The organism is Bifidobacterium parmae (genome assembly GCF_002860365.1).
Taxonomy (GTDB): Bacteria; Actinomycetota; Actinomycetes; order Actinomycetales; family Bifidobacteriaceae; genus Bifidobacterium; species Bifidobacterium parmae.
Map to the genome: position 1 here is coordinate 115,344 of NZ_NMWT01000001.1, position 57,671 is coordinate 173,014.

Sequence of the window (57,671 nt, forward strand, 5' to 3'; positions counted from 1 at the left end):
CAGTAGGCTCATCGCAGATGATGATGTCCGGGCCTGTGACCAGTGCACGAGCTATCGCGACCCGCTGTTGTTCTCCACCAGACAAGGATGAGGGGAATGCAGAGGCGCGATCGGACAATCCGACGGACTGCAGCGCATTTGAAATCCTTCTATGCATTTTTCTTTTGGTATATTTCCGGCTGTATTCCAATGGAAGTGCCACATTTTCGACAACTCGCAGATGTGGAATAAGGGAGTAGTTTTGGAATACAAATCCTATGTGGGCACACCGGAACTTCGTGCGCCGAGCATCGGACCATCCGTCAACGCTTTCGCCGTTGAACTCCAGTGTTCCTGAGAATTGCGCATTAAGCAGACCGATGATAGAGGCTATGCTGGTCTTTCCCGAGCCGGATTTTCCGACGATTGCGGTCGAAGTTCCCTTTTCAAATTCGACCGATGCATTTCGCACGGTTGTGAGTTTGTCACCGTTAGGTAGTCGGACATTGGCACTTACATTGCTCAATCGTATGATTGGCATACGGTCATTCATCGGAACTCGCCTTTTCCTGTCATTGATTCTCGTTCACATCATCCGCCAGACCCGGAGCGACCGCAGAAACAATGTCGCCTTCATTGAGGCCTTTCAGTATTTGGATATGACTTCCGTCAGAAACGCCCAATTTCACCGCAACGACTTTGGATTTGCCATTTTTCACGACGGATACCTTTCCTGATTCAAGACGTCCTGACACGCTTGAGATTGGGAGCAGCAAAGCGTCATCAACCGCGACGCCCATTAGTGCTGTGGTTGCGCTCTGACCGGGAAAAGCGGCGGTGTTCTTAGGAAAGAGACATTGCAGATTGCGCGTGCCCTCCGTGGGCCCCGATATGCCAGACGTATCCGTCGTATTAACCGCATCAGAGCCAACGACAGCGGCACAATTGGTTGGCCCCTGCCCGTCCATGACCTGGAAGCGTCCTGTTATCTCCGTATCGGTGCCTATCGATCGCAGTAATACCGATGCGTCTACGACCGTGGACAATCCTCCGTACTGTATTCCCACCAGAGGGTAATTGGCCGATACGGAATTGTCTCTCGCCACTGATGTGACCACGCCATCTACAGGAGCCGTCACCGTCGTATCATCGATAGTGCCCAGCTTGTCTCCGGTCTGTACCAATTGCCCGTCCGTGACGGAACCGTGAAACATGCCTGGCCGGGAAGCGGAAACAGTGAAATCTGACGAAACGCGCACCTCAGAAGTCGCTGATATCAGGGGAATGACTTTCCCTCTTCGAACGGTCACTGTTTGTGTTTGCGATTGCGACTGACTGTTGCTTCCATTCTCAGTAAATCCTTGATCATCAGAGGCGCATCCCGTAATCGCGGAGAAGATGGTCATTGTCAAAATCGCGCTAATTATTCGCTGGAGCTTTCCGTAAGATCTGGCCATAATCACAACCCGTTTACATCTCGGTACCAGGTGCAATCGGAATCATAGAACTGTTGCATAACAGAGGTATCTCCCAGCTGTGCCTTGCCGATTACTTCATTCTTAAAAACATTGTCTTCATCTATGTAATACGTCTTGAACCAATCGGTATCGGTTACCTTCTCCAATTCGCTCAGCGACTGCTGGTCACTGCCATCATCGGAGTTGTTCAATATCTTGTTCTCGGTTGAACAGATCCAGTAGAAATAAGCCTGTCCCTCACCCCACCCTTTCTGGTAGAGCTGATTGTCGCTCGTGGCTTTGGTCATATCCGAGGGAAACTGATCGCCGTCAGAGAGCGCGAAGGGGAAGTTCTCAGTGGTTTTCTTGTATTCTTGATTTGACTGCTCCCATGTCAGCGTATCCGCGCTATTTGTTGCACTCTGACCGCATGCACCGACTCCGAGCGTCATTCCAACCGTCAGCAGCATAGCAAATGTTTTCTTCATTACGACTCTTTTCATTATGCTTTTGCATAACCGTAGTTGGCTATGGAACATAAGTCGTTCCATAGCCAACTACGGTTATCTAGCTAAGGCTGATGTCATCTACAAGTTCAGAGTTCCAGCCCAGTAATTGTCGGCCCCTCTTTGAGCTCCCATTCGGCCATTGAGGGCGTACGATCCTGTGGCAACCCAGCCCCAAGACTGGTCTCCACCACTACCGTTATATTGAAGAGAACTTGTTTTCTGCTCTCCATCCGTGCCGCGCAGTCCGAATCGGCTGTAGGTTCCGACATTGTTGTAAATTCGCAGGGAAGCATTACCGGCAAGATGAGACCGGAACGTCGAATATTGGATAAGGGCCCCTCCGGTATTCAGTTGTCCCCATACGTCGTACGTCGCGGCTTGAGCTGAAAGAGGTACTCCGAACGCCAGAACTCCACTCACGGCAGCTGCCGCAAGCGCTTTCTTGAGGTTTGTGGTTTGCATTATAGCTCCTTTGCTTGTGCCCATCAGGACACTGCCCATTATGCTGCTCTGCTATGGCAGAGTGATCTTCCCGTGGTTGGATGTCATCTAAAGATGACATCCAACCACGGGAAGATCAAACCGAATGCGATCTCATCGACTGCATTATTGGTTGTGATTGCGTTCGGCGAGCAAACTATTGCGATCGAAGCTGTTGAACCCTGATGCCTCAGCGATAGTTAACCACAGCGTCCGAAAACGTCAGAAACCCCCACTGCAGATGAGCCAGGACGCATCCCGCCAGTTAGTGCAATGCGTTTACTGACTCGTGGCATGTCGCCGTAAGGGGCTGTCATCTATAGATGACAAAACTCATGCATACTTACCTATCTCCTGAATTCGATGCCATTGTGTGTTAAATGCAAGCAAAAAAGATTATTCCTCTGCTGACTGCTCTTTTAGTGCCGACTTTGTTGCTTCCTGCGAATGCATGTGCGTATGGAAGCGACAATGCGAAGACACAAGAGATCCAGCAGACGCTTCATCAGTATTCGAAAGAACTATTGGCTGAATATCATTCGCCGCGTACGAGGTCCAAATTGAATGTCCCACTTACTGCGGAGGAACAGGCTGAAGAAGGTCTTATCAGCAAGAATGTTGAAGTCATACCGACGATTAGAAACATTCAATCATCAAATGATGGAAAGTACCTGATTGATGCAGATATGACCGTGAATGTGAGCCTGGACGCAGACCCGGATACTGTTATTTATGTTAATGGTAAGCGAACGGACCATCTTGACCAGAGTTGGACTTCTACGCATGTCATGGAGCTTGCACACGCGGGAGGGCAGCAAGGGTATTCGATTATTAGCGATAAAGTGATTGATGAACAAGATTCACAGAAACACGCCGATACACCGGATGAATTGCTGACCGAAGACAAAACACCTGCGTCTTTGGATGAAAATGGCGCATTGGAGAGTGAAGCGCTCAGCAAGGCTCAGGCATACGCCTTCGGGGACAACTCCGTCGGAGTAAATTATATTAAGGCGATGAATTATGCCGATAAATGGACGAGTCCTGAGTATGAAGATAAAATGAATCCTGCATATCCATCTTTTGGCGCTAACTGTGCAAATTTTGTCTCGCAGGCTCTTCATGAAGGCGGAATGACGCTGACCCGGCTATGGAATTACTCTACTGTGTTGCCGGACAAGCTGACGACACGTGCTTGGATGAATGCGGATAGCAATTATTCGTATATGAAGCATTATTCTCATAGTTATGACAGTTTGGATAATGTCTGGAAGGCATGGCAAGGCAGCATATTGTATGTCGATTGGACCTCAAATAATGAAATCGATCACGCTATGTTCGTCGTGGGTGTAGTCGTAAAAGACGGCAAAGCCAATCCAGTCATAGACCAGAAGCAAGATAATCGTCATCAAATCACGTTGACGGAGTCGTTGCAGAATGCCCATAAGCAAGGGAAAAATAATATGACCTGGTATGGGCTTCAATATCGTTATGACTGAGAAAATGGGCCTGAATGGCATGAAAAGTAACAGATGGGTTCAGGCTATATCAGTCATTACCTTGATATATGCCTGCATGACAGGCATACTGATGTTCCAGGTATCTGCTGCATATTCTCGGTGGGAAGCAGATCAAGTTGTCTGGAATTTAGCGACTTTAGTCTCAGCGGAGACCGAAAAGGCAAATTCGCGAGAATTCGGATTGACTGAATTTGAAAGACCTGAACTTCCGGAATATACCGAACCGTCTCATAAATACAGTATTTTTCCGTGGAAATTACTAAAGGAGAAGAATGATATCATAGCGAGCGATAAGCTCATGAAGCAACAGACTGAATCTCATCTTGAATACGCGAACAGCGTTCTTAATAAATACAATCACCGCAATTGATGAGATAGGGGCTATCCCATATATTCCGTGGGATAGCCCTTATCTTCTTGTTCTTTAGAATCGCTTTAATCTGGTCAGGTTTGTCAGCCCGGCCGTGACTGCCAACGGCAGATTGGTCGAGTTCAACCGCATACTCCCTGATACGTTCGACGTCGTCGAGATTGACCGGCCCGAAAGCTCGACGAATACCGCTGTACCATCTCCTGATCATTCCTGCAGGTGACATTATCCTAGCCGGTCGGGGAATGAGGGGATTGCCGGTTGCCTGGGTACATCCCAGGTGGGATTGCCTTGCGTGGCTGGCGAGGATAAACCTTCCGATGATGGTGCGAGTTGTCGGTTCGATGATTGGGAATCCGATCCTGGATGCGTGGAACCATCCGAACGGCCCGCATCAGATATTTCCTCGTTCTTTACAGCCGTCATGGAATCCCGGACGATTTGCATGCCTTCGTTGAGGTCCTGGATGGTTCTGTTATAGACATCAAGATCCTGATGGTCGCGCATCATGAGTCGTGCACGGGTAATCTGCTCACTGAGCCGTGCACGGGTGTTGTCGTCTCTGACCTTGTTCTCGGATTCTTTGTAGAGCCTATCGGCGTTTTCAATGGTTTGGCTCAGTACGTTCTGTGCGTTGTCAATCTGTTGTTGTTCCTGTGATGCCTTGACCATGTCAACTGTGTCATGCAGGTTCCTGATCTGGGTTCTGAGCTGGTTATTCGCTCTCCCTATTTCTGCACGAGTGCGATCGAGACGGTCGGCAGTCAGACTCGGATCGCAATTTTCTGTTGAGATCGATGGTTGATATTGCATGATTTTGCTGAGCAGTTCCAAAGACTTGGGGTCCTGTACGTCTTTATCCTGGAGCTTCGCATATGGTTCCGCCTGTTTCAATGCTTTGTTCCATTCAATCCGCACTGTGCTGGTTTGTTTGATTGCTTGATTGCATGACGTGACTGCCTCCCGATGGTCGTAGTTCTTCTTCGCCATGACAAGGCCTGCGGCTAATCCCGTTACGATGACCAGAACGAGCATGATGCCGGCGATGCGGGTAAAAGGGATATGCCGATGGACGGCCACCTCATCCGTGCTGTCAGCCGATGAATCTTCCGCCAAGGACACGTCATCCCTGGTGTGCTCTCCGTCCTCCATCGGCATGCCTATCGTCGTTCCCGTCCGCTTGTCGGGCTCGGAGGCGGGGGCGTTACTGTTCCGCACATCGCGCGGTAACTCATCGTCGATGACGGGTGTGATGGGAAACAACCGATGCTTGGATTTCCTGTCTGCCAACGGTTCCGGTGGAGCTCCGGCGGTTTCGGGATGTGCGATGGCATGTGCAGCCCATTGGCTGAGTTCCGGCCATGTACTGGGATGATCGTGGATTTGCGCAAGAAGATCCCAGTTGTCGGAATCACTCATCAAATCGGCAAGCTCGTATGAATCAAGTTTGGGATTGATACGACGCATGATTCCTTCTTTCCTTCGGGATTAGTGGATGTAAGTGATGCTGGGATTGTTGGCCTGCTCTTTGGTAAGGGTCCTGAGCCATGCGTATGGGAGGCCGCCGCCGGATTCGCTGACAACAATGCTGCCGTCGTCCTTGATTTCCTCAACAATGGCGACGTGTCCATAATCGGAGCTTGCGCCGAGATAGCCTTTGGCGAAGCTCGCCACGTCACCGAGCTGTATGCCGCCGTCCGTCGGATATCCGAATTTTCTGGCGCTTGACGCCCACATCCAGCCGTCGCCCATGTATCCGTCCACCGGTTTGCCGATCTGCAATCGGCGAGCGGCCGCCCACCATGTGCATTGGCCGGTTTCATAGGTGGTGATCTTGCCCACGGGCGTGCCGGTCGCCGCCACATCCACGTTCAGCGTGCCAGACTGCATGACCAACGGTGGAGTGAGCTTGCCGATGGTTCGTCCTGCCGTGGCCGAACAGCCGCCTCCCGCATCAATCGCCGGCTTCACGTTGTCGAGATACCGTTTGGTGATGTTGGGAATATCCGGGTACCTCATGAGGTTGCCTTCGCCCGCGTTATGGGCGATGACCAAAGCCGTCAGGTCGTCAAGCTCGGCGAACGGCATGCCCGGATGCGCGGCTTTGAGTTGTTTGACGTCTTCCAAGCGGTTTTTCAGATATATACCGCCGTAATGGGCGTGGACCATGGGCTCGGTGATGCCTTCGGGTGGTGTCTGGTCGGCGCCTTCGGGGTGCACGCCGCGCCATACGCTCCTGTTCATCTGCAGCAATCCCCAGGTTCCTCCGTTGCTGTCGTCGGCATATGCATCCGGTCGGAAACCGGATTCCTGCTTCATGATCGCCGCGATGAAATCCGCGCTCAATCCGCTCGATCGAGCCGCCTCGCTCACCCATGGTTTCGCCTCATCCGGGACCTCGACCACACTGGCTTCACAACCGCCGTCATCTCCAACGGCAACGGTGGGGATGAACCACAACAGCAGGCTGAAGACCATCAGCACCGCCACCGCGCCCAGCAGAAACGGGACACCGACCGCAGCCGATGCCGATGCCGCGACCCCGGCCTTCACCGCCGTTACGGTCCGAGAAACCATCTGGGTGACCTGTCGCGCAACCTGCGCCGAAGCTCTGACAGCGGATTTGGTCCCCTGAACACCCGATCGTACGGTCTTGCCGGAACGCCTCGCACGTCTGACACGAGCCGAAGCCGTTCTTCCTGCCGTGGCACGTGCCGTTGAACCTCTTGCCGCATGTCTTGTGCGAATAATACCGGTCACGCCGTCGCGTACCCGATTTGCGGGGACCATTGATGATAACGGGTTGTCGTCCTCGCTGGTCTCCGTCTGTGTCGATTGCGATTCAAGCACGGATCGTGTCGCATTCACACCACGTTCCAAAACGCTGACGGTTGTTATGCCGGTCGGGCGCGATATTTCGGATTGATTGTTCCTGATGGTGGTTCGTGGCTGTTTCAGCCCGGCCAGCACGGGACCATGGGAGAGTCCATTGACATGACGGACTTTCAAACCATGAATCATGCCGTTCGGCCGAACGAGATTGCGCGTGGCGTGGAATGAGTCGGAGGTGACGGGTCTCATTCGGTCTTCCGATCCTCGAATTTCGTGGTATACAACCGGTAAAGCAGACTATCGGCATCGATACGCCCATCGAACGGTATGAACGCAGTGCCGCTCTTGGCCATGCCCTGACCGGGCTGCACCCCGGTGAAGAACGCCCGCTGCTCATCGGACAGCTTCAGCAGCTCGCACAAGGCGTCGGCATCCGTGGCGGTCTGGTTCAGCAGCAACAGGAAGTCGCTGTTCGCGAGCATCAGACGCGCATCCTGATTGGCCAGCAGCTCCTCGATGTTCTGCGTAATGCCGGTGGGGCACAAACCCCATTTACGGGCGCGCTTGTACAGGCGCAGGAAGTATTCGGCCGCATACCGGTTCGAGAACAGCAGATGGAACTCGTCCACCCACAGCCAGGTGCGCCGGCCGAGACGGCGATTCCTGACGACCCGGTTCCATATCTGATCCAGAACGACGAGCATACCGAACGTACGCAACTCCGCTCCCAGACCGGAAACGTCATAGACCAGGAACCGGCTGGACGTATTCACATCGGTGACATGGGCGAAGGCGTTCAGACTGCCGGTCGCGTAAATCTCCAATGCTCGCGCGGCATCATGGGCACCTGGCTCACTCAAAGCCGTGAGACGATCATGCAGGGTGACGAGCGTTGGCATGCCCAGTTCCGGATGCTCCCGCACCTCGCGATACATGCCGATGACCGTACGATCGATCAGACTGCGCTGCATGCGGTCGATGCCATCCCGCCCGCCGATCAGCACGCCGAGCATGTTCAGCACGCTCGCACATTTCGACCGTATCGGATCACCCTCGGAATCATCCTCATACTCGATATCCAACGCATTGATATGCGCGCGCGACGATTCCCCGATCTCGACCCGTTCACCGCCAAGACCGGTGCACAACGGCGTGAACTCACGTTCCGGGTCGATGACGATCAGATCATCGTCCGGACGAGTCAGATAGATCTGGGTTATCTCGTTCTTCGCCGCCTGACTCTTGCCCGAACCCGTCGTTCCTAAGATGAATCCGTTGCCGTTCATGCCTTGCGTGCGATCGATGACCACAGGGTTGCCGGTGCGGGCGTTCGCCCCATGGAACACCCCGCCCGGCTCGAACAGCTCCTGCGACGTGAACGGCACCAGAATCGCCGCACTCGACGTGGTCAGCGTGCGACGCATCGGCGGCAGAGGATTCCCCAACGGCAGCACGGCGTTCAGCCCCTCCACCTGCATGTAGGCCAAGGTCTCGGCCACACACGACTGCCCATCGATCGCGGCCGTCACGTCACGAACCGTCTGGTCCAGCTGCTCACGACTGTCCGCCGACACGTCCACAATCATCAGGGAATCCACCAGACGGTCGCCGTTATGCTCCAGATCATCACGCAGCTCACCCGCCTGAGCCATAGATTCCTGAAGATCATGAGGCAACATGTCCTCGGGCAGATGCTGTTTGCGGTTCTTGCGCCGCTCGTCGATGGCCTGCATATCCATTTCGGCGATCGTCCGGTTCACGAGCTTCAACCCCTCGGCCTTGCCCCGCGGGGACAGGTGGATGCCGACCGTGATATCCGCCTTGATGTCCGTGATGGACGACACCAGCTGATCGCTCAGATAATCCGGGAAGTCACGCACCAAAAGACACTGATGCCATACTTCCGTGGTGCCCGAGCTTAACCGGAGCCGACGGCGATCCGACACGTCCACGGCGAACGGGGCCACGTAATCCTTCGTGGACATGCCATGCGATTCCAGGAAACCATCCTCGGTGAACGAGAACCGGACACCGTGCCGCAGCATCCCGTGCAACACCGCCAGACGCGACTGCCGATCCAAACGGACACCGACGCAGCCGCCCACCGACCGCAGTTGCGCCGTGGCACGCAACGCGGCACGGTTCAGCAGCGTGACCGCCCGTTCCCCGTCCCGCTCACGCAACGTCAACGTCAGATACTTGTCCGTCACCGCGCCCTGCGAACGCCCGGCGAGACGCCGACGCACATTGCGGTTGAAGTCCCCGCGCAATCCATCCAACGCATCGCTCCGAAGCGACATGGCGATACTGCGCGTCACCTCCTCGGGATCCAGCATGCGCGTGGCGACCGTGATCTGGACTCCCATGTTCTCGCCGATCGAATTCAGGAAACGACCCCACCGGTCCACGACATCCAGCTGCTGATCCTGGGTCGCGACCTGATAATTGATGTCGCTGATCCGCAGCGACACGCTCCACCGGTCGCCGCCAAGGAACACGATGCCATTGGACAGCATCGAATCATAGACAAGCAACTCCTTCGACGAACGAGGCATGCGACGATTCCCGGACCGCCTGTTCCCGGCCTTTCCATGTCGCTTACCGTTGCCTTTGACCGCCTTGCTGCCACTGATGTCAGACATGACGACGTACCTGCCTTCCCCTGATTCGTCTACGGGTCTTCTCCTTCAACGACGGTTTGCCGGGAAACCTCGCGGGAACATAGGGTTCGAGCAGGTAGACCTTCAGACCGAAACGCTGACGCAGCATGTATCCCAGATACCGTTCAGGCTTCAGCCCTTTCGGACGCCACCAACCCCACAGCGCGAACGGCAGGCAAACCGCAAACAGCAGATACGACCCCAGATCGGACAAGCCCAACGACCAGAACAACGCCGCCTCACCTCCGCCCAGGACGAGCATGCATGCGGCGGCCGCCAGTTGGCGCCAGCTCAGCCCCCACATCACCTTCGCCTCGACATTGGCGATCTCCTTATATACGCGCATCTGCAACATGAAAGAATCCTTTCCCTGATTGGCCCCGGTTGTGGTAGGCGGCTACTCGCCGCCGGCTATGGCCCGGCTGACACGCTGACTCACCGCGATCACGAAGAACAGCAGGATGCCCGCCATCATGAGATTGCCGAAGTTGCCCGTCACCCACGCCACCATGCCCTTGTCCGCGGAATCCGGGATCTTCACGGCATCGACCACGACCCGCTGATAGAACACCAGACAGATGAACACGCACACCGCATTCACCGACGTGCGCGCATACGACTTGAAGAAACCCACGCCGATCGGCTTGGTGTCCTCATGCACCAGAAACGCGAATGGCAACGACTGGAACGCCGTCAACGCATACAATTCGACGAACCGCACATACAGCACCACCGTGAACACCACCGACGCCAACTGGGACAACAGCCACGGGATCACCAGCAGAAAGAACAACGCCGCCTGCCCCATCACCCCGGCATCGTGAATCTGGTCACGCATCAGATCGCCCAGCTGACCGCCGTCGCCCGTCGCCTCATACGACATCTGAGAAGACACGCCCTGCATGAGGAACTGCGTGACCTGATTGAACATCCGAATGAATAGACTGGCGTTCTGCACGGCGATGAACACCAACGCGATCTTGAACATGGTGCCGGCCACGATCTTCACACCTAGATCACGGTCCGACTCGATGCGCGTCGAGTTACGCGCCAGCTCCAACGTGAACATGACCGCGAGCACCACCGACGTCAGAGGCTTGACGGCGACTCCATGCACGTTCACCGCCAACTGGTAAAGAGCGGGATTCCACGTCTCCGGCGCCTGAGATAACAGCCCGGCTGTGATCGAACCGGCACCTCCGCCGCCGATCATGTTGAGCATGGCTACGATGAAGTCCTCCACGGCAGGCCCCAAACCAGCTCAGCCCAGAGCCACCGCGTTGAAAATCTGCGCAGCCGCGATGATCATGCCTCCACCCACGATCTGCCACAGTCCCGATTGCGTCTGCGGCCCGTTATGATCCTTCAGACCGCCACCGAAGGTAACGGCGCCCCACACCAGCCACAAGCCACCACCGATAGTGGCGAACCTGACGAACAACTGAAGCACCTGATTCAACAAATCCACGACGGCCTCCTCTGACGACGATCAAGGAGCCCGATAGGCAACGGCCTCCGTTGACCTCATCGTCAGGGAAAACCAGCAGGATAGCGGCGGACAGAGGAACCTCGTTGCCCCGCATAGGTATAGGAAGACTGTTTCCCAGTCTGGGCAGTGAAAAGGGAAGGAACAAGCAAAAGCTCGCCTCTTCGATTCATAGCGCCACACTCAGCGGAATCAGACCGGAGTGCGAAGTTGGTCGAGCCGTCATCGGCATATGTGCAGCAGCACTGAAGCATCTGTACTTGCCGTTACATATTTGTAGATCTGAAAAAGTCAGAAAAGGAATCCGCAGCGGAAGAATCTTCAGAATGGCGGGCATGTCAGCTGAGATATACCCGCCATCCTATGCACTGCCCCTTTGTCGGGACATGTGCAGTCTACCAGTCATGGGTAAACTTCCACGCCGCCAATGCCGCTAACCATGCCTTCCCGGGTTATGCTGTAGTAAAACTCTTTACTAAAGTTTGCGGGGAGGATGTCATGGCCACGCTCAAGGAGGTCGCGGAACGGGCCGGAGTGTCGCAGAGCACGGTGTCGCGCTTGCTGAACGACCCATCGTTCTCCATCAAGGAGGAGACGCGACGGCGCGTGCTGCGCGTATGCGAGGAGCTGGGATACCGCAACGTGTTCCGTCCCGCGATCGCTGTGCTGGACGCCCCTCCGTCCGGGGAGGAGCTGCAGGACGCATACTTCTCCGATCTGCGGAAGGTCCTTGCGGAGTGTGCGGAGTCGATGGAATTGGACCAGCCCACGTTCATCCGGTCCATACACGAGCTGACGGAACGCGCAGCGGAGTTCGATGGGTTCATCACCGTGGGCGCCACGGTGTTTCCCGAAACAGACCTGCGCGCCCTGCATGCGGCACTCCCACATGGCGTGTGCATCGACACGAATCCGGCACCGCACCTGTTCGACTCCGTACGGCCCGATCTGTCGCAGACGATGCTGGATGCCTTGGACGCGATGATCGCGGCGGGCCGCAGACGCATCGCGTTTCTCGGTGGCGTAGGCAGCATCATGGGCACGCATGACTATCCCGAGGATATCCGCGAACTGTCGTTCCGCCAGTGGGCTGCGCACTTGGGATTGGAAACGGACGGATTGGTGTATTCGTCCGGCACGTTCACCGTGGAGAACGGTTATCGTCTCGCGGGGCAACTGGTGGCCGATCATCGTGAGGCCGGCAGCATGCCCGATGGTCTGATCGTGGCCGCCGACGTGCTCGCGGTGGGGGCGTTGCAGGCGTTGAACGCACTGCGCGTGGCGGTTCCCGACGAGTTGGCCGTGGTGAGTGTGAACAACCAGTCAATCGCCCGGTACACGTCGCCGTCGCTGAGTTCGTATGCGATCGATCAAAGGGAGTTGGCCCGTATGGCGTTCTCCACCTTGATTGATGGGTTGAAGCATGAGCGGCGGGTGCGTCGTCACATCCTGCTGACGACCGAGCTGGTGCCGCGCGCAAGCTTCGTTCCTCAGGTGTAAGACGTCGTCTCGAAGACGGGCGGCACCGGCGTCGATTTTGCTGGAAGGAATTTACTTCACCTGGCGGCCGGCGCACCAGACGTGTTGGGCGGTCCAGTCGGTGGGGTCGAGGAGGTTGAGGTCGGCGGCGTATCCGGGGGCGACGAGGCCGAGCGGAGTGCCGGTGACGGGGTTGACCCGGTCGAATCCGAAGGCGCGGGCCGGGGTGAGGGTGGCGGCCTCGACGGCGGCGACGGGGCTGAAGCCGAGTTCGTTGACCGCGCGCTGGACCGCGACCTCCAGGGTGAGCGTGGAGCCGGCGATGGCGCCGTTGGAGACGAGTCGGGCGTGGCCGTCGATGACGTTCACGTCGAGTTCGCCGAGCTTGTACGCGCCGTCGGGGCAGTCGGTGGCGGCCATGGCGTCGGTGACGAACGCGATGCGGTGGGGCGCCAGTCCGAAGCCGAGCTTGACCATCGGGTTCTGGACGTGGAAGCCGTCGTTGATGAGCTCGATGGTGACGCGCGGGTCCTCGACGGCGGCCGGGATGGGGCCGGGTTCGCGGTGGTGCAGGCCGTTCATCGCGTTGAACATGTGGGTCATGATGCCGGCGCCCGCGTCGAAGCCGGCCTGGGCGGTGGCGTAGTCGGCGTCGCAGTGGCCGACCGCGGGCACCACGCCGGCGGCCGCGAACTGCTTGATGGCGCCGATGCCGTGCTCGAGTTCGGGGGCGATGGTGATCTGGCGGATGCAGCCGATCTTGCCGGCGGCGGGGTCGGCGCCCGAGGCGTCGAGCATGCGGTCCACGAGTTCGGGCACCGGGTCCTTGAGGCAGTTCGGGTCGTGCGCACCCTTGCGCTTCAGGGCGAGGAACGGGCCTTCGAGGTGGCAGCCGAGGATGTCGGGGCGGGTGGCCATCTTCTCGCGCACGGTGCGGATGTTGCGGCAGATCACGTCCATCGGGTTGGTGATGAGCGAGAGCACCTGGCGGGTGGTGCCGTGCACCGCGTGGCCAGCGCGGGCCACGTCGATGCCGTCGGGGCCGTCGTCGAAGCTCTTCTCCCAGGCGCCGTGGGCGTGGATGTCCACGTAGCCGGGCGTGAGGATGCGGCCGGCCGCGTCGATCACCTCGCCGGAGCGGGAGGCCGGGTCGATGCCGACCGTGCGGCAGGCATGCTCGAACGCCTCCTCGCCGCTGCCGTCCGCCGTCGCGGCGCCCGTGCCCACGATCACGCCGCGCGCGTCCGAGACCACCCAATATCCGCTTTGCTCGCCGCGGGCATCCACCTTGCGCGCCCCTCGGATCGCGACCGGCTTGGCCTCGCCTTCCAACGCCGCGGTCACGCGCGCGACGATCTCGTTTCTGTCCTGCGTCATGATTTCCTTCCTGTATGCGTTCGGGCTCCTTCTTTGCGGAGAAAGAAGGAGCCCGAACCGTTCGATTGCCGATCAGATGCCCTGCCAGGCCGGCTTGTGGGCGAAGGCGTAGCGGTAGTAGTCCTTGTGGCGCAGGCGGCTGGCGGCCTCCTCGTCGATGATGATCGTGGCGTGCGGGTGCAGCTGCAGCGCGGAGGCCGGGCAGAACGCGCTCACGCCGCCCTCGACGGTCTCCTCGATGGCCTCGGCCTTGCCCGAGCCGAACGCGAGCAGCACGAGGTGACGGGCCTTGAGGACCGTGCCGATGCCCTGCGTGATGCAGTGGGTCGGCACCTGTTTGATGTCGTTGTCGAAGAAGCGGGCGTTGTCGATGCGGGTCTGCTCGGCCAGGGTCTTCACGCGCGTGCCGGATGCGAGGGAGGAGCCGGGCTCGTTGAAGCCGATGTGGCCGTCGGTGCCGATGCCGAGGATCTGCACGTCGATGCCGCCCGCGGCCTCGATGGCCGCGTCGTAGGCCGGGCCGGCGGCGGCGATCTTGTCGCCGTCCTCGAGCGGGGCGCCGTTCAGCACGTCGCCGGGCACGTGGACCTTGGTCGGGTCAAGGCCCAGGGGCTCGACGACCGTACGGTGGATGGTGGAGTGGTAGGACTCCGGGTGGGTCAGCGGCAAGCCCAGGTACTCGTCCAGCGCGAAGCCGCGCACCTTGGAGACGTCGATGTGCTCCTCATGCACGATCTTGGCGAGGGCCTGGTAAGCGGCCAGCGGGCTGGAGCCGGTCGCGAGTCCCAGCACCGCGTCCGGCTTGGCCTTGATGAGGTCCGCCACGCAACGGCCGTAGATCTCGCCGGCCTCCTCCTCGTTCTTGACGATGATCACTTCAGCCATGATTGATTGTCTCTTTTCTGTGGGTGTGTTTTGGGGAATATGCACGGGCGGCGGCATGGTGGTGCATGCCGCCGCCCGTTGCTGGTCAGATGAGTTCGAGGTTCACGTCGAGGGTGAGCGGCCTGCCTGCGGGCAGCTGGTAGGCCGTGTGGACGGGGGCTCCCCAGGAGTCGTCTCCGCCGACGCCCATCTGCGCCGCGAGCAGACGCAGGTAGTTGTGGCGCGGGGCGGGCAGGTCCTCATGGCGGCGCGCGGCTTCGATCATGTAGGTGTTCCATGGCAGCAGGCTGGCCGTGAAGTGACGGTCGCCGCGCTGGCTGACGCGCAATCCGTGGCCTTGGATGTCGGTGGCTTCGAGCCAGCGGACGTCCTCGTGGCTTCCGGTTTCCTGCACCATGAGATACGGCGCCATGCTCGCCTCTGAGGTGGTGTCCCAGATGCCGAGCTTGCCGCCCTGCTTGCGGTCGCGGTAGGTTTCCTCGGGGCCGGGTCCGTAGTAGCGCAGCTGCGTGTATTCGCCGGGCAGTTCCCATTCGACACCGAACGCGGGCAGGCTGGCGGCGTTGGTGACACCGCCGGGGTATTCGACGGTCAGTCGCATGCGCATGTCGGACGTGATGCGGTAGGCGACCGTCACGGGCGTGTGGCCCGGGTCGGCGAGCTCGTACCGGTATTCGGCCGTGAGTCCTCCGTCGTCGGATTGCGTGATGCTCGTATCGGTCACGATGGCGTAGCGGCCGGCCGCGAACCATGCTGCACGGTCGAATCCGGAACGGTTACCGCGGTCGTTGTCGGTCAGGGAGCGGAAGGTGACGAGTTCAGGGCGACGGATGACCATTTCCCGTCCGTCCCGCGTCCAGGAGACGATGCCTCCCTGGGTGCGCGATAGGAGGATTTCCTCGTCGTCGCGGCGGATGCCCGCGTTCCACCGGCCGAGCGTGACCGTCGCGCGGCCGTCGTCGTCATAATCGGTCTCGGTGATGTCCCGTTCGGGGTTGAGGGTGCCGGTAAGCTGGCCGAACGCGAGCTCGTAGCCGGCCGGCGCCCATGCGGTGGCTTCGGCGAGCAGGAGATCGACCTCGTAGGTGACCTCGCGCGTATTCCCGTCCGTGTCGATGTCCGGGAAGGCGATGTCATGGCGTTGGGTGTCTCCGGCGGCCACGTCGAACCGGTAGTCGGCGTGCCAGATCTCGCGCCCGTCTTCGAGGAGCCGTGCGGCGAACACGTAGCTGTCGGTGCCGATGAACAGGTTGCGGTTCTCGATGGTCACGCCGTGCCCGTCGGGGGTGAGCTTGATCGGCGAATACAGCTGCTTGACCTCCTGCGCCTTGGGGCTGGGCGTGCGGTCGGCGAACACGATGCCGTTGCCCACGAATTCGTAGTCGGTCGGCCGGTCGCCCCATTCTCCGCCGACGCTGAGTCGTTCGCTCCCGTCGGGCAGGCGCTGGACGAGCCCCTGGTCGATGTAGTCCCAGATGAACCCGCCGGAGTAGCGCTCGTACTGTTCGAGGTCGATGAACTCGCTCAGGCCGCCGCACGAGTTGCCCATGGCGTGCATGTACTCGCAGCTGACGAACGGCTTGTTCGCAGCGCCACGCTCGTCGCCGTGTTCGAGCCAGTCGCGGATCTCGTCCGGCTTGGCGTACATACGGCTTTCGAAATCGCTGATCCCATCATAGGCGTGGTTCCAATTGACGCCTTCGTAGTGGACGGGACGGCCCGGGTCGAGCCGATGCGCGTGCATGCTCATGGCCTTGAGGACTTCGCCCGCGTAGGATTCGTTGCCCAGCGACCAGACGAGTACGCTGGGATGGTTGCGGTCACGCATGATCATGCTGTCCAGTCGGTCGATGCATGCGCCCAGCCAGGCCTCGTCGTCACCGGGAACGGAGGTGCCCACGGGGATGTCGCCGGGGCTGTTCCAGCTGCCGTGGGTCTCCAGGTTGGTCTCGTCGATCAGATAGATGCCGTATTCGTCGCACAGCTCGTACCAGCGTGACTGGTTCGGGTAGTGCGAGGTGCGCACCGCGTTGATGTTGTGGCGCTTCATGAAGCGGATGTCCCACAGCATGTCCTCTTCGGTGACGGCACGGCCGCGCCGGCAGTCGAACTCGTGGCGGTCCACGCCGCGGAACACGAGGCGCTTGCCGTTGAGCTTGAGGACGCCGTCCTCGATGGCCACATGCCGGAAGCCGATGCGGGTGCGCGCGGTCTCCAGAACCTTGCCACCCGCGTCGAGCAGGGTGACGGACAGTTCGTACAGGTCCGGGCGTTCGGCGCTCCAGGGGGCGGCGTCGTCGATCTCGGCTTCGGCGTGCAGCGTTCCGGCCGCTTCCGTGGCGGTGCGCCAGACGATGGTGCCGTTCTTGTCTCGCAGCGCGAGGTCGGCCGTCGCGGCGTTCGTGGCGCCGTCGATCAGCACGTCCAGCGAGAGCGATCCGATTGACGTGGCAGGCTCCCAATCGGCTTCGGCGTGGATGTCGGAGACGTGGGCGGCTGGTCTCGCGTTGAGCTCGACGGAGCGGAACAGGCCGTGCAGCCGCCAGAAGTCCTGGTCCTCCAGCCAGCTCGCGCTCGAATACTCGTAGCAGGCGACCGCCAGCACGTTGCCGTCCTTCCTGACGACGTCCGTCACGTCGAACTCGCTGGGCGTGAAGGAATCCTCGGCGTAGCCGACGAACGCGCCGTTGAGCCACACGTAGATGGCGGTGGCCGCGCCCTGGAAGGTGAGCGTCACCGTGCGGCCCTCGCGGATGGCCTGGGCGACCGCGCCCTCCGCGGCGAACTTGCGTCGGTAGACCGCCACATGGCCATGCTCGGGGATGGCCGGGGCCTTTGGGTCCTCGTGGCCGTCCCACGGGTACTGCACGTTCACATACTGCGGGTCGAGCAGTCCCGCGGTCTCCAGATGTGAGGGCACCCGCACGCGGGGGAACGACGAGTCGTCGAAGCCCGGCGCGGCGAACAGCGGCGACACGTCGCTGATCCAATCCGGCCCGTCGCTCGTCCCGTCGGGGAAGCTGTTCGCCGGCGCCGTCTCGACGCGGACCCGCCATTCGCCGTCAAGGCTCTGCGTGAGATCCGTGCCCTCGCCGCCGGAGGGGGCGTGCGACCAGCACGCATGGTCGGAATGGGCGTCGAGCCGGTGGACCGCGTACACGCGCGGGTCGGCGAGCCATGCCGTCGTCGGCATGGACGGGGAGACGATCGGATCGCCGTTCTTCCGCTGATCGTCGGTTGTGTTCATGATGTCCTCGCTTTCGCATCGGATTGCGTCGCGTCGTTGCCGCCGCAGTGCGGGAGCCTTCGAATGTGACTCCTTGCACAACGATGATAAAGATATTTACTAATTTACGCAACTTCTTGCGCATGCCTCGACGGTGACTGCGAGGACCTATGCAAATCCATTGATTGCAACGATAATTCGACTACTGCGATGTCTTTTGCCCGCGCGTTGCGTCGAATCGACGAACGCAATTCGTTGGCATTGCTTGCGACACGCGGTAAAGTTTTTTACTTTTTCGAGAAAGTCCTATACTCGCGTCTTGCGGGATCGGAGCTGTTCCCGCGCACGGATTCTTTACAGGTCGCAAGGAGGCCACCACACCATGAGCGGATCCACCACACAGCGCACGGCGACGCCCGGACAACCGCAGGCAGCGCCCGCGAGGAACATGGGCCAGAAGATCGCATACGCGTTCGGAAATCTGGGACAGGCCGCGTTCTACAACACGATGAGCACGTTCTTCATCACGTTCGTGACCACCGCGCTGTTCATCGACGTGGACAAGACGCTGGCCGCGCGCCTCATCGCGGTGATCACCGGACTCGTGGTGGTCATCCGCATCGCGGAGATCTTCCTCGACCCGCTGCTCGGCAACCTCGTGGACAACACGAACACCCGCTGGGGCCGGTTCCGCCCCTGGCAGTTCATCGGCGGCCTCGTGCCCGGCATCCTGCTGATCATGGTGTTCACCGGCCTGTTCGGCCTCGTGGACGTGAACACCGGCGTGTTCATGGTCCTGTTCGTCATCGTGTTCATCCTGCTGGACGTGATCTACTCGCTGCGCGACATCTCCTACTGGGGCATGATCCCCGCGATCTCCTCCGACTCGCACGAACGCAGCACGTACACCGCGCTCGGCGCGTTCACCGGATCCATCGGCTACAACGGCGTCACCGTCATCGTCGTGCCCGTCGTCAGCTGGTTCACCTGGAAGTTCACCGGCCAATGGGAGCAGGGCCGCACCGGCTGGGCCGCGTTCGCCATCATCATCGCCGTGCTCGGCCTGCTGACCGCGTGGAGCGTCGCGTTCGGCACCCGCGAGAACCAGGGCGAGCTGCGCGCCAAGGCCGAGGCCAACGGCAACCCCATCGAGGCGTTCAAGGCCATCGCCCAGAACGACCAGCTCCTGTGGGTCGCCCTGAGCTACCTGCTGTACTCCGTGGCCAACGTCGCCACCACCGGCGTGCTCTTCTACCAGTTCAAATACGTGCTCGGCGCGCCGGACAGCTTCTCCATCGCCGGCGTCATCCCGGTCATCACCGGACTGGTCACCACGCCCCTCTACCCGGTGCTCAACCGCCGCATCCCGCGCCGCTGGCTGTACACCGCCGGCATGGCGTTCATGATCGCCGGCTACACGCTGTTCATCATCGCGCCCATGAACCTGCCCGTCGTCATCGTCGCGCTCGTCCTCTTCTACCTGCCCGCGCAGACCATCCAGATGACCGCCATCCTGAGCATGACCGACTCCATCGAATACGGACAGCTCAAGACCGGCAAGCGCAACGAGGCCGTCACCCTCTCCGTGCGCCCGATGCTCGACAAGATCGCCGGCGCGCTGTCCAACGGCATCGTGGGCTTCGTGGCCGTCGCCGCCGGCATGGTCGGCAACGCCACCGCCGCCGACATGACCGCCGCGAACATCCGCACGTTCAAGACCTGCGCCTACTACCTGCCGCTCGCAGGCATCGTCGCCAGCCTCGTCGTCTTCCTCCTGACCGTCAAGATCGACGAGAACATGCACGACCACATCGTCGAACAGCTCGAAGAACGACTCGCCTCCGAGGAAACCAACAAGCAGTAGGGCCGAGCTGAGGGTGCGGATGTTCGGGAGGAGGGGATTGTCATCTTTAGATGACAATCCCCTCCTCCCGAACATCCGCACCGGTTATCCTGCGGTATCTTCTGTACCAAGAAATGCACCGCGCATTTCGGCTTTCACGAGGAGGTGAATCATGCAGGATGAAGCGTTCATGATTTCCGAAGTAAACGATCCCGATATCTGCACCGCATACCGCGTTGGTGGCGGCTGATAAAAGGATTATGGCGGGCTCCTTATCAAAGGAGCCCGCCGTTCTTATTTGAAGAAAATAGAAGGCGAGAAAATGAAGATAAAAATAAGAAGCGGTCATGAAGTTCTACCGCTCGATTCGAAAACATCCATTATCGGGTCGATGACATCGGGATTAGCTCATCAATTCCCTGATCCAGATAATGAAATCGCAGCAGTCATTAACCAAGTCCTTAATGGTGAATATGACCTGGACGATGCCGTCGAACGTCTCGCCAATCTGACTCATTATACCAGAACGCAATCCCTGAATATAATCCGTGAAATTGAAAGAATGGGACACCTCGAAACCGTAGAGGAACCGACAACCTTAAGCGATGAAGAGAAACAAAGATATTCGAGGAGTAGCCGCTATCTCTCCTGGATCAACCAAGGCGAAATCTGCGGAAACTGGCATTTGCAAGAACTGCTCAAACAGAAGAGGGTAGCTGTTCTTGGGCTAGGCGGAATCGGAAGCGGCGTAGCTTACCACTTAGCGGCATCAGGGGTTGGACATATTCGAATTGTTGATTATGATACCGTCGAACTATCCAATTTAAGCCGTCAAATGCTGTTTGATGAAGAGGATATTGGCGCACTCAAGGTGGATGTTGTAAAGAATAAACTGCTTCATCTTAACCATAATGTTGAAGTTGATGGCGTTCAGCAACATATCCGAGGCAACAATGATATTATGAAACTGATAGACGGAATGGATTTCTTTTTCTGCTGCGCTGATTCTCCGGAAGAAATTACGGAATGGGCTAATAACGCTGCACTGTATACGAATATTCCATGGATATCTTGCAGTTATAATGGTCCGATCGTTCAATGTGGCATATATGTCCCCTGTAAGACCGGTTGTTTCAGGTGTCTGATTGAATCAGTGACGAAAAAACTGGAATTGAAGCATCGTTCATCTGCGTATATGCATTTCCAAAGGGACGTGAACCCTGTTTTTGGGCCCATTGCACAAATATCCGCGGCATTATCTGCATATGAGGGAATCCGATATCTTCTTGACCTTTCCCCGCAGAGTGTCGGACGGATAATACATGTCAACATGTATAACTATTTCGACTCCTATGTAATCGATGTTCCACAAGATTGCCATCATGCACACATAGCGAAAGCGCGTGGATAAATGAACTCATTATGGAAAATGCCGGATTATCGTCATTGGTTCATTTCAGATACCACCGATGTGGTTGCAACGAGTCTACGGCTCTTTGCCATACCTTTGGTGATAATCTCCATGACGAAGTCAGAGTTCATATCTGGCATCGTAGTCACATTGGTGTCGGTCACGACTATGATTGCCACACCAATTGGCGGCGCTATTGCCGATCGTCGTAATCGACGGCGAATGATGATGCTTCTCGGAGTCATAGGTGCGTCTCTCTCTGTCATTGCCGTCATTTTGATCTGTGTCGGAAATCAGATATCCACATGGATGTTTATTGGAATTGTCATTTTCTTTGCATTGAACTCCGGATTGTTGTGTCCATCAAATAATGCGATACTGAAATCCATTGTTCCTGTTAAACTTTTCGCAAAATCCCAGGCAATACGCGAAACTCGCGAATCCTGCGTTGGAATCCTGTCAGGAGCCGTTGGCGGTTTCTTCTACAGACTTTCTCCTTGGGGTCCTTTTGCTGCATGTGGAGTCATGCATATTATCAGTGCTATCTCAGCGAAGAAGCTTTCAAACCCAACAGTTTCTGTGGAAGATAATGAGGATGAGTCATTTATTGAAAGTTTGAAAAATGGGTTCGTATGGGTGATGTCCAGCTCCCGTTTTCGTAGTTATCTGGCCTTTGGTGCAGTTTGCAACATAGCTTGTACCGGAATTATTATTGGCACACAGCTTATGCTGGCGGCAAGAGGAACGGATCCGATTCTGATAGGTCTAATTGACGGCGTTATGGGAATAGTGATGCTCCTAGGATCATTGTGTGCGATGAAAATCACCGAAACGCTATCTCCTGGATTGATTGCAACCTTAACGGTAGTCTTATTTGGAATTTCCCTTGTCCCGATGATTTTCACGGATAACTATTATGTTATTCTTGCATGCGTTTCATTGGGAGGTTTCCTGTTTCCAGCTTGTAATTCTTCACTCCTCGGCTTCCTGTACGGGCATACTCCGAATAATATGCAAGGGCGGGCGGATTCGGTAATGGAGACCGTATTGTCCGTTTTCAGTTCATTTACACCGGCGCTCGTTGGTTGGATATTGGAATCGCCGTCCGGTTTTACCGGAGTGGTAATTCTTTGTGTCACATGTTCTGCGGTATCTATGCTGATCACTCTAGGAAAACCACTTAGATCCATTCCGCAAACGAAATTCTGGGATACGACCACTTTGTAGAGTGTTTGCGTGCATAGTGAATAAATGTTAATTCGAACGGTTCGTTCGCATAAAGAAACCATCAATCCTTCAACGGGTATAAAAGTGGGGCTGCACTCTGACGAGTGCAGCCCCACAAATTTCCGCCGGGGAGAGAAGAAGGAAGAGAACCGGCGGGGTTCCGGCCAGATTGTCGTCCGGCCGGAAGAATCATCGCGGCAGAGAGCGGTCCCTGCCGCTTCGGTCAGACCACGGATTGCCCGCCGGGAACCGGATTGGCGGTTTCGACGGCATCCGCGTCGGCGTTCTCGGCATCGACGGTTTGCATCGTGCCGGAGTGGCGGCCGCCGGCGTTGTTCCCGCGCCTGAACCTGCGGGCGGCGACCAGTCCCACGCCGACGGCGAGCAGCGTGATCGCCGCGGCGATCACGCCCTGGATGGCGGCGCCGGTGTGGGCGAGCCCGGTCCGGTAGCCGTTCCAGTCGTCGGTGTTGCTGACCACCTCGGTATCGGGGCAGACGAGCCTGCCGTCGATCGTGACCGCGTCATCGGGTGCGGACGTCTCGTCCTTGCCGTCGAACGGATCCGGGTCGGAGACGACGCATTCGATCAGAGGCGTGCCGGTGACCGTGGCGCGGTCGGTGTGATGGTCGGTCACGCCCTTGAGGACGCCCTTGACCTCGACGCTCTCACCGGGCTTGAGGATGCGGCTGTCCCAATCGGCGGGGTATTCGAGATCGGTCACCCGGCCGTCGCCGGCGACCAGTTGGTCCTTGAGATTCAGGTCCTTGGTGCGGTACCATGCGCCCTGCTTGGTGTCAGGGTCGGTGGTGCTGGTGTTGGTGATGGTGAACACGATGCGCGTGTCGCCCTGCATGGCCAGCGCGTCCTTGACCTGATCGCGGTCGCCGGCCGGCCAGCCGGAGGCCTCGTCCCATTTCTCGATCTTCAGGCTCGGTGTCATGTCGGGCGTGTGCGTCTCGACCTGGTTGGAAGGCCGTTTGGTGCCGTTGAGGGTTTCGTCGAACCGGTTGGCGATGTGTTCTCCGGTCTTGACGCGCTTGCACTGGATGAACGCGGTCCATGCCTGCTCGCTTTCGTCGTCGCCGCTGACGAGGTCGAGCATGCGCTGGGTCGCGGCGACGGTGATCACGCCCTTGTCGTCCTGCGCGAGGGTGAACAGTTCGCCGCCGTATGCGCCGGCGTCGAAGCCGCTGCCGGCGATCTTCACGCCTTTATGGGCGATCACCTTGCCCTGTTCGGTCAGGTCGCGCATGGCGTACACGGCCCATTGGCCGGTGTACTGGTCGTGCTCGGTGTCGAGCGGGTCGGTGATGCTCCAGTCGGTGACCTTCTGGTAGGCACGGTGAGCGGGCAGCACGGAGCTGTCGAGACGGTAGAGGAACAGGCTGTTGAGGTACACGCTCCGCTTGTCGATGGATTCGCCGTCCACCTTCACGACCACGTCCTTGGACGGGTTGACGGGTTTGAGGGGGTTGGCGACCTCGTTGGTGTCCTTGCGGGTGTCGTTGACGACCTGCGTGGCCTTGTTCTTCACGATATGTCCGTCGGTGACCTTGATGACGGTCATCGGCAGGCTCACCTCATAGCTCGTGCCCAGCATCGACTGGTCGATGGCCGGCTCCTTCAACGGGTCGTGGTCCTTCTTTTCGGCGTATTCCTTGAGGTTCTTGGGCTGGGGGTCGCCCTTGATGGTCTCGCCGGTGGCCGGCACCTTCGTGTCCGCGGTCTTGGCGTACACGTAGGCGACGCCGTCGATCGCCGCGATGTTGAACTTCGCGGTCACATCCTTGCCGGTCGCGGTGTCGGTGACCTCGATGCGCTTGTCGTCAAGGGAGAGATATTCGTCGTCCCAGTCATCGGTCATGCCGAGCCTCCAGACCTTGTAGGCCTGGTTGGTCTGCTTGGCGTCGATGGTCACGCGGTAGTAGATCCGGTCGCCCAGCAGCGCGGTCTTGCCGTCGATGCTGATGGACGGGTCGGCCTGGGTGTCTTTCTTCACCGGCGTGAAGTCGGGCGGCTCGTTCCACACCCTGTTGCTCGGGGTGACCATGTTGTTCAGTGTCAATGCCCACTGGTTGCCGATCTTGGTGTCCGTGGGCGCGTCCTTGGCGACCGTGCCCTCGAAGCGGACGATGATGCGCGGGTTCGCGCCGTTGCGCCAGTTGGTCTTCACGTATCCGTCGGAGAACACGAGGCGCACCGCGTGCTGTCCGTCGTTCCACTGGGTCTCGTACTCGGTTTTCGGGATGAACTTGCCGGTGGACAGGTCGGTGACCTCCAGGGTCTGCTTGTCCACTTCAAGATGCTCGTCGTAGGTGTCGGTGACCGCCACCTCGCTGACGGAGTACGCGAGATTGCCGGGCAGGTGGGGCTGTGTCTCCAGACGGTATTCCACGCGCTGGCCCGGGTAGACGACCCTGCCGTCCACGGACGCCTGGTCGCCTCCCTGCGAGGATTCGCCGACCACGTCCTTGACGACGGGCGGTATGTAGCCGCAGATCTTCGGTTCGTTCGTGGGGATGGTGTGCGTGTTGACGGTCTGGGATCCCTTGTTCGTCAGCGCCTTGCCATCCGGCGTGGTGCAGAACGACAGTTCGTCGCTCGACTGCTTGCCGAAGTCGTCGCGCACCTGGCCCGCGCCCTTGCCGTTGGCATAGGACGCCTTGCCGGGAATGAGCAGCGTGACCTGCTTCGCGGTCTTCAGCCCCTTCAATCCCTCGCGGTAGGCCTGGCCTGCGGTGGCGGTCACCGTGGTGCCTTCCATCGTGATCGTCCACTGGCCGGTGACGTCCCTGCCGTGGTTGGCGATGTCGGTGACGCTGGACTCGCGATCGGTGCCGGCATCGGCCTCGTACACCTTGATCTTCGACTTGTCGTCGGCGTCGAACAGGTAGTCGGCGGCCGACCAGTCGTCCGTGAGCGTCAGAGCCTCCGGGGCTTGGATGAGGTTTTTGGCGATGGTGCCGTTGACCACCGAGGCGACCCGGTCCCCGTCCAGAAGCGTCATATCGTCGGCGCCGGTCTGGTTGGTCTCCTTCGGGTCGATGACCGCCTCCCATTGGCCCTTCGCGTTCAGGCGGATCCAGCTCTTGTCGGGATTCGGCCGCCACGTATCGAACTGTTTCGTTCCGGCGTCGGCCTCGGGCTCGTGGTTCCACTTGCCCCACGCATGGTCCCTGACCTGCTGGAAGTCGGAGGGCTTCGACACGGTCATGTCGAAGCTGAATTCGTAGACATGGTCCATGGGCATCTCGCCCTTGTCCGCCGAACGCGCGGCTGACACCGTGTTCGATGCCTTGTCCCAGTTGATCTCGAACTCGCCGGAAACGTCGCGGTTGCCGTCGGTCCTGTCGATGAGCCTGTAGTTGTCCACGGAGTATTCGACGCCGTTGGGTTCGATCACGTCGCGGAAACGTATCTCGTAGCCGCCGCGGCCGGTGCCGTACGTGATGGTGGTGCGGTTCGTCATCCGGTCGGCGCTCACGCCGTCCTCGATTTTCTTGACCGGGGGTTCGGGCGGCACCGAGCTCACCTTCCAGGATTCGGCCGGGTCGCGGTCCGCGGTGTCCACGGCCGCCTGCATGCGGCCCTGCTTGGGCACCTGAATGTCGATCCAGTACGAGCCCTCGGCCCAGTATTTCATGCCGAAATCCTTCGGCGAGGCGAGATTGTCGAGCTGGGTGTCCCCATTGCTGGAGAAGCTGATCGGCTTGCTCACGCTCTTCGCGGGCAGGTAGGGGCCGTTCTCGTAATGGATGATCGCGGTGCCGTTCAACGTCTCCTTGATCGCGGAACCGCCATTGTCTGCATGGATGACGTCGCCGATTGGGTCGGTGGAGCCGACCTGCATGTCGGTCTTCTGCTTGTGGCTGGTGGTCACGTTCAGCTTGTAATCGACCGGCGGCTGGTTCTGCGCCAGCACGATCACGCGGAACGAGGCGTTCGGGTTGGAGTTAATCGACTCCTGCGCCAGTGAGTCAACGCTGCGCGTGCCGAGCTTGTCCTTCCACGTGGTCGAGGTCGAATACTTCTGACCCTGATACGTGTAGTCGCCCTTCGCCTCGGCCTTCCACTGTGCCTCCCAACGGTTCTTCGCGTTCGAGCTCACATAGCTGCCGTTGAACGAACCATCCGCCAATCGCACATAGCCCACAGCCACCAGACGGCAATCCGCGTTCCCGTCACCCGTATAGGAGCGTTGGCACTCATCGATCGCGTCGCTCAAAGTCTTGTTCATGTTCACGAACTGGTTCTGCCCGTTTGCCAGATCGGACGACAGACGCACCTTCGCGTCACTCAACGCCGTCTTCATGCCATCCAGCGTGGCCGGCCACGAATCCTTGTAGATCCAATGCACATCGGCCGTCTGCGTCGGACCGCCGCCCGAACCGCCACCGTCCTCGCCGGAACCGCCGCCACCGTTATCGGCCAACGCGACCGGAACCAGGCAGGCCAGCAACGCCGCGGCGGCGGTGATCGACGCCACCACGCCGGCGCCCTTCTTCCCGAACCTCATACGAAATCCTTTCCCACATACGACAGAAGCGCCCCTCTCCGGGAAAGGGAGGAGACGGGGACTCCAGAACCCGCCTCCTCCCGGGTCCCTGGAAGAAAAGCACGCCCGCAAGTCCGACGGCCGGCCGCCGGACCCCGAACGCACCATCAGCATCGCCCCGCATCGAGCGACGCTGCGGCGGACATGTGACGAAGATTGGCAACCCGTTCACGGATGAAACATGACGCGAATACTACATTTAGTGCATCGCTCTGCTTTGGATACTAGATGTATGGAGTGTTCTGTATCTTTACGAAAGGCGATATATTCGCTACAATTAGCGATGTTAAAAGCCACCATTGCCTCTCACTGAAGCACACTAGGGTGGCATTTTTCTTATCGGAGGAACGATGGACGAGAATGATACTCCACAGCTCCGCCCCTATCCGCAGCATCCGCCGAAATCATTGGATGATTTATCGGCCAAGCTTATTGACAACGGTTTGTCCGGAATAAGTCGTGAGCTGCTTGAGCGCCGAATCGAGCAAGTGGGATACTTCCGGCTGAAAGGGTACTGGTATCCGTTCCTCACCCCGGTATCGGAGCAGTCGGCGAAGCGCTCATTGCCCTTCCGTCAAGATGTGCAATTCAAGGATATCTGGGATAGATACCTGTTCGATCAGGAACTGCGGATGCTGGTATTCGACGGCATCGTCACCATCGAGATCTATCTCAAGAGCTTCCTCGCCCATGAACTATCGGTATTCGGCGGCGAATTCGGCTACATGACACGGGAAGGACTCCCGGGGTTGAGCTATGACGACCATCTGGCTTGCCTTTCCTCGTTGCGTTCGACATTCACCAAATCAAATCTTCCGTACCTCAGGCATTTTCGGAGTACCTACAGCGATCCGCTGCCTCCGTATTGGATGATCGTCGGATGCCTGAGCTACGGAACACTCAAGGAGAACTTCTACCAAGGAGCGCCAGACCATATCAAGAGAAAGCTGGCCACCAGGCTGCATATCTTCAACCCCAACCCGAATCCCGCCGTACGCGGCGACGCCAAAATCCTCTCCAATTGGCTTGAGACTATCCGGCAGGCCCGGAACATGACCGCGCACCACGATCGCTTCTGGAACGAAACCAGCACCCGCATAGCGCCGAAACTGCCGAAGCATCGCAGCGGATCCCATGCAAAGGGTTGGTGGGGCAACGATTGGGATATCTTCCGTAAGTCCTCCGGCCCCGCTGCATTCCTCACCATGGAGAACCACCTGACATCCCAGATCGACGGACCCGCATGGACAGAGAAATTCATCTCCCTCATGGACAGGTACCCTCAGATTCCAAAGTCTGACATGGGATTCCCTGACGGATGGAGGGTGTCGCCGCTGTGGCGAGTCGATGGCTCAGTTCATTGACGGGGCATCCTAATTGCATAAATGGGAAACGCGCGCCTTTCAGGGACGTGGATTCAAGGAATTACCCGTCCCTGAAATGATAGGCGACAGAAACATCGTCTTTATTTGACGATGCGAGTGATTACATAGGCCATAAGACCTGCGATGACGGTGACGGCGGCAAGGAGCGCCAGTCTGGTTTCGTGGCGTTCCTTGGCCGCCATGTCGGCTTGTCGGTTGGCCAGGGCTTCGGCTTCGGCGGCGATGCCGCTGGCGGCGATGGCAGCGATATGCGCGCTCATCTGGTCTTCGAGCGCGGAATCCTCGCTCGTGCCGTCGAAGATCTCTTCGTCTTCGTTATGGTTGTCGTTCATGGTTCTACTCCGTTCCTGATTGTTGGATTGTTTGCTTTCCCGATTGTTGGCTTGCTTGATTGCTTGCATGTCCGATTGACTGCATGCAGTCAAGTTTGATTGTTTGATTGCCTGCATGCGGGCTTGTCTGCTTGTCAGCTTTCGTTTTGCCCGGCGAGGATGGACATGCGGGCGGCGATGAGCGCGTGGCGCGCGATCTCCAGGTAGAGCTGGTGTCCCTCGCCGTCGCCCCAGAACCGGTCGAACTGTTCGGTCGGCATCATGCTGGCGGGATCGAACCCGTTCCACACGCCGCCGCAGAACACCTTCGCCGCCGCGTTCACCTCCTCGTTGGATGGCATGCCCGGATGCCCCTCCGCGGAGTCCGCGGCCGCGCGCATCTGCGCGCCGAACACGCGGGCCTGCAATGGCGAGAGCGTGTACGCCAGTCCCGCCGTGGAGCCCGCGGGGAATCCCGTGTTCACGCCGAGGGTGATGACGTGCGCCTCCTCGCCGATGCTGATCCGGTCGCCGAGCACGGAGACCTCCATCGAATAGTCCATAGTGTCTCCTTTCCGCAGACGCGCCGGCTTGCCGGATCGCGTCTGCATGTTTGACTGCCTGAACGTTTGGTTGTTGGCTTGTTTGCTTGCTGGATTGTCGGATTGCTTGATTGCTTGATTGTCTGACGGGTCACGGCTCGTCGTCGCCGTCGAGCCGGTCGAGCTCGCGTTCGATGGCGTCGCGCAGGAGCTGCTGCATGGGCAATCCGTGCGCGGCGGCCGCGGTCTTGAGTCGGGTCTTGAGCGACACGGGTATGCGCAATGAGAGCATGACCAGTGGTTCGCCCGTGGCCTTGGAGGTCTTGTTCTGCTGGCGCAGCACGTCGTCGAACGGCACCGGCCGTGCCAGTGGCTGGTAGTTGCCCTGCATGGTCTCACTCCTGCTTTCCGGCGATCTGCTGGAGTTCGGTGACGAGGTCGCGGTATTCGCCCAGCTGGTGCGGGTTGGTGCCGAGCGAACGCTTGTAGGACTGAGCCTTCGGCACGATCGTGTCGAACCGGGGAGTGTCCATGGCGTTGAGGGCGTCCATGGTGTCGCGGAACGCCTTCGTGTTGCGTTCGGCCTTGACCAGCAGCAGCGCGGCTGGCGTGCTCATCCTGGCCATGTCGAGGGTGCTCCATGCCTGCTGGAGGTCCATGGGCGAGTCCGACGCCGGCACGATTACGAAGTCGGCGGCCTTGATGGCCATGTCCAGGGTCGGCCCCTGCGGCGGCGCGTCGATGATCGCCCATTCGTCCGGGTCCGCTCCCGAGGCGAGCTGACGGAGCGTGGCCTGGTTGGCCGGAAGCACGTCGAACGTCAGCGGGTCCGCGGTCTGTTCAGCGGCGGCGGCCCACAGGCTCGCGCTGGACTGCGGGTCCGCGTCGTACACGACGGCACTGCCGCCCCTGGAAACGATGACCGAGGCGATGTAGATGCTGGACGTGGTCTTCGCGACCCCGCCCTTGGCGTTGGCTATGGCGATGCGCATTCGTTCTTCTCCTTTGCGACTGCCGGCGATCACGCGAACCTGATCAGTCGGCCGCCTGATTGTCTGCTTGTCTGATTGCTTGGATTCCTGCTTGTTTGAATGTTTGATTGCCTGACGGCTCATGCGGGGCGGGGCGATCGGCCGTCCTGCCCCGTGCGCGCAGGCGTCGTTGCTGGCGTTCGGCGCTGGCCTCGTCGGTGGCTTCGTCGAACACGTTCCGGTGGGCGCGTATCCAGTCCGTGAGCAGCCGCCAGCGTTGCGGCCACGGCAGGCCGCGGTCCCGGCAGGGGACGCCGTCGGCTTCGGCCATGCGCGCGATCCTGCGCCGGTCGGTGCACACCTTGCCGCCGTACACGCCCCATTCGAGTCCGCCGCTGGCCGCGTAGGCCAGGCATTCGGCGCGTACCGGGCATCGTTCGCACACGGCCTTGGCGACCGAGTGGAACGCCTTCGCGTCGCCGGGACGGTGCTCGAACTCCAGCGACCACAGGTAGTCGGACCATGGTTGCGGGAAGTCGCGGCATTCGCCGGCCTTCTTCCACGCCTCAAGACGCTGCCCGTCCCCGCTCATGGCCGCACCGCCTCCGCCGGCGCAACGGCTTTCGTCTTGCGGTGCCCGGCGACGTCGTGGGTGGCGTGGTTGCGTTTGTCGTACGCGCATACCGGGCACGCCTCCTGCGAGATGGCGCCTTCGATGTGTTCCTGGCACAGCGAGGTGCGCAGCAGCGCCGCCCCGTAGATCGGCACGCGGCTTGCGGACGACGAGCTGACCGGTATCGCCCGGTTGGGGTCCTTGACGACCGGCAGCGGGGCGTCTGGCGCCCGCTTGCCCGTCGGATCGGGATGGGTGAGCATTTCCAGTCGCAGCTGCACGTAGTTCGCGGCGAACCTGACGCCGCTGGTGAGCCGGAGAAGCCAGTAGCGGTTGCGGTACGCCCAGTCCATCGTCGCGACGATCTCGCCGTACGGGCGATCGATCAGCAGCGAGTGGATGGCCTTGCGGTCGGCCATGGTCGCCGGAACATCGAACCTCTGGTCCACGGCGAGCATGCGCCGGCGGATGCCGTCGAGCACGCGCACCTCCTGGCCTGCGCGTTCCGTGACCGGCTCGGGCAGCTTGCCGGGTTCGGGCACCCATAGCGGGTTCCTACAGCCCCTGGGAGGCAGGGCCTTGCCCCAATCGGTCGCCGGAACGGGTTCGGTCTTCGTGGGGGCTTGTTCGGCGTTGAGGGGAGCATCCCCGAAGGGGATGAGGGGAGAATTGTTTATCACTTGTCTATTGGGTGACTTTCTGTCCAAGATTCCGGGACAATTTGTCCTCGGCTCCACGCCCTTCGGTTCGGGTGACAATCCGTCGGGTGACAAATTGTCCTTGTCTGGATTCGATTTTCCGTCGCCTTCCGCCAGCGCGTCCAGATTCCTGGGCTTCTCCTCGATGTTCTCGGCGGCGTGGTCGCCGTCCATGACGACGTCCCACACGCGCGAGCGGTGTCCCTTGGCGATCGGCTTGCGCGTGCGCGGGTTGCGCGCCGACATCTCCTGATCGCCGGGCCTGATGTAGCCCTTGCGCTCCAACTCCTGCAACGAACGGATCACGGTGCGCTCACAGCACCCGCAGTTGAACGCGATGGTCTCCACGCTCGGCCACGCGGCGGCGCCATCGTCGTAGTAGGCGCGGCGGGCCAGGTACACCAGCACGAACTTGGTGATGCCCTTGACGTCGTCGCGCTCCCATGCCCAGTTCTCGGCTCTGCTGCTCATCGTTCGACCTTCCCGCCGTCATGCTCCGGGTCCTCTTCGCGGCGTTCGCGCAGCCTCGCGCCGATGTCGTCGCCCAGACGGGCGGCGCGGCACAACGCATACGAGAGAACGCCGCCGGACACGCACACGGCGGCAACGACCAGCCACCACATGGTTCGGCCGGTATCGGGGAAACGGTCCGCGGACGCGCGCCTCAGCGGCGCGAGCCCCGGGACGGGTGGGCGAGCATGGACAGCACATGCGCCTTCGCGATGCGCAGATCGACTTTGCCGCCGGCCCGCGTCGTCCGCCGCGCGGCGTCGCGCTGGCGATTAGGCTCGAAGACGGATGCCGGGCGAATGCCGGCGGTATTGGTAGAATCGGTCATGGCGATGACCCTCCTTCGGGGAATCGGAACGACGGGCGTCTGATCTTGGCGGATATGCGCGCCCGCGGCTCCATGGTTGTTGCCGTTCAATCCCCGCGCCGGGTTCCAGTCGGTCCGGGGATTCTCGTTTCGGGTTTCCACCCGCCATCCGTGAGATAGGCGTCGATGCCGAGCACATACCCAGGGGACAGGTTTCGGTGAATGGCCAGCCAGATCAGGTCGGACTGCTGCCACGGTATCGAGCCGTTGACCTTTCCCGCGACCGAGGATTTGGACGTACCCATCTCCCTCGCGAGGTCTCGGCAGCTCAGACCCGCCGCCGTCATATAGCGACACATCGGAGAATCCATTATTTTTGCCGTCAGTCCATTCACAATAGACAATATATCAAGAAACTTGCACAGCAGCAAATCATTGTTGTAGGATTATGTCCATCGATATTGGACAACTCCAATCTGAAAGGACTTGATATGGCAAAAATCGAACCATTGCCCGAATCCAATGGACTCGGCGACTACCTGCAGAGGGTATTCATCTGGAACGTCAACATGCAGCTGACCGGCCGCGGGATGACCCAGCAGTCACTTTGCGCGGCACTGGGGCTGAAGAGGGGCGCCGTGTCCGCGAAGATGACCGGCAAGACTTCCTGGACCATCCAGGACATCGCCGCAGTGGCGGAATTCTTCAACGTCCCCCCGCTCTCCCTGCTGGATGCGTCGATGTACGAGCAGATGATGCGCGGAATGAGCAGTGACGGAGGTGCATCTTTGGTGGCAGTGGCCACCGCCGGGTTTCCTGTGCGAGCAACTGAAGGCCAAGCTGGCGGCCTGAAACCGTTGGAAACAAAAGGCTCCGGGCCACGATACCTCGTGGAACCCGGAGCCGGTGAGTACCCCCAGAGAGAGTCGAACTCTCGTTGTCAGATTGAAAGTCTGGTGTCCTAACCGTTAGACGATGGGGGCGTGACAACTTGCATAACAATACGCAAGTCGTCGGTGCTGCGCAAATCCGGCGTGTCGTCGAGTGTCGTGTGCCGTCGCGTCTCCTGTGCGTCACGCCTCTCGTGCGTCACGTCTCCCGTGCGTCACGCCGTCGCGCGTCACGCCTTGCGGTAGGTGAAGTCGTGGATCACGCGGCCGGCTGCGAGGCCCTTCTTCTCGAAGTTGGTGAGCACGCGGCCGTCGAATCGCGCCGATTCGACGAAATCGGCGTGCGGCATGTCGGCCGCGAGGTCGGCGTTGCCCTTGCCGACGTGGCCGGTCGGCAGGCTCACGGTCACGTCGCCCGCGTTCCGCCAGCCGTCGAGCCCGTCCATCACCTCGTGCACGTGCAGCGCGTAGTCCTCGATGTCGGTGGCGATGCGCCACACGCCGCCGTCCGCGAGTGCGCGGCGCACTTCGCCGGCCAGTTCCGGCTGCACGATGCGGCGCTTGTGGTGCTTCTTCTTCGGCCACGGGTCGGGGAAGAACGTCCAGACCTCGGCGGCCACGGACGCGGCGGCCGCCTTGAACAGCTCCGGCGCGTTCACCTGCGCCACGCGGATGTTCTTCAGTCCGCGCTTGCCGGCGAGCAGCAGCGTGTGCGCGACGCCGGGATCGTAGACCTCGAGCGCGAGGAAGTTCGTGTCCGGCCTCGCCTCGGCGGCGGCGACGATGTTCTCGCCTTGGCCGGAGCCGATCTCGATGATGAGCGGATTCGCGTTGCCCCACGTGTCGCGCACGTAGTCTGCGTCGAACGCGAACCCGTCGCGCACGTCGAGCGAGCCTTCGCCTGCGTTGATGTCGAGCAGGTAGTCGTCGGCGTAGTGGTCCCATGCGCGCTGGAGCCGCGCGTCGAGGCGGCCTGAGCGGCGCACGAACGAGAGGACGCGGTGCATCGGGTGCGCCGGCGCTGCCGCGGCCTGCGGCGTCGCCTCCGTCGTGGCGTTCGCCGTGTTCGTGGCCGTGGCGTCGCCGTCGGTGATGCCGTCGTTCGCGGCGATGTCGTCCGTCATGTGTGGTCCTTCCTGTGTCGTCTTCCGTTGTTCCATTATTCACCATGATTCCGTACGATTGGAACGGTTCGATTCGACGAAACGCGTGTGTTCGCTCGTGTGCTGTGTTATACTCAAATTGTTCGAAAATATAACAAATGTGAGCAGAAGCGAACAGTGGTTCGCGCAGTCGAACCGCACGCCGCAAGGCTCTACAAGGCAATCGAAAGGCCAGATATGACAGTTCTCGTCACTGGTGGGTGCGGCTACATCGGCGCCCATGTCGTCCACGCTCTGCATGAGGCCGGCGAGAGGGTCGTCGTCGTCGACGATCTGAGCTACGGCAAGCCCACCCGCATCGAAGGCTCCCGCCTCTACGGCATGGACATCTCCGCGCCGGGCGCCGGCGAGCGTCTCGCCGAGATCCTCGACGCCGAGGACGTCGACGCCGTCATCCACTTCGCCGCCCGCAAGCAGGTCGGCGAGTCCGTCGAGAAGCCGCTGTGGTACTACCAGCAGAACATCGGCGGCATGCTCAACGTGCTCACCGGCATGACCAAGTCCAAGAAGACGAAGAAGCTCGTCTTCTCCTCCNCCGCCGCCACCTACGGCGTCCCGCCGGTCGACGTGGTCCCCGAGGACGTCGTTCCGATGCTCCCGATCAACCCGTACGGCCAGACCAAGCTGTTCGGCGAGTGGATGGCCCGCGCCTGCGAAGGCACCTACGGCATCCGCTTCTGCGCGCTGCGTTACTTCAACGTGGCCGGCTGCGGCCCCGTCGAGCTCGAGGACCCGGCCATCCTCAACCTCATCCCGATGCTGCTCGACCGCCTGAAGAAGGGCAAGGCCCCGCTGATCTTCGGCGACGATTACCCGACCCCGGACGGCACCTGCGTGCGCGACTACATCCACGTCTCCGATCTGGCCGACGCGCACCTCGCTGCCCTCAAGTACCTCGACCGCGACGAGCGCAAGTACGACGCCTTCAACGTCGGCACCGGCGAAGGCACCTCCGTGCGCCAGATCGTCGACGAGCTTAAGAAGGTCACCGGCCTTCCGTTCCAGGAGCACGTCCAGGGCCGTCGTGCCGGCGACCCGCCGCACCTCATCGGCTCCCCGAAGCGTATCAACGAGGAGATGGGCTGGCACGCCAAGTACGACGTGGAGGACATCGTCGAATCCGCGTGGCGTGCATGGCAGGCCAACCCGGAGCACCACATCGACGTCGAGCACTGGAAGCAGGCCGACTGAGATCGTTGCCCGGTGACGGCGGCCGGCTGTGCCGGTCGATTCCTTGTGGCTCCGTGGGGCGCATCCGTTCGTCGGAGGCGCCCCACGTGCGTTTCGGTTTCGGGGTGCCCGTGGGGTGTGGGCGTTTCGTCGGCATATCGTGCTTCGTCATGTATGGAGCCCTGCACCTCAAGGTCGTGTGGGATATGGCGTAAACTGTTGCGATATAAGGCGACACGCCGTAAGTTGCATGATGCTTCGGATTGAGTAATATATTCACTCGTTGCCTCACGGAAACGCGAGAAACAACGGCCGCGTAGCTCAGTTGGTTAGAGCGCCGCCCTGTCACGGCGGAGGTCGCCGGTTCAAGTCCGGTCGTGGTCGCTAGGATGATTAGGAATCCGGTTTCGGGTTCATTGATTGTCCAATGGCTCTGTAGCTCAGTTGGTAGAGCGAGCGACTGAAAATCGCTAGGTCAACGGATCGACGCCGTTCGGAGCCACCACGGAAACCCCCGTGAGCCAAGCAATAGCAAGGCTCACGGGGTTTCGCATATCCGCCGTCACGGTCTGCATTTTTCCTCAACTCTGCATTTACTCTGCACATTCACTGGCAAAAAGGGTGTTCGACACGCCCGGTGTGGATGTTCGCAGGGTTAATGGGTTAAGGGTCAAAACGTGGGTCTTATTGGGTTAAGTAAAGAAACGTGGGTCTTATTGGTGGGTAATAGACAAAACGGGGGTCTTATCCGCAACAACCGTCGAGACGCATGCTTGATGAAACGAGTCCGTTGGTTCATGAAACGAGTCCGTTGGTTCCTGTCCGCATTGTTTCGCTGGGGAAAGCCTCGGTGAAACGATATGGATGGCGGGAGGCCCACTCGGTTCGCTGATCGCATGTAGTGAACCGATATGGTCGGCGCGTGGCCCGAGTGTTTCGCTGTGGTGATTCATGGACGTTGCATCGTGGCCACAATGATTCGCTGACGACCGTGGTGAAGCGTTCTTGCTCCCGCGTGGCCGGTTTGTTTCGCTGTGGAGAATCGTGGGCGGTGTGGTGTGGTCGGGTTGTTTCGCGGTGGCGATGCGTGACCGTTGCGTTGTGCCCGTAATGGTCCGCTGGTGGGCTGCGGTGAACCAGAGCGGTTCCGACGTGGTCGGGTTGTTTCGCGGTGGCGATGCGCGGGGGGTGTGGTGTGGCCGGATTGATTCGCGGTGATGGGCGGGGTGCAACGGTTCACGGGCGGAATGAGGCGCCGGTTCCATATAGTGACCATATCGCGGGCGTTCGTCCGAAACGTGAACCGCATGGTGGTCGCCCGGACCGCCCCGCGTTTCAATGGTGGGCATGAACGATACGAACAACGAAGACGGGCATATCGATTTCTATGTGGCGGGGCCGTTCTTCGACCCGGAACAGGCTCATAGCATGGAACGTCTCGAAGACGTGCTGGAAAGCCACGGCAAGACGCTGTTCAAGCCGCGTTTCGCCAGCCAGATCGAGGAGGTCGGGCCGGAAGGCTGCTTCGCCGACGACATCAGGGGCATCGACGCCGCCGACGCCGTCATCGCGAACCTCATGGACGAGGACGCCGGCACGATGTTCGAGATCGGATACGCGTACGCGCTCGGCAAGCCGGTGTACGGCTACCGTGACGAACTCACGCCGATGGACCGCGTGAACCTGATGGTCGCGCAGGCCGTGAAGGCCGTGTTCAACGGTCCCGAGGATCTCGCGAAATACCTTGAGACCGGCGAACACGAGGAAGTGGATTACATCCAGTTCTGAGCGATCACGCCTTCCACCAGGGGCGCAACGGGTACCACTTGCCGTCCGGGTGGCCGGCGCGGTCCGGCCGCACGGCGAGGAACTGGTGGATCTGGATGCCGTCGAGTTCGAAGTTGAGCGCGCAGGCCGCCATGTACAGGCCCCACACCTTCGCCCGTTCGAAGCCGACCTGCCTGACCGCGTCCTCCCAATGCTCGGACAGGTTGTGGTTCCAATGGTGCAGCGTCAGCGCATAATGCTGGCGCAGGTTCTCCTGATGCACCACGTTGAATCCGGCGTCGTGGATGCATGATTCGATAAATCCCGGCGCGCCCAGGTCGCCGTCGGGGAAGATGTAGCGGTCGAGGAACTCGTCGGTGCCCGGCTTGCCGTCCGGCTTGTCGTGGCTGATCGTGATCTGGTGGTTGAGGAGGCGTCCCATCGGCTTCAGGAGCTTGAACATCTCCTCGAAGTAGCTCCGGTAGTTCTTCACGCCCACATGCTCCATCATGCCGATCGAGCTGATGCCGTCGAAGTCGCGTTCCGGCACCTCGCGGTAGTCCTGCACGCGCACTTCGGCGAGGTCGGCGAGGCCCTCGCGTTCGATCCACTCGTTCGCGTACGCCGCCTGCTCCTTGGAGAGCGTGACGCCGAGCGCCCTGACGCCGCGGCGCGCGGCCGCGATGACCATCGAACCCCAGCCGCACCCGATGTCGAGCAGGCGCTGGCCGGGCTGCAATCCGAGCTTGTCGAGGATGAGGCGCAGCTTGTTGGCCTGTGCGTCCTCGAGGCTCATGTCCTCGTTCTCGAACACCGCGCAGGTGTAGGTCATCGACGGCCCGAGGAAGTCCGCGTAGAACTCGTTGGACATGTCGTAGTGGAAGCTCACCGTCTCCGAATCGGCTTTCTCGGTGTGGGGAAGCAGTCCCTCCTTGATGCGGGCGAACTTGCTCGGTCCTTCGGTGGCCGGCACCGGAGGCCTCCTGAATCCGTGGCTCAGGATCCCGGCCGTCACGCGCGCCATCGAGACCGGCGTGACCGGCTTGACGTACTTCGCCATCGACACCATCGCGCGCATCGCCGGATACGGGTCGGCGTAGTCGATGCCCTCCACGTCGAAATCGCCGAGCACGTACGCGCGCACGATGCCGATCTCGTTCGGATGCGCGAGCAGCTGGTACATGCAGTTCGGGCTGGTGATGCGCACCTTGAGCGCCGCGTCGGCCGCGCCGAAATGCGAGCCGTCGAACGCGTCCACCCTCACGGGCGCGTCGTCCTTCAGGAACAGTCCCACCATTTCGCCGACCGTCATCGATTTCCCGTTCGCCATGATTCACCTCCGGTCCCCGTGGCGGGAGATGGCGTCTCCCGCACGCGCGCTTGTGCGTACGCGTGTCCGCATTGCTGCGTGTCCGCGCGTCCCTGTGTGTTCATGCATCGTCATTCCCCATGATGCACGGCCCATCGTAGTCCCGTCCGATACGGTGGAAACGCCGTGCGCCCGTAGGTTTTTCCCGGGGTCGGCCCCATGCGTCGCGCACGCGGTTCGCACACGATTCGGGCCGTGGCGGAACACGCGTTCCGAATATTCCCGCCGATAATGCTGGCAACGTTCACATTCAGGAGTAGACTGAGGAACCGTCGGGCGGCGCAGCGATGTACCGGCCCACAGCAGCAAGGCAAAGACACAGCTTAAAGGAGAGCCTTATGGTCTATCGCATGATTTTCAACCAGACCGCCTACTTCGGACGTGGCGCGATCAAGGAGATCCCGACCGTCGCCAAGCAGCACGGCTTCACGAAGGCGTTCATCGTCACCGATCCGGTCCTGCTGGAGACCGGCACCGCCGAGAAGGTCACCAAGGTCCTCGACGAGGCCGGCCTGCCGTACGAGGTGTTCTCCAACGTCAAGCCGAACCCGCCGGTCGAGTGCATCAAGGACGGCGTCGAGAAGTTCGCGGCCTCCGGCGCCGACTTCCTGATCGGTCTGGGCGGCGGCTCCCCGCAGGACACCTGCAAGGGCATCGGCATCATCACCGCCAACCCGGAGTTCTCCGACGTGCTGTCCCTTGAGGGCGTGGCCGACACGAAGAACCCGTCCGTGCCGATCTTCGGCGTGCCGACCACCGCCGGCACCGCCTCCGAGACCACCATCAACTACGTGATCACCGACACGGCCAACAAGCGCAAGTTTGTGGCCGTCGACCCGCACGACATCCCGATCGTCGCGTTCGTCGACCCGGATCTGACCGATTCGATGCCGCGCGGCCTCAAGGTCGCCACCGGCCTCGACGCCCTGACCCACGCGATCGAGGGCTACATCACGCCGGGCTCGTGGAGCCTGTCCGACTGCCTGTCGATGCAGACGATCCGCATGATCGCGAAGAACCTCGCCAAGTCCGCCGACGGCGACATCCCGGCCGGCGAGCAGATGGCGTACGCCTCCTACATCACCGGCATGGCCTACTCGAACGTCGGCCTCGGCCTGGTTCACGGCATGGCCCACCCGCTGGGCGGCCGTCTGGGCGTCGCGCACGGTGTCGCCAACGGCATCCTGCTGGCCCCGGTCATGGAGTACAACAAGGACTACACGGGCGAGAAGTACCGTGACATCGCCGACGCGTTCGGCGTCGAGGACGCCTACACGGGCGATCTGGAGAAGGTGCGCGAGGAGGCCGTGCAGGCCGTCCACAAGCTCACCGTGGACCTGAAGAACCCGACCAAGATCTCCGAGGTCGGCGCCACCGAGGCGGATCTCGCCCCGCTCGCCCACGACGCGTTCAACGACGTGTGCACCCCGGGCAACCCGCGCAAGGCCACCGAGGAGGAGATCCTCGCCATCTACAAGTCGCTGATGTGATGTCGCCCGCGCTCCCATGCGGCATACGCACGGGAGCGCGACGGATAATGTCGGCCCCCGCTGGCGGGGGCTGTCAGCGAAGCTGACTGAGGGTGGTTTCCGAGGTCTTACGGCCGCGACCACCCCCAGTCGCGTTTCACGCGACAGCCCCCGCCAGCGGGGGCCGAGTCATGCCTTGTCGGGACTACTCGTGCTTTTCGTCCCACTCCTCGTCGGTGGGGGTCTCGTCGTAGAACTCGCGGCCCTCCTTCTCGGCGAGCTCCATCTGCTCGTTGATCCACGCGGCCTCGGCCGGGTTGATGTCGGCCGTGTTGAGCACCTTCTGCCACACCGGGTAGAACAGGTGCATCGCCGGGTACATGGCGGTGAACAGGATCTCCGGCTTGTGCTTGCGCCAATGCTGCGGGTGCGCGTCGAACGTGTTGCGGAACCGCTTCATGTAGTTGCGGAACGACGAGAGCGACGTGTCCATGCGGCGCGCGCTCATGCCGGCGATCATGCGCGGCGAGTACACGGTCTTGAGCCCCTTGCCCATCAGATGCAGGGAGATGTCGATGTCCTCGTGCATCACGTCCGCCTTGTCGCGGCACACCTCGCCGGAGATCTCATGCCATGCGGAGGCGCGCAGCGCCATGTTCGAGCCGAACAGCAGCGGCTGGCCGCCGTCCGCCTTGTAGATGCGCTTGCGCAGCGAATTGTCGCCCTTCAATCCGAAATGACGCGACGGCATGTCGTAGTACATGACCGGACCGGTGGCGCCCATCGCCTGCGGGTCCTCGGTGAAGATGCCGGAGACGACCTCCACCCAGTCGGGTTTGATCATGCAGTCCGCGTCGAAGCGGCCGAGCACGTCGCCGGTGGCATGGTCGAGACCGTAGTCGCGCGTGGGGATGAGCCCCTGTTCGGCGTCCTGGTGCATGAGCTTGATCGGCGCTTCGGGATGCTCCTTGATGAACCGTTCGACGATCTCGCAGGTGTTGTCGGTGGAACGGTTGTCCACGACGATGACTTCGTAGGGCATCACGGTCTGCCGGATCGTGTTGAGCAGGCAGTCGGCGATGCGTTCGGCCTCGTTCCAGGCCGGGATGACGATCGAGACGTTCAGCATGAAGACCAAGGATAGTGCCGCCGCCATACACGGCCCCCGCGCGCAGGGCCCGTACACGCCGCCCGAAAACGAACATCGGGTGAACGGTTCCGCCAATCACCCCCGTCGCTACAATGGGGAGCCATGAATCAAAGCGTGCGTGACCATACCTCAGACGAGGATGCCGAACAGCGGTGGGATTTCGGCACCCTCTTCCCGTCGAAGGGGGACCCGCGCAAACCGCCGGAATGGTTCAGCCGCGCGCTGCTCTACGTGGCCATCGCCGTCATCGCGTTCACCTTCTGCTGGCGGTCATGGGGCAAGATCGACTATCTGGTGCTCGACATCGTCATCTCGTTCTTCCTCGCGCTCGCCATCGAGCCGATGGTCGTCGCGCTGGTCAAGCACGGGTGGCGGCGCAGCTTCGCCTCGCTGGTGGGCCTGCTCACGGTGGCGGTCGTCATCGGCGTGCTGTTCTCCCTGTTCGGCAGCATGTTCCTCCAGCAGATGATCGCCATGATCTACGGCATCCCCGCCACCTACGAGCAGATCCGCTCGTTCGTCGTCGACCAGTTCTCGGTCGACGTCCCGGACATGAACAATCTGGGCGCGGAGCTCATGAAATCCGATCTGGTCAAGAACTTCCAGACCTCGTGGGTGAGCGACTTCGCCGGCACCGCGATCAGCACGGTCGGCGGCCTGTTCTCGTTCCTGCTGCAGCTGCTCACCGTCGTGATGACCACCTACTACATCTCCGCCGCCGGCCCGAAGCTGCGCCGCTCCTTCTGCCAGTGGATGGCGCCCGGCATGCAGAAGCGCTTCCTGCTCGTGTGGACGGTCGCGCAGGACCAGATCTCCTCGTTCCTGTTCTCCCGCTCGATCCTCGCGCTCATCAACGCCACGTGCACGGCGATCTTCCTCGAAGTGCTCGACGTGCCCTACTGGCTGCCGCTCGCCCTGTTCTGCGGCGTCGTCTCCCAGTTCATCCCGACGGTCGGCACGTACATCGGCGGCGCCCTGCCCGTCCTGTTCGCATGGGGCAACCGCGGGTGGACGTACGCGGTCGCCGTGCTCGTGTTCATCATCGTGTACCAGCAGGTCGAGAACCTGATCCTCTCGCCGATCATCTCCCGCCGCACGATGGACATCAACGAGGCGATCGCGTTCCTCGCGGTGCTCGCGTTCGGTTCGCTGTTCGGCGCGCTCGGCGCGTTCCTCGCCCTGCCGGTCACCGCATCGCTGCAGACCATCTTCCGCGTGTACACGCGCCGCTACGAGCTGGTCGACTCGCCGCTGATGGACGATCCGGTCGGACGCAAGTCGAAGGTGGTCGAGGCGTCCGAGGCGTTCAACGAGCACGTGCTGCACCCGATCGGCGAGCATATGCCGCGCGCCGCGAAGGGGTCGACGAGCCGCGTGCCGATGAACGACGAGATCCGCCGTCTGCAGGCGGAGATCTACGCGATCCCGCACGACGGCGCCGACGGTCGCGCGGACGGCGCCGACGGCGACGCCGCGACCGTGGCGATCCCGCAGGGCGTGCTGAAACGCAACGCCGCGACGGGACTGAAAGGCGCGGACGGCGCGGACGCCGGCGCGTCCGGCGCGTCCGGCGACGGCGTCGTCCCCGCCGACACGTCCGATGATTCCGGTCCGTCCGACGGAACCGGCACGTCCGACACGTCCGATATCCCCGACAACCCGCGTGCGAGGTGGCGCTGATGGTCCTGCTCACCGTACTCGATATCCTGCTCGTCATCGTCGGCGGCGCCGGCATGATCTACCAGGGGGCGTGCATCGTCATCTCCCTGTTCTCCAAGCCGGTCCGCTTCCCGGACGCGCCGATGGACAAGCGCTACGCGGTGCTCATCTCCGCGCGCAACGAGTCGAAGGTCATCGGCAACCTCATCGACTGCATCCACGCGCAGACGTACCCGAGGGAGCTCATCGACATCTGGCTCGTCGCCGACAACTGCACCGACGACACGGCCGACGTGGTGCGCGCGATGGGATGCCACGTGGTCGAACGCCACAACGACAAGCTCATCGGCAAGGGCTACGCCCTGACCTACCTGCTCGACCATATGGTCGACGAGGGGCTCGCCGACACCTACGACGCGTACTTCGTGTTCGACGCGGACAACAAGCTCGACAAGCACTACTTCGAGGAGATGAACAAGGCGTTCCAGTCGGGCTTCCGCATCCTCACCTCCTACCGCAACTCGGTGAACCTCAACGACAACTGGGTCTCCTCCGGCTCCGCGCTGTGGTTCATCCGCGAATCGCGCTTCCTCAACAACTCGCGCATGCTGTTCGGCTCCAGCTGCCACGTGGGCGGCACCGGATTCATGTTCTCCAAGGAGGTCATGAAGCGCAACAAGGGCTGGAAGTTCCACCTGCTCACCGAGGACCTCGAATTCACGATGGACTCGGTGCTGCACGGCGACCGCGTCGGCTACTGCGGCAGCGCCGTCCTCTACGACGAGCAGCCGGTCACGTTCGCGCAGAGCTGGCGCCAGCGCCTGCGCTGGAGCAAGGGCTTCCTGCAGGTGTTCCGGTACTACGGCCCGTCGCTGATCCGCCGCGCCGTGCGCGAACGCGACTTCTCCGCCGTCGACTTCACGCTGCTGCTGTGCCCGTTCACCGTGCTCGGCGTGGTCCGCATGATCCTCGGCGCGCTGTTCGCCGCGTTCGGATTCGTCTCCTGGTCGAGCCAGCTGGGCGCGCTCGCCGGCTGGACGAACGGCATCGTCCTGTCCGTGCTCGGCATGATGGCGCTCGCCGGACTGACGATCGTGGCGGAGCGCGGCCAGATCGGCGCGACCAACAAGGAGCTGTTCGCCTATGTGCTCGCGTTCCCGATCTACATGCTCTCCTACGTCCCCATCTCCTTCCAGGCCATCTTCTCCAAAGCCCAATGGAAACCGATCCAACATAAAGGCTGATACCGTCCCGTCTATGGCGGGGCTGCGTCTTCCTCCCGCCGGCGGGAGGTGCTGGCGGCGGCTCATGTTTCCTCCCGCCGGCGGGAGGTGGCGCGTAGCGCCGGAGGGTGGTCGTCGGGTGCGTCCGTCGTGACCACCCCCAGTCGGCTTCGCCGACAGCCCCCGATGCTATGTGCGACGTGCGCGTTGCGCACTGCTATGGGACAGTCCACCGGACTGTCCCATCCGGCGGGGGCGATGATGAGTCCGGCCGTAGACCGGTCCGTAATTGCTATAAAGGTGAGATATGAACGAAACCCAGTCCACCGTCGTCCGCACGTCCCGTCGCGTCGCCGTGTGCGCGACGTCGGTCGCGCTCACGCTCGCCGCGTGCGTCGGCTACACGGCCGCCGACGTGGCCGACGTCGCGCCCGGCCTGCTCACCCTCGCGCCCGTCGAGACGCGCACCTACCCCGATCCGGCGTCGACCGTCGCCGCCGGCACGGTCGCGGGCGACGCCGACGCGGGCAAGGCGATCGACAAGTCGCAGGCGGAGGCGCTCATCAACACGCTCGGCGCGGCGGAGGGCGTCGGCGACAACTATTCCGTCGTCATCGCCGACGCGAAGGGCGACGTCATCGCCGAACACGAGGCGTCGACGCCCCGCCAGCCGGCGTCGACGACGAAGACGCTCACCGCGTTCGCCGCCGCGAGCACGCTGGAGATGGGCTCGACGCTCGACACCACGACCTACCTCACCCACGCGTCCGACGCACCCACCGTCGTGCTCAAGGGCGGCGGCGACATGCTGCTCGGCGCGGGGGAGAGCGACGCGAGCCACGTCAACGGCCGCGCCGGTCTCGCGACGCTCGCGCGCGAGACCGCCGACGCGTTGAAGGCGAAGGGCGTCACGTCGGTCGCGCTCGCCGCCGACGACACGCTGTTCGGCGACGACCGCACGCCCGCCGGCATCGAGGAGAACAACGACGAGAACCGCTACTACACGCCGATCTCGTCGATGGCGATCGACGGCGGCCGCGACTGGAGCGGTCTCAACGCGGAGGATCCGGACGATTTCGAGGAGTATCCGATGCTCTCCCAGAACACGGCGGCCGACGTGGCCGCCACGTTCAAGACGCTGCTCGCCGCGCAGGGCATCCAGGTCTCCGATTCGACCGACACGTCCGGCGCGACCGCCGACGCGCGCCTCGCCAAGGTGAGCTCCGCCCCGCTCAACGAGGTCATGGCGTTCATGATGCGCCACTCCGACAACACGCTCGCCGAACTGTTCGGCCGTCTCACCGCGCTGAAGCTCGGCACCGGCAATTCGATCGACGGCGACGTCAAGGCCGTCGCCAAGGTGCTCGCCGACCACGGCGTGAGCACCGACGGCCTCACCATGACCAGCTGCTCCGGCCTCGCCCCCGGCACGACGCTCACCGTGACGACCCTCGCCCAGGTGCAGTCGAAGTACGTCGACCCGGACGGCGGCGCGGCGGCCGCGTCCGAAGGCATGGCGCTGCCCGGACTCGTCGGCACGGTGAAGAACCGCGTGGGCGACGACGCGGCGCGCGGCCTGCTGCGCGTGAAGACCGGCGCGCTCGGCGACGTGCGCGCGCTCGCCGGCAACGCGTCGCGCACGGGCGGCGGCGTGGTCACGTTCGCCGCGATCGTCAACGATCCGGAGAACGGCGCGCTGGCGAACCGGGCGCTCGACGCGTTCGCCGCCTCCCTGACGAAACTCTGAATTCTCCCAGTTTCCGCCAAGAAACACGTCATTCGCGTGTGCCAAGATGGGGTGCATGCGAATCGCTGACGTACAAGACGACATCGACCACGAGCTGGTCAGTGCAGAGAAGATCCACGCCATCATCGATCACGCCGCCGCGCAGGCGAGCGAGGACTACCGGGGGAAGGACCCGCTGCTCGTCGCCGTGCTCAAGGGCGCGGTGAACACGTTGGCCGCGTTCTCGCAGGCGCTGTCCATCCCCTGCCAGATCGACTTCATGAGCCTGTCCAGCTACGGATCGGGCACCGTTTCCAGCGGAACCGTGACGATCCGTCAGGATCTGTCGACCGATGTTCGCGGTCGGCACATTCTCATCGTGGAGGATATCGTTGATTCAGGCCGTACGCTGGCTTGGCTGGTCGAGGAGCTGAAGCGGCGCGGGGCCGCCTCGGTGGAGATCTTCGCCCTGCTGGAGAAGCCCGCCCGCCGCGAAGTGGACGTGGACGTGAAGTACAAGGGGCTGGAGATCCCGGACGAGTTCGTCGTCGGCTTCGGTCTCGACTACGACGAGCGGTACCGCAACCTCGACTCGATCGCCGTGCTCAAGCCGGCAGTGTATCAAGGAGAACAGGCATGACTTTCCCCCAGGGGCCCGGGCAGCCGAACAACGGCGGCAACGGCAACCCGTTCAACAATCCGTTCCGCCGTGGGAACGACAACGGCAACAACGGCAATAACGGGAACAAGGGCGGCAAGGGCGACAAGCCGAACCGCAACGGCGGCGACAAGCCGTTCTGGCAGTCCCCGTGGCTGTGGGGCGCCGTCGTCGTGGTGCTCATCGCGATGATGTTCCAGATGTTCGCCGGCACCGGCGCGCAGACCATCGACACCAAGGACGGCCTGCGGCTGCTCGACAACGGCCAGGTGACCTACGCGAAGATCGTCGACAACAAGCAGAAGGTCACGCTCGAGCTCAAGAGCGACTACAACAAGCAGGACCCGGACACCGGCAAGAACCACAACTACGGCGACAAGGTCCAGTTCTACTACACGTTCGCCCAGGGGCAGGATATCCTCAAGGCCGTCCAGAAGGCCGACCCGTCGAAGGGCTGGAGCGCGGACATCGAGCAGACCAGCATGATGAGCTACCTCATCACCTCGATCCTGCCGTTCATCATCTTCTTCGCGCTGTTCTGGTGGCTGATGAGCCGCATGGGCGGCGCCGGCGGCATGCTCGGCATGGGCGGCAAGAAGAACAACGGCAAGCTGCTCGAAGGCCAGACCCCGACCACGAAGTTCTCCGACGTGGCCGGCGAGGACGAGGCGCTCGCCGAGGTCGAGGAGATCAAGGACTTCCTCAAGGACCCGTCCAAGTACAAGGCGCTCGGCGCCCGCATCCCGCGCGGCGTGCTCCTGTACGGCCCTCCCGGCACCGGCAAGACGCTGCTCGCGCGCGCCATCGCCGGCGAGGCGGGCGTGCCGTTCTACGCGATGGCCGGCTCCGACTTCGTCGAGATGTTCGTCGGCCTCGGCGCCTCCCGCGTGCGCGACCTGTTCGACGAGGCGAAGAAGAACGCCCCGGCGATCATCTTCATCGACGAGATTGACGCCGTCGGCCGCAAGCGCGGCTCCGGCATGTCCGGCGGGCACGACGAGCGCGAGCAGACGCTCAACCAGCTGCTCGTCGAGATGGACGGCTTCGACAACGACACGAACCTCATCATCATCGCCGCGACGAACCGTCCCGACGTGCTCGACCCGGCCCTGCTGCGCCCGGGCCGCTTCGACCGCCAGGTGGGCGTCGCCGCGCCGGACCTCGAAGGCCGCGAGGCGATCCTCAAGGTGCATGCGAAGGGCAAGCCGTTCGTCCCGGACGTCGACCTGCACATGGTGGCCGTGCGCACGCCGGGCTTCACCGGCGCCGACCTGGCCAACGTGCTCAACGAGGCGGCCCTGCTGTGTGCCCGCGCCGGCGCCCAGCTCATCGACAACCGCGCCATCGACGAGGCCATCGACCGCGTCCAGGCCGGTCCGAAGCGCAAGTCGAAGGGCATGGCGCTCGACGAGCTGCGCAACACCGCCTACCATGAGGGCGGCCACGCGCTCGTCGCCGCCGCGCTGCACAACACGGACCCGGTCACCAAGGTGACGATCCTGCCGCGAGGCCGCGCGCTCGGCTACACCGCCGTCATGCCGACCTCCGACCGCTACTCGCAGTCGCGCAACCAGCTGCTCGACCAGATGGCGTACGCGATGGGCGGGCGCACCGCCGAGGAGGTCGTCTTCCACGATCCGACCACCGGCGCCTCCAACGACATCGAGAAGGCGACGAACATCGCCCGCACGATGATCACCCAGTACGGCTTCTCCGCGAAGCTCGGCGCGATCAAGTGGGCCGACGACGAGGACCAGAGCGGCGATCTGGGCGCGCTCGCCCCGCGCAACTACTCGGACCGCACCGCCGAGGTCATCGACGAGGAGGTGCTCAAGCTCGTCGAGACCGCGCACACCGAGGCGTGGAACATCATCAACGAGAACCGTGACATCCTCGACGAGCTCGTGCGCCAGCTGCTCGTCAAGGAGACGCTGAACGAGAAGGAGTTGGCCGCGATCTTCGCGCCGATCCGCAAGGCGCCGGTCCGCCCCGTATGGCTGTCCGACGAGCGTCGCCCCGACTCCGACCTGCCGCCCGTCGAGATCCCCGAATCGCTCAAGCGTTCGGTCGGCATGAAACCAGGGGAGTGACCGATGGCACGACACGCGCAGAACATCTCCCTGCCGGACTCGCCGTCGCTGGTCCGCGAGAACGCCGACGCGAGGAACGCCGGCGACGTCTCCCGCAAGCCGGGCATGGTGCAGTCCCGTCCGCACCATGCCGGCCACGGCGGTCCCGGCGCCCCCGCGCAGGCGCAATCCCGCGCCGCGCAGGACGGTTCCGCCCTGCAGGTCTCGCTGCCGCAGTCGCCGCGTGACCACGTCGCCGCCGGCCAGACGCGCGGCGGCGACCGTCCCGCCTACGACGAGGAGGGCGTGCGCAAGGCCGTGCGCCTGTTCCTCCAGGCAATCGGCGAGGACCCCGACCGCGAAGGCCTCGTCGAGACGCCGGACCGCATCGCCCGCGCCGGCCGCGAACTGTTCGCCGGACTCTCCGCCTCGCCCGAACAGGTGCTTGAGAAGCATTTCGACGTGGACACCGACGAGCTCGTGCTCGTCAAGAACATCGAACTGTATTCGGTGTGCGAGCATCACCTGCTGCCGTTCCACGGCGTCGCCCACGTCGGGTACATCCCCGCCAAGGACGGGGTCATGGGGCTGAGCAAGCTCGCCCGGCTCGTCGAAGTGTACGCGCGCCGGCCGCAGGTGCAGGAGCGCCTCACCCAGCAGATCGCCGACGCGCTCGTCGAGTACGCGGGCGCGCGCGGCGTGATCGTCGTCACCGAATGCGAGCACCTGTGCATGTCGATGCGCGGCGTGAAGAAGTCCGAGGCGCGCACGGTCACGTCCGCGGTGCGGGGATTGCTGCGCAACCCCGCCACCCGCGCCGAGGCCATGAGCCTCATCATGAGCCGCTAGGCGGGCTTGGGGGTTGCGGTACACCCCCTCAGTCGGCTTGCGGCCGCCAGCTCCCCCTCAAGGGGGAGCAGAAAAAGGACCGTTCCGCTTCCCCTTGAGGGGGGCAGAAAAGGACTGTTCCGCTTCCCCTCAGGGGAGCGGAACGTTATGTATTGCTCCCCCTTTGAGGGGGAGCTGTCCCGCGGGGCGGGACTGAGGGGGATAATCGCGATGACCATCGATCTCAAAGCATTGCACGACGCCGGACACACGCTCGTCATGGGCGTGCTCAACATCACCGAGGACTCGTTCTCCGACGGCGGACTCTGGCTCGACCCGCGCGCCGCGGCCGACCACGGCCGCGCGATGATGGCCGCCGGCGCGGACATCATCGACATCGGCGCCGAATCGACGCGCCCCGGCGCCAAGCGCGTCAGCGAGGAGGACGAGCTCACGCGCATCACCGGCGCGGTCGAGGCGCTCATCCCCGCCGGCGCGACATTGTCCATCGACACGACGCGCGCCTCGGTCGCCGCGGCGGCGCTCGACGGCGGCGCGCAGATCATCAACGACGTGTCCGGCGGCACGCTCGATACGGAACTGCCGCACGTCGTCGCCGACCACGACTGTCTGTACATCGTGCAGCATTGGCGCGGCTGGCTCGCCGGCTCCAAGACCGGTGCCCCCGACGCCGACACCTCGCACTACGAGCACGGCGTACTGCAGGACGTGCACGACGAGCTCATGCGCCAGGTCGACGCGGTGCTCGCCGCCGGCGTCGCCCCCGAACGCATCATCATCGACCCGGGCCTCGGATTCTCCAAGCCCGGCATCGCGCACAACCTGCCGCTGCTCGCCGGACTCGACCGGTTCCGCGCGACCGGCTACCCGGTGCTCATCGGGCAGTCGCGCAAACGCTTCGTCACCGCGATCCTCGACAAGGCGGGATTCACGGACATCACGATGGACGCGCGCGACGACGCCACCGCCGCGTTCAGCGCCCTGTGCGCGGAGCACGGCGCGTGGGCGGTGCGCGTCCATGACGTCGCACGCAGCCGCGCCGCCGTCGCCGTCGGCAATACGTGGCGCGAATACGCGAACTGACCGTAAAGGAACGGACATGGATACGATCACTTTGACCGGCGTGCGGGCGAACGGGACGCACGGCGTGCTCGACTTCGAGCACGAGCGCGCGCAGCCGTTCGTCGTCGACGCGACCCTCCACCTCGACCTCGCCGCCGCGGGCCGCTCCGACGCGCTCGGCGACACCGTCGACTACGGCCGCGCCGCCAAGGCGATCGTCGCCGTCATCGAAGGCGACCACGTCGATCTCATCGAACGGCTCGCGCAGGATATCGCCGACCGGCTGCTCGCCATCGACCCGATCCGCACGGTCGACGTGACCGTGCACAAGCCGCACGCGCCGATCACCGTGCCGTTCGACGACGTCGCCGTGAGCATCACGCGTTCGCGCGACGCCGCCGGCACCGGCGCGGCGGACGGTGCCGGCGCCGCGACGCCCGATGCGGCCGCGCGTCGCGTCGTCATCGCGCTCGGCGGCAACCAGGGCGACGTCGCGGCGACGATGCGCGACGCGGTGCGCCGCATCGACGCGCTCGACGGCACGCAGATCACCGGCGTCTCGCCGCTCTACCGCACCGCCGCGTGGGGCATGGCGGACGGCACCCCCGACTTCCTCAACGCGGTGGTCGAGGCGACGACCACGCTCGACGCGCGCACGCTGCTCGACGCGCTCCAGCGCATCGAAGCCGACCACGGCCGCACGCGCGAAACTCACTGGTCGAGCCGCACGCTCGACCTCGACATCATCGACTACGACGGCGTCGAATCCGATGCGCCCGACCTGACCCTGCCGCATCCGCGTGCATGGCAGCGGGCGTTCGTGCTCGTACCGTGGGCGGCGCTCGACCCGCACGCGGACCTGCCCGGCATGCACGGCGGACCGGTGAACGAGCTCGCCGAAGGACTGCTCGCCGAGGCGGACGGCGACGAGCCGCCGGTCGAACTCGTCGCGCACGACTGGATGAGCGGCGGCGTGCTGCCGGACGGCGCGGGCATCGGCTCGCGCACTGACAAGGCGGTGTCCGATGGGACACTCGACGCGGCCTCATCCTGTGGGATGCATGCATGGCAGGCCACTGGCAAGGCGGTGTCCGATGGGACACCCGGCGTGATGGCAGACGCATCCGCCGATGGAGGCAATGCCTCGGACGATGCTGTGAACGGTGCCGTGAGCGGTGTCGGGAACGGTGCTGTGAATGGTGCCGCGGACGATCTCGCGGACGGCGCGACGGTGCCGCTCAAGGCCGTCATCTCGATGGACTCGACCTCCACCGACGCGGAACGCCTGTTCCGCGAGGCGATCGTCGCCATCGACGGACTGCCCGGCACCCAGGTCGACGGCATCTCGCCGCTCTACCACGTGAGCAGCTTCGACGGGCCCGACGCGATGAGCGCCGTCATCCAGATCGAGACGAAACTCGGCGCACGCGCGCTGATCGCCGCGCTCGGCGACATCGAACACGCGCACGACGGTACGATCGACCTCGATCTCGTCGACATGGAGCACGTGACCGCGGACGAACCGGACTGCCGCGTGCCATGGCCGTCGGCCAAACGCCACGCCTCCGTGCTCGCGCCGTGGATGGATATGGACCCGAACGCCACGCTCGACGGCGACCCGGTCTCGTTCCTGCTCGCCATGGCGCCCGACGCGGGCATGGTCGGCATGCTCAGCGACAACTGGATCATCGGCGCGAAATAACGGGAAGGACACGGGATGAAGGCGCATAGGACACCGTGGTGGCAGCCGGCGATCGGACTGGCGCTGGGACTCGCCGCCGGGGCTGGCGTCGCCGTACTGGGCGAACGATACGGGCTCACGCTGATCGGCGCACCCTGGTTCGTCGCGGCGCTGCTCGTCGCCATCGGCATACTCGTGCTCGTGCTCGCCATCAACGTACACAAGTACGCGACCACCGACCCGCGCAAACGGCCGCGCACGTTCGTCAACCCGACGCTCGCGTTCCACACGCTCGTGCTCGCCAAGGCGCTGGCGTTGGCGGGGGCGGCGCTCGCCGGATGGTATTTCGGCCAGATCATCCCGTCCATCGGGCATATGGAGGCCGAGTTCTACGCCTCGGCCGTGCGGGAGTGCGCGGTGACCGGCGTGATCTGCCTCGCGGACATGATCGTCGGTCTCGTGGGGGAATGGCTGTGCCAGCTGCCGCCGAACGAAGGCCCGGAGAACCCGAAGGTGCGCGATGCCGCGCGCGAACGCGGCGTCACCCCCGCCGCCGCCAAAACCGCTGAAAACAGGACGTGCGGTCGGTAGGTCTTCCCCTCCGGCCCCCTCTGGAGGGGGCTCCCGGCGAAGCCGGGTGGGGGAGGTCTTCGTGCGTGAGATCTCCTGCGACACGCCCGGCCCGCTTACGAAAAAACGAAAAACGTACTACGGTCACATCTCGACTTGATAACCGCATGCCTCCGGCGCATTCTCCGCCTCGGGGCATGCGGTTTTTCGTTGCCGTCGGGGCCCGGACGTTAGGGGCGCTCGACTTCCCGCCGATGATGCCGTTCCCGTGTGTTTCCCGTGAAACGCACGGGAACGAGGCGTGCGCGGGAATCGCCCGGCGGCGGCGCATCGATACAGACAAGAAGAGGTTTCCCGTTGTCCGATCAGACAACCGTCCGCAATGATTCCGTCTCCGGCTCCGCGACCGGTGCCGCGGCCGCCAAGCCGCATCTCGACCATGTCTCCTACGAGGTCGCGACCCCCGTTCCCGGCGGCGCGCCCGCCCCGCGCTTCGCGCATCCGTACCGCGTCATGCTCGGCCTGTACTTCGGCGCGTTCCTCGGCATGCTTTCCGAGACGTCGATGAACATCGCCATCCCCGATCTGATGGACGAGTTCTCCGTCTCCTCCGGCACCGCGCAGTGGATGGTCGTCGGCTACATGCTCGCCATCGGCATCGTGCTGCCGTGCGTCGGCTTCCTGCTCAAGTGGGTCAAGGCGAAGACGCTCGTGCTGTTCGCGCTCGCCTGCTTCCTCGTCGGCGCGCTCGTGTGCACCGTGGCGATCACGTTCCCGGTGCTGCTCGCCGGCCGCATCGTGCAGGGCGTGAGCACCGGCATCGTGCTGCCCACCCTGTACGCGGCCATCATGCGCGTGTTCCCGCCGTCGAAGATCGGCGCCGCGAACGGCGTGGCGGGCCTTGTCGTCATGTTCGCGCCGGTCGTCGGACCGACCGTCGCCGGCGCGCTCATCGGCGCCGTCTCCTGGCGCGCGATCTTCGCCCTGTTCGCCGTGATCGCCGTCATCGCGATTCTCTGCACCGCGCTGTTCTTCGTCACTCCGATTCGCTGCACCCGTCCGGCCGTCGACGTGCTCTCCATCCTCGCGTCCGCGCTTGGCTTCGGCTGCCTTGTCGCCGGCGTGAGCCTCGTGAGTGACATGGGCTTCTCGCCGGTCGTCATCGGACTGCTCGTCGTCGGCGTCGTCGTCCTCGCCTTCTACGCGCACCGCCAGCTCACCATCGCCACGCCGCTGCTCGACCTGCGCGCGCTCGGCATCGCGGCGTTCCGCACGCCGGCCATCATGGTCTCCTGCTCGTTCGCCTGCACGCTCGCGTTCATGTACCTCGTGCCGCAGGAGCTGCAGCGCGGCCTCGGCCTGAGCTCCACCGTCGCCGGCCTGCTCATGCTGCCCGGCGGCATCGTCAACGCGCTGTGCACGCTCGGCGCCGGCCGTCTGTTCGACCGTCATGGCGCGCGTCGCCTCGTCTGGATCGGCGTGGCGATGACCGCGGTCGGCGGCGCGCTGTTCTTCGCGATCGGCACCGGATCGCCCGTCGCGCTGTTCCTCGCCGCGCACATCATCGTGATGGTCGGCATCCCGTTCATCCAGCAGTCCACGCAATCCGCCGCGCTGAAGGCGCTGCCGGGCTGCATGGCCGCCGACGGCAGCACGATCCTCAACACGATGCAGCAGGTGTGCGGCGCCATCTCCACCGCCGTCGCCACCTGCCTGCTCGGCCTCGGCCAGACGACCTACACGGCCGGCGGCGGCACGGACCCGGCGCAGGGCTTCGTGGACGGCTCCCGCTACGGCTACCTGTTCGGCCTCGCGCTCATCGCGCTCGTGCTCGTCTTCTCGTTCGCGCTGCACGAGCATGCCCGCCGCGAACCGGAGATGACCCCGGTCGAGGTCGACGAGACCGCCGCCGTGGAATCCGGCGCGAAGGCCGAGAACCTCGCCGCGTAGCCTGCGATTCCGCCGTGGACGTTCCATGACGCGCCAACGGGTGTTCACCTATACTGGTGAACACCCGTTTGCCGTATTCTCCGAGCCGATCCGCGAACCGGACCTGTCTCGCCGGACACCACCAATCGGACATCACACAATCACCCAGGGAGCGCCATGAACAAGGCAATCATCACCGTCGTCGGCCGGGATACGGTCGGCATCATCGCACGCGTGTGCACGTACCTGTCGCAGCACAACGTCAACGTGCTCGACATCTCCCAGACCATCATCGACGGCTACTTCAACATGATGATGATCGTCGACTACGCGAACTCCGACAAGGAGTTCAGCGCCATGGTCGGCAACCTCGAGGACCTCGGCGACGACATCGGCGTGCGCATCCGCTGCCAGCGCGAGGAGATCTTCACCAAGATGCACCGCATCTAGTCCCCATCCTCCTTCCGTCGGCGGGGACGGTGGTCGATGTCCCGCCAGCGGAGAGTCCGTGTCGTCCTCCCGCTGGCGGGAGGTGGCGCGTAGCGCCGGAGGGTGGTCCGATTGCGATCACCCGACCTGACCACCCCCAGTCGGCTCCGCCGACGGCCCCCGCCGGCGGGGCCGTGATACGGTCTCGCCTTCGGCGAGGCGGTCGTTCCGGTGGGGCGGATACCTATTCGATAAGGAACCACATCATGCTGAATATCATGGAGGTCCACGAGACCAACCAGATGATCGAGCAGGAGAAGCTCGACGTGCGCACCATCACGATGGGCATCTCGCTGCTCGACTGCGCGGGCGAAAGCGTCGACGAGACCTGCGACAACATCTACCGCAAGATCACCACCTACGCGAAGGACCTCGTCTCCACCGGCGAGGACATCGAACGCGACTACGGCATCCCGATCGTCAACAAGCGCATCACCGTCACCCCGATCTCGCTGGTCGGCGCGAGCTGCTGCAAGACGAGCGGGGACTTCGTCAAGATCGCCCACGCGCTCGACCGCGCGGCCAAGGAGGTCGGCGTCAACCTGATCGGAGGCTACTCGGCGCTCGTCTCCAAGGCGATGACCCCGGCCGAGGAGCTGCTCATCCGCTCCCTGCCGCAGGCGCTCTCCGAGACCGACGTGGTCTGCTCGTCCGTCAACGTCGGCTCCACGAAGACCGGCATCGACATGAACGCGGTCGAGCTGCTCGGCCACATCGTCAAGGACATCGCGCACGCCACCGCCGACAACGACTCCTACGGCTGCGTGAAGTTCGTCGCGTTCTGCAACGTGCCCGACGACAACCCGTTCATGGCGGGCGGCTTCCACGGCGTGACCGAGGGCGACGCGGTCATCAACGTGGGCGTCTCCGGCCCCGGCGTCGTCTCTCGCGCGCTCGACGCCGCGAAGGGCAAGGACTTCGAGTTCCTGTGCGAGACGATCAAGCGCACCGCGTTCAAGATCACGCGCGTCGGCCAATTGGTCGCGCAGGAGGCGTCGCGGCGGTTGGGCGTGCCGTTCGGCATCATCGACCTGTCGCTCGCGCCGACCCCGGCCGTGGGCGATTCGGTCGGCGAGGTGTTGGAGAAGATCGGCCTCGAGCAGGTGGGCGCGCCCGGCACGACCGCGGCGCTCGCGATGCTCAACGACCAGGTGAAGAAGGGCGGCATCATGGCGTCCTCCTACGTGGGCGGCCTGTCCGGCGCGTTCATCCCGGTCTCCGAGGACAAGAACATGATCGACGCGGCCGGCAACGGGTGCCTCACCATCGAGAAGCTCGAGGCGATGACCTGCGTGTGCTCGGTCGGCCTCGACATGATCGCGATCCCCGGCGACACGTCCGCCGCGACGATCTCCGGCATCATCGCCGACGAGGCGGCCATCGGCATGGTCAACCAGAAGACCACCGCCGTGCGCGTCATCCCGGTCGAGGGCAAGGGCGTCGGCGAGATGGCGAACTTCGGCGGCTTGATGGGCTACGCGCCGATCATCCCCGTCAACCAGACCTCGTGCGAGGCGTTCGTCACCCGCGGCGGCCGCATCCCCGCCCCGATCCACTCGTTCAAGAACTGAACAGCTCCCGGCCGCAACGCGTGCAGAACCGGGTGTCGCCGCCGGCCACCGGCGCGCCGCACCGCGGGCAGAACCGGGGGCGTTCGGGTTGCGTCGGCTGTCCCGCGACCGGCGGCAGGGGCGCCGTCGGTCGCGGTGCCGACGGGACTGACGGCCACGCTTGCGGGACCGACGGCACCGGCGGTTGCGGCACCGCGAGTCCCGTGCGGACCGCTTGCGGTGCCGGGGTCAACGGCATCGGATGACCGGTCGTCGCGGGTTGCGCCGCGGCGACCGGCAACGGCGGCATGCCGGTTCCGGCGCCGCCGGCCGTCGCGCGTCGGCGCCGCCTCGACCGGCGCGCCACGATGATGACGATGACGATCGCCGCGACGGCCACGGCCGCGCCGATGCCGACCATGATCCACGTCTTCGGCCGCGTCCACGCGTCGCCGCCGATGCCGGTGTCGTAGACCACGATCCGCCTGCCGTACGAGGATTCGCCGGACTGCTTGTCCTTGATGCCGGTCACCGCGAGCATCGTGCCGCTATCGGTGCTGAGCGCCAGCGAATCGATGCCGTCGTCGCCGAG

At 62.5% G+C, this 57,671-nt stretch carries 47 protein-coding genes, 3 tRNA genes and 1 pseudogene (2 of these 51 cut by a window edge); 25 read left to right on the forward strand and 26 right to left on the reverse strand.

The features are described from left to right. The 3 genes in view from Uis4E_RS00480 to Uis4E_RS00490 are tightly spaced (at most 53 nt apart) and all read right to left on the reverse strand, a layout consistent with a single transcriptional unit that may run on beyond the window. Window positions 1-532: the 5' portion of an ABC transporter ATP-binding protein gene (locus Uis4E_RS00480; RefSeq protein WP_165784783.1), read on the reverse strand. It extends 170 nt beyond the left edge of the window; 532 of the gene's 702 nt are visible here — the first part of the coding sequence; its start codon is at window positions 530-532; its stop codon lies beyond the left edge, outside the window. Between the two features lie 19 nt (window positions 533-551). Further along, window positions 552-1,385: an RND family efflux transporter gene (locus tag Uis4E_RS11600; RefSeq protein WP_133125356.1), complete on the reverse strand. Its 834-nt coding sequence runs from the start codon at window positions 1,383-1,385 to the stop codon at window positions 552-554. A 53-nt stretch (window positions 1,386-1,438) separates the two neighbouring features. Continuing rightward, entirely contained in the window at window positions 1,439-1,924 is a 486-nt protein-coding gene (locus tag Uis4E_RS00490; RefSeq protein ID WP_243394254.1) for a hypothetical protein, read from the reverse strand. 881 nt (window positions 1,925-2,805) lie between these two features. Between Uis4E_RS00490 and Uis4E_RS00495 the strand changes: the two genes are divergently transcribed. Continuing rightward, window positions 2,806-3,924, forward strand: coding sequence for an amidase domain-containing protein (locus tag Uis4E_RS00495; protein WP_101621307.1), 1,119 nt, complete (start codon window positions 2,806-2,808; stop codon window positions 3,922-3,924). Then, complete coding sequence (locus Uis4E_RS11605; RefSeq protein WP_165784784.1) at window positions 3,899-4,315, forward strand: hypothetical protein; 417 nt, start codon at window positions 3,899-3,901, stop codon at window positions 4,313-4,315. Before Uis4E_RS00495 ends, Uis4E_RS11605 begins: the two co-directional genes overlap by 26 nt. A 225-nt stretch (window positions 4,316-4,540) precedes the next feature. On the opposite strand, the gene Uis4E_RS00500 is transcribed toward Uis4E_RS11605, so the two are convergent. The 6 genes from Uis4E_RS00500 to Uis4E_RS00525 are packed head-to-tail and all read right to left on the reverse strand — an operon-like array spanning window position 4,541 to window position 11,275. Beyond that, window positions 4,541-5,782: a hypothetical protein gene (locus Uis4E_RS00500; RefSeq protein ID WP_243394255.1), complete on the reverse strand. Its 1,242-nt coding sequence runs from the start codon at window positions 5,780-5,782 to the stop codon at window positions 4,541-4,543. A 21-nt stretch (window positions 5,783-5,803) separates the two neighbouring features. Continuing rightward, on the reverse strand, window positions 5,804-7,396 hold the full coding sequence (locus Uis4E_RS00505) for a CHAP domain-containing protein (RefSeq protein WP_243394256.1): 1,593 nt from the start codon (window positions 7,394-7,396) through the stop codon (window positions 5,804-5,806). Continuing rightward, the gene (locus Uis4E_RS00510) at window positions 7,393-9,789 is read right to left on the reverse strand and encodes a VirB4-like conjugal transfer ATPase, CD1110 family (protein WP_101621308.1); all 2,397 of its coding nucleotides are present in this window, start codon (window positions 9,787-9,789) and stop codon (window positions 7,393-7,395) included. Before Uis4E_RS00510 ends, Uis4E_RS00505 begins: the two co-directional genes overlap by 4 nt. Continuing rightward, window positions 9,782-10,162 (reverse strand): PrgI family protein, encoded by a 381-nt coding sequence (locus Uis4E_RS00515; protein WP_101621309.1) that lies wholly within the window; start codon window positions 10,160-10,162, stop codon window positions 9,782-9,784. The genes Uis4E_RS00510 and Uis4E_RS00515 overlap by 8 nt, the downstream gene beginning before the upstream one ends. Window positions 10,163-10,204: 42 nt before the next feature. Then, the gene (locus Uis4E_RS00520; RefSeq protein WP_101621310.1) at window positions 10,205-11,050 is read right to left on the reverse strand and encodes a VirB6/TrbL-like conjugal transfer protein, CD1112 family; all 846 of its coding nucleotides are present in this window, start codon (window positions 11,048-11,050) and stop codon (window positions 10,205-10,207) included. Between the two features lie 18 nt (window positions 11,051-11,068). Further along, a complete protein-coding gene (locus tag Uis4E_RS00525; protein WP_025263185.1) occupies window positions 11,069-11,275 on the reverse strand; it encodes a hypothetical protein in 207 nt (68 codons plus the stop codon). Between the two features lie 516 nt (window positions 11,276-11,791). Here Uis4E_RS00525 and Uis4E_RS00530 point away from each other — a divergent pair. Next, complete coding sequence (locus Uis4E_RS00530; protein ID WP_101621311.1) at window positions 11,792-12,793, forward strand: LacI family DNA-binding transcriptional regulator; 1,002 nt, start codon at window positions 11,792-11,794, stop codon at window positions 12,791-12,793. A gap of 51 nt (window positions 12,794-12,844) precedes the next feature. Here Uis4E_RS00530 and nagA read toward each other — a convergent pair whose 3' ends face one another. From nagA to lacZ, 3 genes are all read right to left on the reverse strand, one after another. Continuing rightward, the gene (gene nagA, locus Uis4E_RS00535) at window positions 12,845-14,149 is read right to left on the reverse strand and encodes an N-acetylglucosamine-6-phosphate deacetylase (RefSeq protein WP_101621312.1); all 1,305 of its coding nucleotides are present in this window, start codon (window positions 14,147-14,149) and stop codon (window positions 12,845-12,847) included. Window positions 14,150-14,221: 72 nt separating this feature from the next. Next, window positions 14,222-15,034: a glucosamine-6-phosphate deaminase gene (gene nagB, locus Uis4E_RS00540; RefSeq protein ID WP_101621313.1), complete on the reverse strand. Its 813-nt coding sequence runs from the start codon at window positions 15,032-15,034 to the stop codon at window positions 14,222-14,224. Window positions 15,035-15,119: 85 nt separating this feature from the next. After that, window positions 15,120-18,281 (reverse strand): beta-galactosidase, LacZ type, encoded by a 3,162-nt coding sequence (lacZ, locus tag Uis4E_RS00545; RefSeq protein ID WP_101621314.1) that lies wholly within the window; start codon window positions 18,279-18,281, stop codon window positions 15,120-15,122. Window positions 18,282-18,642: 361 nt separating this feature from the next. Between lacZ and Uis4E_RS00550 the strand changes: the two genes are divergently transcribed. The 3 genes from Uis4E_RS00550 (at window position 18,643) to Uis4E_RS00560 (ending at window position 22,741) form a co-directional block, all read left to right on the forward strand. After that, a complete protein-coding gene (locus Uis4E_RS00550) occupies window positions 18,643-20,124 on the forward strand; it encodes a glycoside-pentoside-hexuronide (GPH):cation symporter (RefSeq protein ID WP_101621315.1) in 1,482 nt (493 codons plus the stop codon). Window positions 20,125-20,401: 277 nt separating this feature from the next. Further along, window positions 20,402-21,514 carry a HesA/MoeB/ThiF family protein gene (locus Uis4E_RS00555; RefSeq protein ID WP_101621316.1) on the forward strand — a complete coding sequence of 371 codons (1,113 nt, stop codon included), beginning with the start codon at window positions 20,402-20,404 and terminating at the stop codon, window positions 21,512-21,514. 18 nt (window positions 21,515-21,532) lie between these two features. Beyond that, window positions 21,533-22,741 carry an MFS transporter gene (locus Uis4E_RS00560; RefSeq protein WP_165784785.1) on the forward strand — a complete coding sequence of 403 codons (1,209 nt, stop codon included), beginning with the start codon at window positions 21,533-21,535 and terminating at the stop codon, window positions 22,739-22,741. Window positions 22,742-22,964: 223 nt separating this feature from the next. On the opposite strand, the gene Uis4E_RS00565 is transcribed toward Uis4E_RS00560, so the two are convergent. Further along, complete coding sequence (locus tag Uis4E_RS00565; RefSeq protein WP_101621318.1) at window positions 22,965-27,260, reverse strand: LPXTG cell wall anchor domain-containing protein; 4,296 nt, start codon at window positions 27,258-27,260, stop codon at window positions 22,965-22,967. A 389-nt stretch (window positions 27,261-27,649) separates the two neighbouring features. Here Uis4E_RS00565 and Uis4E_RS00570 point away from each other — a divergent pair, with 389 nt between their 5' ends. Further along, on the forward strand, window positions 27,650-28,663 hold the full coding sequence (locus Uis4E_RS00570) for an Abi family protein (RefSeq protein ID WP_101621319.1): 1,014 nt from the start codon (window positions 27,650-27,652) through the stop codon (window positions 28,661-28,663). A 101-nt stretch (window positions 28,664-28,764) separates the two neighbouring features. On the opposite strand, the gene Uis4E_RS00575 is transcribed toward Uis4E_RS00570, so the two are convergent. From Uis4E_RS00575 to Uis4E_RS11790, 8 genes are all read right to left on the reverse strand, one after another. Continuing rightward, a complete protein-coding gene (locus tag Uis4E_RS00575) occupies window positions 28,765-29,133 on the reverse strand; it encodes a hypothetical protein (RefSeq protein WP_243394257.1) in 369 nt (122 codons plus the stop codon). Window positions 29,134-29,150: 17 nt separating this feature from the next. Then, complete coding sequence (locus tag Uis4E_RS00580; RefSeq protein WP_101621320.1) at window positions 29,151-29,558, reverse strand: transcriptional regulator; 408 nt, start codon at window positions 29,556-29,558, stop codon at window positions 29,151-29,153. A 130-nt stretch (window positions 29,559-29,688) separates the two neighbouring features. Continuing rightward, window positions 29,689-29,928, reverse strand: coding sequence for a hypothetical protein (locus Uis4E_RS12125; RefSeq protein ID WP_165784786.1), 240 nt, complete (start codon window positions 29,926-29,928; stop codon window positions 29,689-29,691). A gap of 4 nt (window positions 29,929-29,932) precedes the next feature. Then, the gene (locus Uis4E_RS00585) at window positions 29,933-30,529 is read right to left on the reverse strand and encodes a ParA family protein (protein ID WP_165784787.1); all 597 of its coding nucleotides are present in this window, start codon (window positions 30,527-30,529) and stop codon (window positions 29,933-29,935) included. A 43-nt stretch (window positions 30,530-30,572) separates the two neighbouring features. Then, the gene (locus Uis4E_RS00590; protein WP_094667183.1) at window positions 30,573-31,100 is read right to left on the reverse strand and encodes a WhiB family transcriptional regulator; all 528 of its coding nucleotides are present in this window, start codon (window positions 31,098-31,100) and stop codon (window positions 30,573-30,575) included. Next, window positions 31,097-32,290, reverse strand: coding sequence for a helix-turn-helix domain-containing protein (locus tag Uis4E_RS00595; protein WP_101621321.1), 1,194 nt, complete (start codon window positions 32,288-32,290; stop codon window positions 31,097-31,099). Before Uis4E_RS00595 ends, Uis4E_RS00590 begins: the two co-directional genes overlap by 4 nt. Then, window positions 32,287-32,442, reverse strand: coding sequence for a hypothetical protein (locus Uis4E_RS11785; protein WP_165784788.1), 156 nt, complete (start codon window positions 32,440-32,442; stop codon window positions 32,287-32,289). The genes Uis4E_RS00595 and Uis4E_RS11785 overlap by 4 nt, the downstream gene beginning before the upstream one ends. Window positions 32,443-32,483: 41 nt before the next feature. Then, window positions 32,484-32,657, reverse strand: coding sequence for a hypothetical protein (locus Uis4E_RS11790; protein WP_165775776.1), 174 nt, complete (start codon window positions 32,655-32,657; stop codon window positions 32,484-32,486). Between the two features lie 470 nt (window positions 32,658-33,127). Between Uis4E_RS11790 and Uis4E_RS12375 the strand changes: the two are divergent. After that, window positions 33,128-33,385: pseudogene (locus tag Uis4E_RS12375) on the forward strand (helix-turn-helix domain-containing protein); the annotation flags it as partial. A 162-nt stretch (window positions 33,386-33,547) separates the two neighbouring features. Here Uis4E_RS12375 and Uis4E_RS00610 read toward each other — a convergent pair. Further along, a tRNA-Glu gene (locus tag Uis4E_RS00610) sits at window positions 33,548-33,619 on the reverse strand. Window positions 33,620-33,756: 137 nt separating this feature from the next. After that, complete coding sequence (gene trmB, locus Uis4E_RS00615) at window positions 33,757-34,650, reverse strand: tRNA (guanosine(46)-N7)-methyltransferase TrmB (protein ID WP_101621323.1); 894 nt, start codon at window positions 34,648-34,650, stop codon at window positions 33,757-33,759. 216 nt (window positions 34,651-34,866) lie between these two features. Between trmB and galE the strand changes: the two genes are divergently transcribed. The 4 genes from galE (at window position 34,867) to Uis4E_RS00635 (ending at window position 37,647) form a co-directional block, all read left to right on the forward strand. Then, window positions 34,867-35,880, forward strand: a complete 1,014-nt coding sequence (galE, locus tag Uis4E_RS00620) for a UDP-glucose 4-epimerase GalE (protein WP_101621324.1) — start codon at window positions 34,867-34,869, stop codon at window positions 35,878-35,880. Between the two features lie 289 nt (window positions 35,881-36,169). After that, window positions 36,170-36,243, forward strand: a tRNA-Asp gene (locus tag Uis4E_RS00625). Between the two features lie 45 nt (window positions 36,244-36,288). Then, window positions 36,289-36,364 (forward strand) — tRNA-Phe (locus Uis4E_RS00630). An 842-nt stretch (window positions 36,365-37,206) separates the two neighbouring features. Next, window positions 37,207-37,647, forward strand: coding sequence for a nucleoside 2-deoxyribosyltransferase (locus Uis4E_RS00635; protein ID WP_101621420.1), 441 nt, complete (start codon window positions 37,207-37,209; stop codon window positions 37,645-37,647). Window positions 37,648-37,651: 4 nt separating this feature from the next. Here the strand turns inward: Uis4E_RS00635 and Uis4E_RS00640 are convergent, their stop codons facing one another. Next, window positions 37,652-38,956, reverse strand: a complete 1,305-nt coding sequence (locus Uis4E_RS00640) for a class I SAM-dependent methyltransferase (RefSeq protein ID WP_101621325.1) — start codon at window positions 38,954-38,956, stop codon at window positions 37,652-37,654. Window positions 38,957-39,333: 377 nt separating this feature from the next. Here Uis4E_RS00640 and fucO point away from each other — a divergent pair, with 377 nt between their 5' ends. Further along, window positions 39,334-40,485 (forward strand): lactaldehyde reductase, encoded by a 1,152-nt coding sequence (fucO, locus tag Uis4E_RS00645; protein WP_101621326.1) that lies wholly within the window; start codon window positions 39,334-39,336, stop codon window positions 40,483-40,485. A 184-nt stretch (window positions 40,486-40,669) separates the two neighbouring features. On the opposite strand, the gene Uis4E_RS00650 is transcribed toward fucO, so the two are convergent. After that, complete coding sequence (locus Uis4E_RS00650) at window positions 40,670-41,593, reverse strand: glycosyltransferase family 2 protein (RefSeq protein ID WP_101621421.1); 924 nt, start codon at window positions 41,591-41,593, stop codon at window positions 40,670-40,672. Window positions 41,594-41,716: 123 nt separating this feature from the next. Between Uis4E_RS00650 and Uis4E_RS00655 the strand changes: the two genes are divergently transcribed. The 12 genes from Uis4E_RS00655 to Uis4E_RS00710 all read left to right on the forward strand — a co-directional run bounded on the left by Uis4E_RS00655 (window position 41,717) and on the right by Uis4E_RS00710 (window position 57,100). Next, on the forward strand, window positions 41,717-43,294 hold the full coding sequence (locus Uis4E_RS00655; protein ID WP_101621327.1) for an AI-2E family transporter: 1,578 nt from the start codon (window positions 41,717-41,719) through the stop codon (window positions 43,292-43,294). Beyond that, window positions 43,294-44,517, forward strand: a complete 1,224-nt coding sequence (locus Uis4E_RS00660; protein WP_101621328.1) for a glycosyltransferase family 2 protein — start codon at window positions 43,294-43,296, stop codon at window positions 44,515-44,517. The genes Uis4E_RS00655 and Uis4E_RS00660 overlap by 1 nt, the downstream gene beginning before the upstream one ends. Window positions 44,518-44,803: 286 nt before the next feature. Then, entirely contained in the window at window positions 44,804-46,243 is a 1,440-nt protein-coding gene (locus Uis4E_RS00665) for a D-alanyl-D-alanine carboxypeptidase/D-alanyl-D-alanine-endopeptidase (RefSeq protein WP_101621329.1), read from the forward strand. A gap of 55 nt (window positions 46,244-46,298) precedes the next feature. Then, on the forward strand, window positions 46,299-46,862 hold the full coding sequence (gene hpt, locus Uis4E_RS00670; RefSeq protein WP_101621330.1) for a hypoxanthine phosphoribosyltransferase: 564 nt from the start codon (window positions 46,299-46,301) through the stop codon (window positions 46,860-46,862). Continuing rightward, entirely contained in the window at window positions 46,859-48,970 is a 2,112-nt protein-coding gene (gene ftsH / locus Uis4E_RS00675; protein ID WP_101621331.1) for an ATP-dependent zinc metalloprotease FtsH, read from the forward strand. The genes hpt and ftsH overlap by 4 nt, the downstream gene beginning before the upstream one ends. 207 nt (window positions 48,971-49,177) lie before the next feature. Then, window positions 49,178-49,798: a GTP cyclohydrolase I FolE gene (gene folE, locus Uis4E_RS00680; RefSeq protein ID WP_101621422.1), complete on the forward strand. Its 621-nt coding sequence runs from the start codon at window positions 49,178-49,180 to the stop codon at window positions 49,796-49,798. Window positions 49,799-50,008: 210 nt separating this feature from the next. Further along, window positions 50,009-50,881 (forward strand): dihydropteroate synthase, encoded by an 873-nt coding sequence (gene folP / locus Uis4E_RS00685; protein ID WP_101621332.1) that lies wholly within the window; start codon window positions 50,009-50,011, stop codon window positions 50,879-50,881. Window positions 50,882-50,897: 16 nt separating this feature from the next. After that, complete coding sequence (gene folK, locus Uis4E_RS00690; RefSeq protein ID WP_101621333.1) at window positions 50,898-52,562, forward strand: 2-amino-4-hydroxy-6-hydroxymethyldihydropteridine diphosphokinase; 1,665 nt, start codon at window positions 50,898-50,900, stop codon at window positions 52,560-52,562. Between the two features lie 15 nt (window positions 52,563-52,577). After that, a complete protein-coding gene (locus Uis4E_RS00695) occupies window positions 52,578-53,132 on the forward strand; it encodes a DUF3180 domain-containing protein (protein WP_101621334.1) in 555 nt (184 codons plus the stop codon). A 336-nt stretch (window positions 53,133-53,468) separates the two neighbouring features. Continuing rightward, complete coding sequence (locus Uis4E_RS00700; protein WP_243394258.1) at window positions 53,469-55,061, forward strand: DHA2 family efflux MFS transporter permease subunit; 1,593 nt, start codon at window positions 53,469-53,471, stop codon at window positions 55,059-55,061. A 156-nt stretch (window positions 55,062-55,217) separates the two neighbouring features. Further along, entirely contained in the window at window positions 55,218-55,490 is a 273-nt protein-coding gene (locus Uis4E_RS00705) for an ACT domain-containing protein (RefSeq protein ID WP_101621335.1), read from the forward strand. A gap of 245 nt (window positions 55,491-55,735) precedes the next feature. Then, entirely contained in the window at window positions 55,736-57,100 is a 1,365-nt protein-coding gene (locus tag Uis4E_RS00710) for a PFL family protein (RefSeq protein WP_101621336.1), read from the forward strand. On the opposite strand, the gene Uis4E_RS12040 is transcribed toward Uis4E_RS00710, so the two are convergent. Further along, on the reverse strand, window positions 57,090-57,671 hold the 3' portion of the coding sequence (locus Uis4E_RS12040; RefSeq protein ID WP_207764522.1) for a hypothetical protein. 1,392 nt of this gene lie beyond the right edge of the window; only the last 582 of its 1,974 coding nucleotides appear in the window; the start codon falls outside the window, past its right edge; it ends in the stop codon at window positions 57,090-57,092. The genes Uis4E_RS00710 and Uis4E_RS12040 overlap by 11 nt on opposite strands.

Coding starts and splice junctions, on each gene's coding strand:
- Uis4E_RS11600 (WP_133125356.1), bottom strand. CDS start 1,385: ATGACCATCTTCTCCGCGATTACGGGATGCGCCTCTGATGATCAAGGA.
- Uis4E_RS00490 (WP_243394254.1), bottom strand. CDS start 1,924: ATGAAGAAAACATTTGCTATGCTGCTGACGGTTGGAATGACGCTCGGA.
- Uis4E_RS00495 (WP_101621307.1), top strand. CDS start 2,806: ATGCAAGCAAAAAAGATTATTCCTCTGCTGACTGCTCTTTTAGTGCCG.
- Uis4E_RS11605 (WP_165784784.1), top strand. CDS start 3,899: ATGGGCTTCAATATCGTTATGACTGAGAAAATGGGCCTGAATGGCATG.
- Uis4E_RS00500 (WP_243394255.1), bottom strand. CDS start 5,782: ATGCGTCGTATCAATCCCAAACTTGATTCATACGAGCTTGCCGATTTG.
- Uis4E_RS00505 (WP_243394256.1), bottom strand. CDS start 7,396: ATGAGACCCGTCACCTCCGACTCATTCCACGCCACGCGCAATCTCGTT.
- Uis4E_RS00510 (WP_101621308.1), bottom strand. CDS start 9,789: ATGTCTGACATCAGTGGCAGCAAGGCGGTCAAAGGCAACGGTAAGCGA.
- Uis4E_RS00515 (WP_101621309.1), bottom strand. CDS start 10,162: ATGTTGCAGATGCGCGTATATAAGGAGATCGCCAATGTCGAGGCGAAG.
- Uis4E_RS00530 (WP_101621311.1), top strand. CDS start 11,792: ATGGCCACGCTCAAGGAGGTCGCGGAACGGGCCGGAGTGTCGCAGAGC.
- nagA (WP_101621312.1), bottom strand. CDS start 14,149: ATGACGCAGGACAGAAACGAGATCGTCGCGCGCGTGACCGCGGCGTTG.
- nagB (WP_101621313.1), bottom strand. CDS start 15,034: ATGGCTGAAGTGATCATCGTCAAGAACGAGGAGGAGGCCGGCGAGATC.
- lacZ (WP_101621314.1), bottom strand. CDS start 18,281: ATGAACACAACCGACGATCAGCGGAAGAACGGCGATCCGATCGTCTCC.
- Uis4E_RS00550 (WP_101621315.1), top strand. CDS start 18,643: ATGAGCGGATCCACCACACAGCGCACGGCGACGCCCGGACAACCGCAG.
- Uis4E_RS00560 (WP_165784785.1), top strand. CDS start 21,533: ATGCCGGATTATCGTCATTGGTTCATTTCAGATACCACCGATGTGGTT.
- Uis4E_RS00565 (WP_101621318.1), bottom strand. CDS start 27,260: ATGAGGTTCGGGAAGAAGGGCGCCGGCGTGGTGGCGTCGATCACCGCC.
- Uis4E_RS00570 (WP_101621319.1), top strand. CDS start 27,650: ATGGACGAGAATGATACTCCACAGCTCCGCCCCTATCCGCAGCATCCG.
- Uis4E_RS00575 (WP_243394257.1), bottom strand. CDS start 29,133: ATGCAGGCAATCAAACAATCAAACTTGACTGCATGCAGTCAATCGGAC.
- Uis4E_RS00580 (WP_101621320.1), bottom strand. CDS start 29,558: ATGGACTATTCGATGGAGGTCTCCGTGCTCGGCGACCGGATCAGCATC.
- Uis4E_RS12125 (WP_165784786.1), bottom strand. CDS start 29,928: ATGCAGGGCAACTACCAGCCACTGGCACGGCCGGTGCCGTTCGACGAC.
- Uis4E_RS00585 (WP_165784787.1), bottom strand. CDS start 30,529: ATGCGCATCGCCATAGCCAACGCCAAGGGCGGGGTCGCGAAGACCACG.
- Uis4E_RS00590 (WP_094667183.1), bottom strand. CDS start 31,100: ATGAGCGGGGACGGGCAGCGTCTTGAGGCGTGGAAGAAGGCCGGCGAA.
- Uis4E_RS00595 (WP_101621321.1), bottom strand. CDS start 32,290: ATGAGCAGCAGAGCCGAGAACTGGGCATGGGAGCGCGACGACGTCAAG.
- Uis4E_RS11785 (WP_165784788.1), bottom strand. CDS start 32,442: ATGTGGTGGCTGGTCGTTGCCGCCGTGTGCGTGTCCGGCGGCGTTCTC.
- Uis4E_RS11790 (WP_165775776.1), bottom strand. CDS start 32,657: ATGACCGATTCTACCAATACCGCCGGCATTCGCCCGGCATCCGTCTTC.
- trmB (WP_101621323.1), bottom strand. CDS start 34,650: ATGACGGACGACATCGCCGCGAACGACGGCATCACCGACGGCGACGCC.
- Uis4E_RS00635 (WP_101621420.1), top strand. CDS start 37,207: ATGAACGATACGAACAACGAAGACGGGCATATCGATTTCTATGTGGCG.
- Uis4E_RS00640 (WP_101621325.1), bottom strand. CDS start 38,956: ATGGCGAACGGGAAATCGATGACGGTCGGCGAAATGGTGGGACTGTTC.
- fucO (WP_101621326.1), top strand. CDS start 39,334: ATGGTCTATCGCATGATTTTCAACCAGACCGCCTACTTCGGACGTGGC.
- Uis4E_RS00650 (WP_101621421.1), bottom strand. CDS start 41,593: ATGCTGAACGTCTCGATCGTCATCCCGGCCTGGAACGAGGCCGAACGC.
- Uis4E_RS00655 (WP_101621327.1), top strand. CDS start 41,717: ATGAATCAAAGCGTGCGTGACCATACCTCAGACGAGGATGCCGAACAG.
- Uis4E_RS00660 (WP_101621328.1), top strand. CDS start 43,294: ATGGTCCTGCTCACCGTACTCGATATCCTGCTCGTCATCGTCGGCGGC.
- Uis4E_RS00665 (WP_101621329.1), top strand. CDS start 44,804: ATGAACGAAACCCAGTCCACCGTCGTCCGCACGTCCCGTCGCGTCGCC.
- hpt (WP_101621330.1), top strand. CDS start 46,299: ATGCGAATCGCTGACGTACAAGACGACATCGACCACGAGCTGGTCAGT.
- ftsH (WP_101621331.1), top strand. CDS start 46,859: ATGACTTTCCCCCAGGGGCCCGGGCAGCCGAACAACGGCGGCAACGGC.
- folP (WP_101621332.1), top strand. CDS start 50,009: ATGACCATCGATCTCAAAGCATTGCACGACGCCGGACACACGCTCGTC.
- folK (WP_101621333.1), top strand. CDS start 50,898: ATGGATACGATCACTTTGACCGGCGTGCGGGCGAACGGGACGCACGGC.
- Uis4E_RS00695 (WP_101621334.1), top strand. CDS start 52,578: ATGAAGGCGCATAGGACACCGTGGTGGCAGCCGGCGATCGGACTGGCG.
- Uis4E_RS00705 (WP_101621335.1), top strand. CDS start 55,218: ATGAACAAGGCAATCATCACCGTCGTCGGCCGGGATACGGTCGGCATC.
- Uis4E_RS00710 (WP_101621336.1), top strand. CDS start 55,736: ATGCTGAATATCATGGAGGTCCACGAGACCAACCAGATGATCGAGCAG.